We start from the raw sequence: 42,269 nt of genomic DNA, 5'->3' as shown, positions 1-42,269 counted from the left end.
CTCCCACAGGGAAAGTACATTGCCTGTGGGAGCGGGCGTGCCCGCGAAGAGGCCAGCCCTGCAAATGGTGATCTGCAGGCCCCGATCTGTTAGGGTGCCCGCCGATGCACGCCACACCACACGAGGATCCCGAGTGAGCGCCGAAGAACCCCTGATCGCCGACCTGTTCGATGTCGACAAACGCCTGTCCCTCAAGCCCGTCGTGGACTTCAACAGCTACCTGCGCAACGCCTTCGGCGAAGGCCCGTGCCGCTGCCACCGCTGCATGGAAGGCGCCGACCAGAGCACCTACAGCCATGCCCACAATTTCACCTTCGACGGTCAGCAGTGGCACCGCCGCTTCGCCAGCACCGCCGGCAGCGACGTCGCCCAGGTGTTGAAAAAAGCCTGGCTGTCGTACACCAAGGCCGACCTCAACCTGATCGGCGTACTGGACCTGACCACCCTCAAGACCTTCACCGAAGCCGCCCTGCATGCGCGCCTGCTGGCCCTGCTGCCCGCCAGCGGCCTGGCCCGTGAAGTGGATGGCCAGTGGATGCTGCAAGCCCAGGCCGACTGACGGCCCGGCGGCACGGCAGGATTCCACCGGTCTGCTAACGTGGTGGAATCCGCCCAGCCGCAGGTAGTCCGCCATGGCCCGCACAACGCCCATCGAGCTGTACCGTAATATCGGCATCGTCGCCCACGTGGACGCCGGCAAGACCACCACTACCGAGCGGATCCTGTTCTACACCGGGGTCAACCACAAGATGGGCGAGGTGCACGATGGCGCCGCGACCATGGACTGGATGGCCCAGGAGCAAGAGCGCGGCATTACCATCACCTCGGCGGCGACCACAGCCTTCTGGCAAGGCTCGACCAAGCAGTTCGCCAACAAGTACCGCTTCAACATCATCGACACCCCCGGCCACGTCGACTTCACCATCGAGGTGGAGCGCTCGCTGCGCGTGCTCGATGGCGCGGTGGTGGTATTCAGCGGCGCTGACGGCGTCGAGCCGCAGTCCGAGACGGTTTGGCGCCAGGCCAACAAGTACCACGTGCCCCGCCTGGCCTACATCAACAAGATGGACCGCCAGGGCGCTGACTTCCTGCGTGTGGTCAAGCAGATCGACCAGCGCCTGGGCCATCACCCGGTCCCCATCCAGCTGGCGATCGGCAGCGAAGAGAACTTCATCGGCCAGATCGACCTGGTGAAGATGAAGGCCATCTACTGGAACGATGCCGACAACGGCACCAGCTACCGCGAAGAAGCTATCCCCGCCGAACTGCAGGCGCTGGCCGACGAATGGCGTGCGCACATGATCGAAGCGGCAGCCGAGGCAGATGACGAGCTGACCATGAAATTTCTCGATGGCGAAGAGCTAAGCATCGAGGAGATCAAGGCGGGGCTGCGCAAGCGCACCTTGAACAACGAAATCGTGCCGACCATCCTCGGCTCATCGTTCAAGAACAAGGGTGTACCGCTGATGCTCGACGCGGTAATCGACTACCTGCCTGCGCCGTCGGAAATTCCGGCAATCAAGGGCACCGACCCGGATGATGAGGAAAAGCATCTGGAGCGCCACGCCGATGACAAAGAGCCGTTCTCGGCCCTTGCTTTCAAGATCGCCACCGACCCTTTCGTCGGCACCCTCACCTTCGCCCGGGTCTATTCCGGCGTGCTCAGTTCCGGCAACGCGGTACTCAACTCGGTCAAGGGCAAGAAGGAACGCATCGGCCGCATGGTGCAGATGCACGCCAACCAACGCGCGGAGATCAAGGACGTGTGCGCCGGCGACATCGCCGCGTTGATCGGCATGAAAGACGTGACCACCGGCGACACCCTGTGCGACATGGACAAGCCGATCATCCTCGAACGCATGGACTTCCCCGACCCGGTAATTTCCGTGGCAGTGGAGCCAAAGACCAAAGCCGACCAGGAGAAAATGGGCATCGCCTTGGGCAAGCTGGCCCAGGAAGACCCGTCATTCCGGGTACGCACCGATGAAGAGACCGGGCAGACCATCATCTCCGGCATGGGCGAGCTGCACCTGGACATTATCGTCGACCGCATGCGCCGCGAGTTCAACGTCGAGGCCAATATCGGCAAGCCACAGGTGGCGTACCGCGAAAAAATCCGCAACACCTGCGAAATCGAAGGCCGCTTCGTCCGCCAGTCCGGCGGGCGTGGCCAGTACGGCCATTGCTGGATCCGTTTTGCCCCCGGCGACGAAGGGAAGGAAGGCCTGGAGTTCATCAACGAGATTGTCGGCGGCGTGGTACCGCGCGAGTACATCCCGGCGATCCAGAAGGGTATCGAAGAGCAAATGAAGAACGGCGTGCTCGCCGGCTACCCGCTGATCAACCTGAAGGCGGCGGTGTTCGACGGCTCATACCACGATGTCGACTCCAACGAAATGGCCTACAAGATCGCCGCTTCGATGGCCACCAAGCAGTTGTCGCAGAAAGGCGGTGCGGTGCTGCTGGAGCCGGTGATGAAGGTGGAAGTGGTGACGCCTGAGGAGTACCAGGGCGATATCCTCGGCGACCTGAGCCGGCGCCGCGGCATGATCCAGGACGGTGACGAAACACCGGCTGGCAAGGTGATCCGCGCCGAGGTGCCGTTGGGCGAGATGTTCGGCTACGCCACCTCGATGCGCTCGATGACCCAGGGCCGGGCCAGTTTCTCGATGGAGTTCACCCGCTACGCCGAGGCGCCGGCTAGCATTGCCGATAGCATCGTCAAGAAGAACCGCGGCGAGTAAATCATCCGCCTATAATGGCCTCTTCGCGGGCACGCCCGCTCCCACAGGGGTTATGCGCCCCTTGTAGGAGCGGCTTCAGCCGCGAAGAGGCCAGCACAGGCAACAACTATGCTCAGTGCTGCTCCCCAGCCCGCTTCAACAGTTTCCTGCACCGCTCCGACAAATGCACAACGCGCAACTGCTTGCCCGCCTTGGTATAGCGCTCGCGCAAGGTCCTCAACGCTGCAATCGCCGAATAATCGACAAAGCTCAGATGCTGGCAATCCAGCGTAACTTTGGCCGGGTCATTGGCCGGGTCGAACTGATTGAGGAACGGCGTAGTCGAGGCAAAGAACAGCGTGCCATGCACCTGATAATGCTTGCTCCCCTCCTCGTCCACATGGCTATCGGCATACAGCTCACGCGCATGCTGCCAGGCAAAGTTCACCGCTGCGATGACGATACCAAACAGCACGGCGGTGGCCAGGTCGGTAAACACCGTCACCACGGTCACCGCTATGATCGCCAACACATCATTCGCCGGCACCTTGTGCAGCACCCGCAACGACGCCCAGGCGAAGGTCTGCTGGGCCACCACGAACATCACCCCGACCAGCGCCGCCAGCGGAATACGCTCGATCAGTGGTGAAAGGAACAACACGAACAGCAAGATCATCACCCCGGCCACAACCCCCGACAACCGGCCTCGGCCGTTGGAACTGAGGTTGATCACCGTCTGCCCGATCATCGCGCAACCACCCATGCCGCCGCACAGGCCGGAAACCATGTTCGCCGCACCCAGTGCCACGCACTCGCGGTCCGGGTAGCCACGGCTTTCGGTGATTTCATCGGTCAGGTTCAGCGTCAGCAGGGTTTCCAGCAGGCCGACCATGGCCATCAGCACCGCGTACGGGGCGATGATCTTCAGGGTTTCCAGGTTCCATGGCACATCCGGCAGCGCCAGCCCCGGCAAGCCGCCAGCGATGTGCGCCATGTCACCCAGGGTGCGGGTGGGCAGGCCGAGCAGGTACACCAGCAGGCCAACGCCGAGAATTGCCACCAGTGCCGGCGGTACCGCACGGGTCAGTTTCGGCAGCACGTAAACCACCGCCATGGTCAGCGCCACCAGGCCTATCATCAGGTACAGCGGCGCGCCGCTCAGCCAGTGTTCACCGTCCTTGAAATGCTCCAGCTGGGCCATGGCAATGACGATGGCCAGGCCGTTGACGAAACCAAGCATCACCGGGTACGGGACCAGGCGCACCAGCTTGCCCAGGCGCAGCAGGCCGAACAGGATCATCACCACCCCGCCCAACAGCACCGTGGCCAGCAGGTATTGCACGCCGTGCTGCACTACCAACGCGACGATCACCACCGCCATCGAGCCAGCAGCACCGGAGATCATCCCCGGCCGGCCGCCAAACAGTGCCGTCAGGGTACAGATGATGAACGCGCCATACAGGCCCATCAGCGGGTTGAGGTGGGCCACCAAGGCAAAGGCGATGCACTCGGGCACCAGGGCAAACGAGGTGGTCAGGCCGGCGAGCAGGTCGGCGCGTAGACGGGCGGGTTTCATGGGCATCCTGTAATTGGCCAGACAACAGCCTGGGGCACCGCTATGGCATATAGAGCGGGCAAAAATCGAAGGCGGGATGTTACGGAATTTGTCTGACAGCAGCCACCGCGCAATGCAGCCCAAGGCTTCACAGGCTGCCTGGCAGGGCCTGTGGAGTGCGATTATCTGCAATTATCTGGCTGACTATAATTTATAGTTTCCGGGATAAAGCCAGGATAAAAGGCAGCTTTTGATGTGCATCGAGCACAGGCAGGACGCCTTTGCCATCATGGCAACCCCACCTGCGGAGATCATGGACATGCCGCTACGCCCCCTGTTCGCTGCCCTGCTGCTGGCCGCCAGCCTCACCGCACAGGCCGCCACCGAGGTGCTGCCGCTGCAGCACCGCAGCAGCGCCGAACTGCTGCCTGCCGTGCAGGCATTCATCGCTAACGACGGCACGGTCAGCGCCTTCGAGAACAAGCTGATCGTCAACGCCAGCCCCGAGCGCATCGACGACCTGCGCGCCTTGCTGCAACAGCTGGATACCGCCCCCAAGCGCCTGCTGATCAGCGTCGACAACAACGACAGCAACTTCCAGGACAACCACGGCAATGCACATGTCATTCACTACGGCACCAGCAACCGCGACGGCGGCATGCAGCAGGTTCAGGCCAGCGAAGGCCAGCCAGCACTCATCCAGGTTGGCCAGAGCATCCCGGTTACCAGCACCAGCACCGACGGCTACGGGCGCATCCAGAGCAATACCGAATACCGCAACGTGACCCAGGGTTTCTACGTAACACCAACCCTGAGCGGCGACACGGTTCGTCTGCAAATAAGCACCAATAATGACCGCATCAGCCAGGAACGTGCAGATGTAGTAAAAGTGCAAAGCACCGACACAACGGTCACTGGCAGGCTCGGTGAGTGGATCACCCTGGCGGGCTACAACCAGCAGAGCCAAGCCGACCGCAGTACGTCAAGCCGCACTTACAGCACTCAGCGCGGTGAAAACATGACTTTGCGTGTCAAAGTCGACCTTCTCGACTGAACCCACGCATTTCAAGGCCTCGACCAAAGGCCTTGAAACTGACCGCCAAGTCGCATTAGACCAAAGATGTAGTAAGTGAAAAATTCCACTACAAAACATTTGACAGGGTCTTTTTCCCAAGGGCATGATGGCCTCGCTCCCGCTAATCAGGGGCCCTGGCAAGGGCCTTCGAGGTGCGCTCCTCCCACCCCTGGAGGCACCTCGTGTCTATACGGCCCACAAGGCGGTTCGACGGGATTGCGACTGCAACGAAGAAGTTGTCCCGAGGGACGGAAGCGCATCACCGCAGTACTGGCAATCGCGTAGCACCGCAGCAAGGCAACCACGAGCCGACCTGCCGGAGCACACCTTCGCCTGGCCTGCCACACTCTTCCCCTTCGAGCCTTCGCGTTCGCCGCCGCACTCCCCCGAACAGGACAGCCGCCAGGCGCCTGATCTGCACCGAGCATCAGCACAATTAACCCAAGATCGATGCGACGAGGTTTATTTCCATGGCACTGACACGCGAACAGCAAATTGCAGCCCTCGAGAAAGACTGGGCCGAGAACCCGCGCTGGAAAGGCGTGACCCGTACCTACACCGCCGCTGATGTCGTTCGCCTGCGTGGCTCCCTGCAACCGGAGCACACCCTGGCCCGCCTGGGTGCAGAAAAACTGTGGAAGCTGGTCACCCAAGGTGCCCACCCGTCCTTCCGCCCAGAAAAAGATTTCGTCAACTGCATGGGCGCCCTGACCGGTGGCCAGGCAGTGCAGCAAGTTAAAGCAGGCATCCAGGCCATCTACCTGTCCGGCTGGCAGGTTGCCGCCGACAACAACTCGGCCGAGTCGATGTACCCTGACCAGTCGCTGTACCCGGTCGACTCGGTACCGACCGTGGTCAAGCGCATCAACAACTCGTTCCGCCGCGCCGACCAGATCCAGTGGAAAGCCGGCAAGAACCCGGGCGACGAAGGCTACATCGACTACTTCGCGCCGATCGTGGCTGACGCCGAAGCCGGTTTCGGCGGCGTACTAAACGCCTACGAGCTGATGAAGAACATGATCGAAGCAGGCGCCGCCGGCGTGCACTTCGAAGACCAGCTGGCCTCGGTGAAAAAATGCGGCCACATGGGTGGCAAGGTGCTGGTACCGACCCAGGAAGCCGTACAGAAGCTGGTGGCCGCGCGCCTGGCTGCTGACGTATCGGGCGTACCGACCATCATCCTGGCCCGTACCGACGCCAACGCCGCTGACCTGCTGACCAGCGACTGCGACCCGTACGACCAGCCGTTCGTGATTGGCGAGCGCACCCGTGAAGGCTTCTACAAGGTACGTGCCGGCCTCGACCAGGCGATCTCCCGTGGCCTGGCCTACGCGCCGTACGCCGACCTGATCTGGTGTGAAACCGCCAAGCCGGACCTGGACGAAGCCCGTCGCTTCGCCGAAGCGATCAAGAAGGAGTACCCGGACCAGATCCTGTCGTACAACTGCTCGCCGTCCTTCAACTGGAAGAAGAACCTGGACGACGCCACCATCGCCAAGTTCCAGCGCGAACTGTCGGCCATGGGCTACAAGCACCAGTTCATCACCCTGGCCGGCATCCACAACATGTGGCACGGCATGTTCAACCTGGCGCACGACTACGCCCGCAACGACATGACCGCCTACGTGAAGCTGCAGGAGCAGGAATTCGCTGACGCCAGCAAGGGCTACACCTTCGTGGCGCACCAGCAGGAAGTGGGCACTGGCTACTTCGACGACATGACCACTGTGATTCAGGGTGGGGCTTCGTCGGTGACTGCACTGACCGGTTCGACCGAGGAAGAGCAGTTCCACTGATAGTGGGTTGCTGTTGAATAAAGGCCCGGGGCTTATGAAAGCCCTGGGCCTTTGTTTTGTCTGCATCTGATTTATCAGGATTACACCGAACCTGTAGGAGCGGCCTCGTGTCGCGAAAGGGCTGCGCAGCAGCCCCAGGATTTCGGCGCGAATGCACAAATTGCTGGGGCTGCTGCGCAGCCCTTTCGCGACGCAAGGCCGCTCCTACAAATGTGTGTATGGCCGGTGATGGTCAGTTCGCGGCCCCCTGAAATATCTCGACTGCCTGGGCGGGCCTATTCGCGGGGGCGCCCGCTCCCACAGGCACTGTGCAAGCCTTGACGCCTGTGGCGATCCAGTGGGAGCGGGCATGCCCGCGAAAGGGCCGGAACAGGCCACAGCAAAACCCAGGATCAGGTCTATGCTTGAGGCAGCCCAGCAGCAAGGACCGCCCATGCCTCGTCCAAGCCACCTGATGATTCTCGCCCTGGCCGCCGCTGCCCTCTATATATATGCACTGGCCAACGGCAACACCCTGCTCGCCCTGTTGGCCAAACCCATCCCGGTGCTGGCCCTGATCGCCTGGCTGCGCAGCGCCCCCGCATCGCCCTATCGCAAGTGGATCTCGCTCGGTCTGGCATTCTCGGTACTTGGCGACATCCTGCTGGCCATCCCCGCCGACCTGTTCGTGTTCGGCCTGGTCGCATTCCTCTTTGCTCACCTGGCCTACCTGCGCGCCTACTGCGGCCAAACCCTTCGCCCTGCCCTGCCCGCGTTGGCGTTCAGCGCCCTCACTGGCATCACCCTGTTCAGCGTACTCGCCAGCCACGGCCTCGGCCCGCTGCTGATCCCGGTCGCGTTCTACGCCCTGGCCATCAGCGCCATGCTCTGGCGCGCCCTGGCCTGTGGTGGCCTGGCCGCGCTCGGTGCCGGCCTGTTCGTATTCTCCGACAGCCTGATCGGCATTGACCGCTTCGTCAGCCCGTTTGCCGCCGCACCGTACCTGATCATCCTCGCTTACTGGCTCGGCCAATGGGCGATCGCTTCATCAGTCGGTCATCGCTCAACCGATAAAGTATTGACCCAGAGCGGTGCAAACGGCGCTGGAAGCTGCTAGAACACGAGCCTTTCGCATTTGCAAGTAGGGGGAATCGGCTGATGAACTTTACAAGGCGCAGAACAGCCAAATTACATGGCATCAGCTCAAATGATATTAATTATCATTACGAAACTTGTAATTCGTTACCAGTCGCAAGAAACATAATTAACAAAAGCGCACGCAATGCCCGAATCTCAAGGCTTTCAGCCAGTTACAAACGGCTTTTGTACTTAATCCTACGAATAAATTTGCTACAGAAATTTTACTTGCACCGGGTTTACCCATAAAATCAGCGCGATTGATTCAGCTGCGACATTTGGTCACTGCATGTGCGACACCAAGTCGCCGCTCTACACTTATTTCAGACTGCAGAGCTGGGTCTCTGTATAAGGATCTCTAGCATGTCCGATTCGGCAGGACTCATCGCCCACAACTGGGGCTTTGCCATCTTCCTCCTGGGTGTCGTCGGCCTGTGCGCCTTCATGCTGGGCCTGTCCAGCCTGCTTGGTAGCAAGGCCTGGGGCCGCGCCAAGAACGAACCCTTCGAATCCGGCATGCTGCCCGTCGGCAGCGCCCGCCTGCGCCTGTCCGCCAAATTCTATCTGGTCGCGATGCTGTTCGTGATCTTCGATATCGAAGCCCTCTTTCTCTTTGCATGGTCTGTGTCCGTCCGCGAAAGCGGCTGGACCGGATTCGTCGAAGCACTCGTTTTCATAGCAATTCTGTTGGCTGGTCTTGTCTACCTATGGCGCGTCGGGGCACTTGATTGGGCTCCCGAAGGTCGCCGCAAGCGGCAAGCGAAGCTGAAACAATGAGGCTTTGGCATGCAATACAATCTCACCAGAATCGATCCGGATGCGCCCAACGAGCAGTACCCGGTCGGTGAACGGGAAACCGTTACCGATCAACTGCTAGAGGACCAGGTCCACAAGAACATCTTCATGGGCAAGCTTGAAGATGTTCTGCGTGGCGCGGTCAACTGGGGTCGCAAGAACTCCCTCTGGCCGTACAACTTCGGCCTGTCCTGCTGCTACGTGGAAATGACCACGGCCTTCACGGCACCCCACGACATCGCCCGCTTCGGCGCCGAAGTCATCCGGGCCTCGCCGCGTCAGGCCGACTTCATGGTCATTGCCGGTACCTGCTTCGTGAAGATGGCGCCGATCATCCAGCGCCTGTACGAGCAGATGCTCGAACCCAAGTGGGTCATCTCCATGGGTTCGTGCGCCAACTCCGGCGGCATGTACGACATCTACTCGGTCGTTCAGGGGGTCGACAAGTTCCTCCCCGTGGACGTCTATGTGCCTGGCTGCCCGCCACGCCCTGAGGCTTTCCTGCAAGGCTTGATGCTGCTGCAGGAGTCGATCGGCCAAGAACGACGCCCGCTTTCCTGGGTTGTTGGTGATCAAGGTATTTACCGTGCCGAGATGCCAGCCCAGAAAGACCTGCGTCGTGAGCAGCGCATTGCCGTAACCAACCTGCGCAGCCCCGACGAAGTCTGATCCAGCGACCTGCCGCCCGCTCCCCAAGGAGCCGGCGGCCTGGCTTCATTCTTAACGTTGACCCAAAGCGACCGAGACCATGACAGCGGACAACGCTATTTTCATTCCGCCCTACAAGGCTGACGACCAGGATGTGGTCGTCGAACTGCACAACCGTTTTGGCGCCGAAGCATTCGTCGCCCAGGAAACCCGCACCGGCATGCCCGTGCTGTGGGTCAAGCGCGCCCAGCTCAAAGAGGTGCTCAGCTTCCTGCGCGGCGTGGCCAAGCCATACAGCATGCTGTACGACCTGCACGGCGTCGACGAACGCCTGCGCACCCAGCGCCGCGGCCTGCCTGCTGCCGACTTCAGCGTGTTCTACCACCTGCTGTCGGTGGAGCGTAACAGCGACGTGATGATCAAGGTGTCGCTCAGCGAAGGCGACCTGAACCTGCCGACCGTGACCGGTATCTGGCCTAACGCCAACTGGTACGAGCGCGAAGTCTGGGACATGTTCGGCATCGACTTCGCCGGCCACCCGCACCTCAGCCGCATCATGATGCCGCCCACCTGGGAAGGCCACCCGCTGCGCAAGGACTACCCTGCCCGCGCCACCGAATTCGACCCCTACAGCCTGACCCTGGCCAAGCAACAGCTTGAAGAGGAATCGGCACGCTTCAACCCGGAAGCCTGGGGCATGAAGCGTCAGGGCGCCAACGAGGACTACATGTTCCTCAACCTCGGCCCCAACCACCCTTCGGCGCACGGTGCGTTCCGTATCGTCCTGCAGCTGGACGGTGAAGAGATCGTCGACTGCGTACCGGACATCGGCTACCACCACCGTGGCGCCGAGAAAATGGCCGAGCGCCAGTCGTGGCACAGCTTCATCCCCTACACCGACCGTATCGACTACCTCGGCGGGGTGATGAACAACCTGCCGTACGTGCTCGCAGTCGAGAAGCTGGCCGGCATCCAGGTGCCGCAGAAGGTCGACGTGATTCGCATCATGCTGGCCGAGTTCTTCCGTATCACCAGCCACCTGCTGTTCCTGGGTACCTACATCCAGGACGTCGGCGCCATGACCCCGGTGTTCTTCACCTTCACCGACCGCCAGCGCGCCTACACCGTGATCGAAGCGATCACCGGTTTCCGCCTGCACCCGGCCTGGTACCGCATCGGTGGCGTTGCCCACGACCTGCCACGCGGCTGGGACAAGCTGGTCAAGGACTTCGTCGAATGGCTGCCAAAGCGCCTCGACGAATACACCAAGGCTGCCCTGCAGAACAGCATCCTCAAGGGCCGTACCATTGGCGTTGCCGCATACAACACCAAGGAAGCCCTGGCCTGGGGTACCACCGGTGCCGGCCTGCGCTCCACCGGTTGCGACTTCGACCTGCGTAAAGCCCGCCCTTACTCCGGCTACGAGAACTTCGAGTTCGAAGTACCGCTGGCCCACAACGGCGATGCCTACGATCGCTGCATGGTCCGTGTCGAGGAGATGCGCCAGAGTATCCGCATCATCGACCAGTGCCTGCGCAACATGCCGGAAGGCCCGTACAAGGCGGATCACCCGCTGACTACGCCGCCGCCGAAAGAGCGCACCCTGCAGCACATCGAGACCCTGATCACGCACTTCCTGCAAGTCTCGTGGGGCCCGGTCATGCCGGCCAACGAGTCGTTCCAGATGATCGAGGCGACCAAGGGCATCAACAGTTACTACCTGACGAGCGATGGCGGCACCATGAGCTACCGCACCCGGATCCGTACCCCGAGCTACCCGCACCTGCAGCAGATCCCTTCGGTGATCAAAGGCAGCATGGTCGCCGACCTCATTGCGTACCTGGGCAGTATCGACTTCGTTATGGCTGACGTGGACCGCTAAGCATGAACAGCACGCTTATCCAGACAGACCGTTTCGCCCTCAGCGAAACCGAGCGCTCGGCCATCGAGCACGAAATGCATCACTACGAGGACCCGCGCGCGGCGTCCATCGAAGCCCTGAAGATCGTCCAGAAGGAACGTGGCTGGGTGCCGGACGGCGCCATCCACGCCATCGGCGAAGTGCTGGGCATCCCGGCCAGCGACGTCGAGGGTGTTGCCACCTTCTACAGCCAGATCTTCCGTCAGCCGGTCGGCCGCCACATCATCCGCGTGTGCGACAGCATGGTCTGCTACATCGGCGGCCATGAGTCGGTGGTCAGCCAGATCCAGAGCGAGCTGGGCATCGGCCTGGGCCAAACCACTGCAGACGGGCGCTTCACCCTGCTGCCAGTGTGCTGCCTGGGCAACTGCGACAAGGCCCCGGCACTGATGATCGACGACGACACCTTTGGCGACGTACAGCCAGCTGGCGTTTCCAAACTGCTGGAGGGTTACGTATGACCATTACTTCCTTCGGCCCGGCCAACCGCATCGCGCGCACGGCCGAAACCCACCCGCTGACCTGGCGCCTGCGTGACGACGGCGAGCCGGTATGGCTGGCCGAGTACGAATCGAAGAACGGCTACGCCGCTGCCCGCAAGGCACTGGCGCAGATGTCGCAGGACGATATCGTGCAGGCGGTCAAGGACTCCGGCCTCAAGGGCCGGGGTGGCGCAGGCTTCCCCACTGGCGTGAAGTGGGGCCTGATGCCCAAAGACGAATCCATGAACATCCGCTACCTGCTGTGCAACGCGGACGAAATGGAGCCGAACACCTGGAAGGACCGCATGCTGATGGAGCAACAGCCCCATCTGCTGGTCGAGGGCATGCTGATCAGCGCCCGCGCCCTGAAGGCCTACCGTGGCTACATCTTCCTGCGTGGCGAATACACCACCGCAGCGAAAAACCTCAACCGCGCCATCGATGAAGCCAAGGCCGCCGGCCTGCTGGGCAAGAACATCCTCGGCAGCGGCTTTGATTTCGAGCTGTTCGTGCACACCGGTGCCGGCCGCTACATCTGCGGTGAAGAAACAGCACTGATCAACTCGCTGGAAGGCCGCCGCGCCAACCCGCGCTCCAAGCCGCCCTTCCCTGCTGCCGTTGGCGTGTGGGGCAAGCCGACTTGCGTGAACAACGTCGAAACCCTGTGCAACGTGCCGGCCATCGTCGCCAACGGCAACGACTGGTACAAGTCGCTGGCCCGCGAAGGCAGCGAAGACCACGGCACCAAGCTGATGGGCTTCTCCGGCAAGGTTAAAAACCCAGGCCTGTGGGAACTGCCGTTCGGCGTTACCGCCCGCGAGTTGTTCGAAGACTACGCCGGTGGCATGCGCGACGGCTTCAAGCTCAAGTGCTGGCAGCCAGGCGGCGCCGGTACCGGCTTCCTGCTGCCCGAGCACCTCGACGCGCAGATGTACGCTGGCGGCATCGCCAAGGTCGGCACCCGTATGGGTACGGGCCTTGCCATGGCGGTCGACGACAGCATCAACATGGTTTCGCTGCTGCGCAACATGGAAGAGTTCTTCGCCCGCGAGTCGTGCGGCTGGTGCACCCCATGCCGTGACGGCCTGCCGTGGAGCGTGAAGATGCTGCGCGCACTGGAGAAAGGCCAGGGCCGCGCCGAAGACATCGAGACGCTGCTGGGGCTGGTCAACTTCCTCGGCCCAGGCCGTACCTTCTGTGCTCACGCACCGGGTGCCGTCGAGCCACTGGGCAGTGCCATCAAATACTTCCGCTCGGAGTTCGAGGCTGGTGTTGCGCCTGAAAGCGCTGGCACTTTGCGCCCGGACCTGGCGAAGCCGATCGTGGTCGGCGCATAACAAGATGATTAGGCGAGTGGTCCGTGCCACTCGCCAGCTTGCCGGCAGGCCCGAGCGATCGAGGCGTGTCGCAAGCTCACCGATTTCCATTAGCCACGCCCGCTCACGCGGGCCAACGAAGAACTTTGAACAATGGCCACTATCCACGTAGACGGCAAAGCGCTCGAAGTCAACGGTGCAGACAACCTGTTACAGGCGTGTCTGTCGCTCGGCCTCGACATCCCTTATTTCTGCTGGCACCCGGCGCTTGGTAGCGTTGGTGCCTGCCGGCAGTGCGCGGTCAAGCAGTACACCGACGAGAACGACACCCGTGGTCGTATCGTCATGTCCTGCATGACCCCTGCCTCCGACGGCACCTGGATCTCCATCGACGATGACGAGTCCAAGGCGTTCCGCGCCAGCGTCGTCGAATGGCTGATGACCAACCACCCACACGACTGCCCGGTGTGTGAGGAAGGCGGTCACTGCCACCTGCAGGACATGACGGTAATGACCGGCCACAACGAGCGCCGCTACCGTTTCACCAAGCGTACCCACCAGAACCAGGACCTCGGCCCGTTCATCGCCCATGAGATGAACCGCTGCATCGCCTGCTACCGCTGCGTGCGCTACTACAAGGACTACGCCGGTGGTACCGACCTGGGCGTGTACGGCGCCCACGACAACGTGTACTTCGGCCGCGTCGAAGACGGCGTGCTGGAAAGCGAATTTTCCGGCAACCTGACCGAGGTCTGCCCGACCGGCGTGTTCACCGACAAGACCCACTCCGAGCGCTACAACCGCAAGTGGGACATGCAATTCGCCCCGAGCATCTGCCACGGCTGCTCCAGCGGCTGCAACATCAGCCCGGGTGAGCGCTACGGCGAACTGCGCCGCATCGAAAACCGCTTCAACGGTTCGGTCAACCAGTACTTCCTGTGCGACCGCGGCCGCTTCGGCTATGGCTACGTCAACCGCAAGGACCGCCCACGCCAGCCACACCTGGCCGACGGCACCAAGCTGGGCCTGGACGCCGCCCTGGACAAGGCCGCCGACCTGCTGCGCGGCCGTACCATCGTCGGTATCGGCTCGCCACGCGCCAGCCTCGAAAGCAACTACGGCCTGCGTGAGCTGGTCGGTGCCGAGTACTTCTACTCGGGCATGGAAGCTGGCGAACTGGCCCGCGTGCGCCTGGCCCTGAACGTGCTGAACAACAGCCCGCTGCCAGTGCCAACCCTGCGCGACATCGAAGACCACGACGCCGTGTTCGTGCTCGGTGAAGACCTGACCCAGACCGCCGCCCGCGTCGCCCTGGCCGTGCGCCAGGCCACCAAGGGCAAGGCCGAGGCCATGGCCGAAGCGATGAAAGTGCAGCCATGGCTCGACGCCGCGGTGAAGAACATCGGCCAGCACGCGCTGTACCCGCTGTTCATCGCCTCGCTGGCTGAAACCAAGCTGGACGACGTCGCCGAAGAGTGCGTACACGCCGCCCCGGCCGACCTGGCCCGCATCGGTTTCGCCGTGGCCCACGCCATCGACCCAAGCGCCCCAGCCGTCGAAGGCCTGGACGCCGAAGCCAAGGCCCTGGCCCAGCGCATCGCCGACGCCCTGGTCGCCGCCAAGCGCCCACTGGTAGTTGCCGGCACCTCGCTGGCCGACCCGGCACTGATCGAAGCCGCCGCCAACATCGCCAAGGCCCTGAAGCTGCGCGAGAAAAACGGCTCGCTGAGCCTGGTGGTGCCTGAAGCCAACAGCATCGGCCTGGCCATGCTCGGTGGCGAGTCCGTCGATACCGCGCTGGACGCTGTCATCAGCGGCAAGGCTGATGCCATCGTGGTGCTGGAAAACGACCTGTACGCCCGCGTACCGGCCGCCAAGGTCGACGCAGCACTGGCTGCGGCCAAGGTGGTGATCGTTGCCGACCACTCGAAAACCCCGACTGTCGACCGCGCCCACCTGGTGCTGCCGGCCGCCTCGTTCGCCGAAGGCGACGGCACCCTGGTCAGCCAGGAAGGCCGTGCCCAGCGCTTCTTCCAAGTGTTCGACCCGCAGTACCTGGACAGCAGCATCCAGATCCACGAAGGCTGGCGCTGGATGCACGCCCTGCGTGCCACCCTGCTCAACAAGCCTGTCGACTGGACCCAGCTGGACCACGTTACCAGCGCCTGTGCCGAAGCCGCCCCGCAACTGGCCGGCATCGTCAACGCCGCACCAAGCGCCGCATTCCGCATCAAGGGCATGAAGCTGGCCCGTGAGCCGCTGCGCTACTCCGGCCGTACCGCCATGCGCGCCAACATCAGCGTGCACGAGCCGCGTACCCCGCAAGACAAGGACACCGCGTTCGCCTTCTCCATGGAAGGCTACTCGGGTTCGGCCGAACCGCGCCAGCAGGTGCCGTTCGCCTGGTCGCCGGGCTGGAACTCGCCGCAAGCCTGGAACAAGTTTCAGGATGAGGTCGGTGGCCACCTGCGTGCCGGTGACCCAGGCGTGCGCCTGATCGAATCGCAAGGCGACCGCCTGAACTGGTTCAACGCCATTCCGGGTGCCTTCAACCCGGCCCGTGGCACCTGGACTGCCGTACCGTTCTTCCACCTGTTCGGCAGCGAAGAAAGCTCCTCGCGCGCCGCCCCGGTGCAACAGCGCATCCCGGCTGCCTACGTGGCTTTGGCCAAGTCCGAAGCCGACCGCCTGGGTGTCAATGACGGTGCCCTGCTGAGCCTGAACGTCGCCGGTGTGGCCCTGCGCCTGCCGCTGCGTATCAATGAAGAGCTGGGCGCTGGCCTGGTCGCGCTGCCGAAAGGCCTGGCCGGCATTCCGCCTGCCATCTTCGGTGCATCCGTCGAAGGTCTGCAGGAGGCAGCACAATGAGCTGGTTCACCCCCGAAGTGATCGATGTGATCATCCAGGTCGTCAAGGCTATCGTGGTGCTGCTGGCCGTGGTGGTCTGCGGCGCCCTGCTCAGCTTCGTCGAGCGCCGCCTGCTGGGCTGGTGGCAGGACCGCTACGGTCCGAACCGTGTCGGCCCGTTCGGCATGTTCCAGATCGCCGCCGACATGCTGAAGATGTTCTTCAAGGAAGACTGGAACCCGCCCTTCGTCGACAAGATGATCTTCACCCTGGCGCCGGTCGTGGCCATGAGCGCCCTGCTGATCGGCTTCTCGATCATCCCGATCACACCGGGCTGGGGCGTTGCCGACCTGAACATCGGCCTGCTGTTCTTCTTCGCCATGGCCGGCCTGTCGGTTTATGCAGTGCTGTTCGCTGGCTGGTCGTCGAACAACAAGTACGCCCTGCTGGGCAGCTTGCGTGCTTCGGCACAGACCGTGTCGTACGAAGTGTTCCTGGGCCTGGCGCTGATGGGCGTGGTGGTGCAGGTGGGCTCGTTCAACATGCGCGACATCGTTGAGTACCAGGCGCAGAACCTGTGGTTCATCATTCCGCAGTTCTTCGGCTTCTGCACCTTCTTCATCGCTGGCGTCGCCGTGACTCACCGTCACCCGTTCGACCAGCCAGAAGCGGAACAGGAACTGGCTGACGGCTACCACATCGAGTATGCCGGCATGAAGTGGGGCATGTTCTTCGTCGGTGAGTACATCGGCATCATCCTCATCTCGGCGCTGCTGGTAACCCTGTTCTTCGGCGGCTGGCACGGCCCGTTCGGCATCCTGCCGCAACTGCCGTTCCTGTGGTTCGCACTGAAGACCGCGTTCTTCATCATGCTGTTCATCCTGCTGCGCGCCTCGATCCCGCGCCCGCGCTATGACCAGGTGATGGACTTCAGCTGGAAGTTCTGCCTGCCGCTGACCCTGATCAATTTGCTGGTGACCGCTGCGATCGTGCTTTACAACACGCCAGCCGTCGCGGCCCAGTGAGGATTTGACCCATGTTCAAGTATATCGGCGACATCGTTAAAGGCACCGGCACTCAGCTGCGCAGCCTGGCAATGGTGTTCTCCCACGGGTTCCGCAAGCGCGACACCCTGCAGTACCCCGAAGAGCCCGTGTACCTGCCGCCGCGCTACCGCGGCCGCATCGTCCTCACCCGCGACCCCGATGGCGAGGAGCGCTGCGTAGCGTGCAACCTCTGCGCGGTGGCCTGCCCGGTTGGCTGCATCTCGCTGCAGAAGGCCGAGACCGAGGACGGCCGCTGGTACCCGGAGTTCTTCCGCATCAACTTCTCGCGCTGCATCTTCTGCGGCCTGTGTGAAGAAGCGTGCCCGACCACCGCGATCCAGCTGACTCCGGATTTCGAAATGGCCGAGTTCAAGCGTCAGGACCTGGTGTACGAGAAAGAAGATCTGCTGATCTCCGGCCCCGGCAAGAACCCTGACTACAACTTCTACCGTGTTGCGGGTATGGCAATCGCTGGCAAGCCGAAGGGCTCTGCACAGAACGAAGCCGAGCCGATCAACGTGAAGAGCTTGCTCCCATAAGGACAGAAAGATGGAATTCGCTTTCTACTTCGCATCCGGGATCGCCGTGGTCTCCACCCTTCGGGTGGTGACCGGTACCAACCCCGTGCACGCCTTGCTTTACCTGATCATTTCGCTGATTTCCGTGGCCATGATCTTCTTCTCCCTGGGTGCGCCGTTCGCCGGTGCCCTGGAAGTGATCGCCTACGCCGGCGCCATCATGGTGCTGTTCGTGTTCGTGGTGATGATGCTCAACCTGGGGCCGGCTTCGGTCGCCCAGGAGAGGGGCTGGCTCAAGCCCGGTATCTGGGCCGGGCCGGTGATCCTCGGCGCCCTGCTGCTGCTGGAACTGCTGTACGTGCTGTTCGTCACCCCGAGTGGCGCCGGCATCAGCGGTACCACCGTGGGCCCGAAAGCAGTAGGTATCAGCCTGTTCGGCCCGTACCTGCTGGTGGTCGAACTGGCGTCGATGCTGCTGCTGGCTGCAGCCGTCACCGCCTTCCACCTGGGCCGCAACGAGGCGAAGGAGTAAATCATGGGTGCTATCCCTCTCGAGCATGGTCTGGCAGTCGCCGGCATCCTGTTCTGCTTAGGTCTGGTTGGCCTGATGGTCCGCCGCAACATCCTCTTCGTGCTCATGAGCCTGGAAGTCATGATGAACGCCTCTGCCCTGGCGTTCGTCGTCGCCGGTGCCCGTTGGGTCCAGCCCGACGGCCAGGTGATGTTCATTCTGGTGATCAGCCTGGCAGCCGCCGAGGCCAGTATTGGCTTGGCCATCCTGCTGCAGCTGTATCGCCGCTTCCACACTCTCGACATCGATGCTGCCAGTGAGATGCGCGGATGAACCTTATCTTCCTGACTTTCGTCTTCCCCCTCGTCGGCTTCCTGCTGCTGTCGTTCTCGCGTGGGCGGTTCTCGGAGAACCTGTCCGCCCTGATCGGCGTCGGCTCGGTTGGCCTCTCGGCCGCCGTGGCCGCCTACGTCATCTGGCAGTTCAACGTCGCCCCGCCTGAGGGCGGCGCGTACAGCCAGCTGCTGTGGCAGTGGATGTCGGTGGACGGCTTTGCGCCGAACTTCACCCTGTATGTCGACGGCCTGTCCGTCACCATGCTCGGCGTGGTGACCGGTGTCGGCTTCCTGATCCACCTGTTCGCCTCCTGGTACATGCGTGGCGAAGCCGGCTACTCGCGCTTCTTCTCGTACACCAACCTGTTCATCGCCAGCATGCTGTTCCTGGTGCTGGGCGATAACCTGCTGTTCATCTACTTCGGCTGGGAAGGCGTGGGCCTGTGCTCGTACCTGTTGATCGGTTTCTACTACAGCAACCGCAACAACGGTAACGCGGCACTCAAGGCGTTCATCGTCACCCGTATCGGCGACGTGTTCATGGCCATCGGCCTGTTCATCCTGTTCGCCCAACTGGGTACCCTGAACGTCCAGGAACTGCTGGTGCTGGCACCGCAGAAGTTCCAGGCTGGCGACACCTGGATGGTGCTGGCAACGCTGATGCTGCTGGGTGGTGCGGTCGGTAAATCGGCCCAGCTGCCACTGCAGACCTGGCTGGCCGACGCGATGGCGGGCCCAACCCCGGTTTCGGCACTGATCCACGCCGCTACCATGGTGACCGCGGGCGTGTACCTGATCGCCCGTACCAACGGCCTGTTCCTGCTGGCGCCGGACATCCTGCACCTGGTGGGTGTAGTCGGTGGCGTGACCCTGGTACTGGCCGGCTTCGCGGCACTGGTACAAACCGACATCAAGCGCATCCTCGCCTACTCGACCATGAGCCAGATCGGCTACATGTTCCTGGCCCTGGGCGTTGGCGCCTGGGACGCGGCGATCTTCCACCTGATGACCCACGCCTTCTTCAAGGCCCTGCTGTTCCTTGCCTCCGGTGCGGTGATCGTTGCCTGCCACCACGAGCAGGACATCTTCAAGATGGGCGGCCTGTGGAAGAAACTGCCGCTGGCCTACGCCAGCTTCGTGGTCGGTGGCGCTGCCCTGGCCGCACTGCCGATCGTGACCGTTGGCTTCTACTCCAAGGACGAGATCCTCTGGGAAGCCTTCGCCAGCGGTAATACCGGCCTGCTGTACGCTGGCCTGGTCGGTGCGTTCATGACCTCGCTGTACACCTTCCGCCTGATCTTCATCGCCTTCCACGGCGAAGCCAAGACCGAAGCCCACGCTGGCCACGGCATCAGCCACTGGCTGCCGCTGGGCGTGCTGATCGTGCTGTCGACCTTCGTCGGCGCCTGGATCACCCCGCCACTGGCAGGTGTGTTGCCGGAAAGCGCCGGCCACGCCGGTGGTGAAGCCAAGCACGCGCTGGAAATCACCTCGGGCGCCATTGCCATCGCCGGTATCCTGCTGTCGGCCCTGCTGTTCCTGGGCAAGCGCCGCTTCGTCAGCGCCGTGGCCAACAGCGGCATCGGTCGCGTGCTGTCGGCCTGGTGGTTCGCCGCCTGGGGCTTCGACTGGATCTACGACAAGCTGTTCGTCAAACCTTACCTGCTGATCAGCCACATCCTGCGCAAGGATCCGGTTGACCGCAGCATCGGCCTTATCCCTCGCCTGGCTCGCGGCGGCCACGTCGCCATGAGCAAGACCGAGACCGGTCAGCTGCGCTGGTACACCGCTTCGATCGCCGTTGGCGCAGTGCTGGTACTCGGCGCTGTGGTAGTGGCTGCGGTATGACCATGAACTTTGCGAACCTTGCGACCCTGCAAAAGGAAACGAACCCGTCATGATTTTGCCTTGGCTGATCCTGATCCCCTTCATCGGCGGCTTCCTGTGCTGGCTGGGTGAGCGCTTCGGCGCCACCCTGCCGCGCTGGATTGCGCTGCTGACCATGTCCCTGCTGCTCGGCATCGGCCTGTGGCTGTGGGGTACCGGCGACTACACCCTCGCGCCTGCTCCAGGCGCCGAACCTGCCTGGGCACTCGAATACAAAGTCGAGTGGATCAAGCGCTTCGGCATCAGCATCCACCTGGCCCTCGACGGCCTGTCGCTGCTGATGATCCTGCTCACCGGCCTGCTCGGTGTGCTGTCGGTACTGTGCTCCTGGAAAGAGATCCAGCGCCACGTCGGCTTCTTCCACCTCAACCTGATGTGGATCCTCGGCGGCGTGGTCGGTGTGTTCCTGGCCCTGGACCTGTTCCTGTTCTTCTTCTTCTGGGAAATGATGCTGGTGCCGATGTACTTCCTCATCGCGCTCTGGGGTCACAGCTCGTCAGACGGCAAGAAGACCCGGATCTACGCGGCGACCAAGTTCTTCATCTTCACCCAGGCCAGCGGCCTGATCATGCTGGTGGCGATCCTGGGCCTGGTGCTGGTCAACTACAACACCACTGGCGTGCTCACCTTCAACTACAGCGACCTGCTCAAGGCCGAGCTGCCAGCTGGCGTCGAGTACGTGCTGATGCTGGGCTTCTTCATCGCCTTCGCGGTGAAGCTGCCGGTGGTGCCGTTCCACTCCTGGCTGCCTGATGCTCACGCCCAGGCACCGACCGCAGGCTCCGTGGACCTGGCCGGTATCTTGCTGAAGACCGCGGCCTACGGCCTGCTGCGCTTCGCCTTGCCGCTGTTCCCGAACGCCTCGGCAGAGTTCGCGCCAATTGCCATGACCCTGGGCCTGATCGGTATCTTCTACGGTGCCTTCCTGGCCTTCGCACAAACCGACATCAAGCGCCTGGTCGCCTTCTCCAGCGTCTCGCACATGGGCTTTGTGCTGATCGGTATCTATTCCGGCAGCCAGCAGGCCCTGCAAGGCGCGGTAATCCAGATGCTGGCCCACGGCCTGTCGGCTGCCGCGCTGTTCATCCTGGCCGGCCAGCTGTACGAGCGCCTGCACACCCGTGACATGCGTCAGATGGGTGGCCTGTGGCACCGCATCGCCTACCTGCCGGCCATCAGCCTGTTCTTTGCTGCCGCTTCGCTCGGCCTGCCAGGTACCGGCAACTTCGTCGGCGAGTTCCTGATCCTGATCGGCAGCTTCGCTCATGTGCCGTGGATCACCGTCATCGCCACCACTGGCCTGGTGTTCGGTTCGGTCTACTCGCTGATCATGATCCACCGCGCCTACTTCGGCCCGGCCAAGACCGACACCGTGCTGGCCGGCATGGACGGTCGCGAGCTGATCATGGTGCTGGGTCTGGCGGTACTGCTGATCCTGCTGGGCGTGTATCCGCAGCCGTTCCTCGACACCTCTGCCGCCACCATGAGTGGTGTGCAGCAGTGGCTCGGTTCCGCTTTCACTCAACTCGCTTCGGCCCGGTAAGAGCGCTATGGAATTCACCACTCAACACTTCATCGCATTGGCGCCGATGCTGATCACCACCATCACCACGGTGGTGGTGATGCTGGCGATCGCCTGGAAGCGCAACCACTCGCAAACCTTCCTGCTGTCCACCGTGGGCCTGAACCTGGCCCTGTTGTCGATCCTGCCGGCGCTGAAGGTAGCGCCGCTGGCGGTTACCCCGCTGATCACCATCGACAAGTTCGCCTGCCTGTACATGGCGATCATCCTGGTGGCAACACTGGCCTGCGTTACCCTGGCCCACGCCTACCTCGGCGAAGGCTCCAAGGGCTTCCCGGGCAACCGTGAAGAACTGTACCTGCTGCTGCTGATGTCGGCCCTCGGTGGCCTGGTGCTGGTCAGCGCCAACCACCTGGCCGGCCTGTTCATCGGCCTGGAGCTGCTGTCGGTACCGGTTTACGGCCTGGTGGCATATGCCTTCTTCAACAAGCGCTCGCTGGAAGCCGGCATCAAGTACATGGTGCTGTCGGCCGCAGGCTCGGCCTTCCTGCTGTTCGGCATGGCCCTGCTGTACGCTGACGCTGGCAGCCTGAGCTTCGACCAGATCGGCAAGGCCCTGGCCGCGACCAGCATGCCAAGCCTGGTGGCCCAGCTGGGCCTGGGCATGATGCTGGTTGGCCTGGCCTTCAAGCTGTCGCTGGTACCGTTCCACCTGTGGACCCCAGACGTGTACGAAGGAGCCCCGGCACCGGTTGCCGCATTCCTGGCTACCGCCAGCAAGGTGGCAGTGTTCGCCGTGGTTGTACGCCTGTTCATGCTCTCCCCTGCTGCCAGCAGCGGCGTGCTGAGCACCGTACTGGCCGTGATCGCAGTGGCCTCGATCCTGATCGGCAACCTGCTGGCACTGACCCAGAGCAACCTCAAGCGCCTGCTGGGTTACTCGTCCATCGCTCACTTCGGCTACCTGGTCATCGCCCTGGTCGCCAGCAAGGGCCTGGCCCTGGAAGCCATGGGTGTGTACCTGGTCACCTACGTGATCACCAGCCTCGGTGCCTTCGGTGTCATCACCCTGATGTCCTCGCCTTACGGCGGCCGTGACGCCGATGCACTGTACGAGTACCGCGGCCTGTTCTGGCGCCGTCCGTACCTGACCGCGGTACTGACCGTAATGATGCTGTCGCTGGCGGGCATCCCGCTGACCGCCGGCTTCATCGGCAAGTTCTACATCATCGCAACCGGTGTCGAATCGCACCTGTGGTGGCTGGTTGGTGCGCTGGTGATCGGTAGCGCCATCGGCGTGTACTACTACCTGCGCGTCATGGTCACCCTGTACCTGGTCGAGCCGAACCTGCGTCGCCACGACGCCCCGCTGAAGTGGGAACAGCGCACCGGCGGCGTCATGCTGCTGGCCATCGCCATTCTCGCCTTCGTGCTCGGCGTGTACCCGCAACCGTTGCTGGAAATGGTTCAGCAAGCGGGCCTGCAACTTATCGGTTGATCGCCTCGGCAAAACAAAACACCCCGCCTATGCGGGGTGTTTTTTTTTGCGCCAATTGCTGGCTCATTCACCAGGGCTACCCTGCCCTGCACCCGGCAGCGCTGCCTTGCGCAAATCACCATTGGCCGAAGGCAGGTAGACTTCCGGGTTGGGCATGCCGCTGGGGGAGAGTTCATGGGTCATTTCGAACTCGGCACGCACCGACCAGCCACACGCCTCGGTGGTGCATTGCAAATAAGCGATGCGCAGGAAAATATGACGCCCTTCGCTGGTGCGTATGCGCATCCGGCTGTGGCAGTGCGGGCAAACCAGCTTGTAAGTACTCACGGCAAGTACCTGCAAGCACTGTTCAGCTTCAACTTCTGTGAGAATGCTCGCCTGGCTGTGTCAGTATTAACTGCAAAGGTGGGACTATTCTTCAGCTTGATGTTTCTCATTGCAAAAATGCTCCGTAAAACGCAGGGCTGTATTCATAACGAGTAGTTTAAGCCCATGGATTATCATTAAACCAGTCATGGATATTTGTTATGAGTACTCACGTACTTGCTGCGGTGCTCACGCGCCTTAAGCTGCTGACCGGCGCCCAGTCCGATGCCGAGCTGTCCCGTGCGCTGTCGGTAAGCCCACAAACGCTGAGCAGCTGGAAGGTGCGCGACAGCATCCCTTACTCACTTTGCATAGATATCGCCCGTCAGCATGCGTGCTCGCTGGACTGGCTATTGCTGGGCCAGGCCGAGCACAACGCCACAAGCCAGGTTGAAACAAGCTGGGAGGGCGACATGCTTGAGCGGCTGCGTACGCTATCGCCCAGTGATCGTCAGGCCATCCTGCTGTTCATCAAGGACAAACAGCGTATCCAGCAATTGGAGCAGCAGTTGAGTGAGCTCGGTGGCTAGCCTCGACGGCGCCAGCGCTGGATGAGTTCACGCGGGTCCAGCGTATCCACCAGGACCATGACCTTGAGGCTGATGGGGATCACCACAACAGCAGCCACAAATGCCGCCATACCGCGGGTCAGCAGAGGCACCAATGACGAAACCAGTGGCTCGAACAAATGGCCCACACCCACGGTCACGAACACCAGCAGCAATTTCTTGCTCAGTGTCAGACGCCTGGCGGTATTGGTGATCAACCGGTCACGCGCCGCACTTACCAGCAGTGCCCCCAACAACGCGGCGAACAGCACATTGCCATCCACACCCAGCAACTCCATCACGGCCGGTGCCAGGTTGTCGAAAACAGATTGCTCAGGCATGGCTCAGCCCTCGTCGTGACCCCGGCAGGTAGGCGGTCGAACCCAGGCTATACATGACCGCCGCTTCGACATAACGGATGTAGCACACCCGCAAGGCGCGCCCATGGTCATGCCCGGCCACATCCTCGAGCCGTTTGTAGCCCCTCTCACGCAGTACCGCGCGCCAGCGGGCGAATTCCCGTGCTGCGTCGATTGCAGCGCAGCGGGCAGCCACTTCCAGCGCAGCGTCACTGACAGGCCGCTGCAAGTTCAGGCGTGCACGCAGCCTGCCCAGGTCCACCCGCGGCCAGAATGGGTCATGGCAATCGGCAAAGCGCGGCAGCCGAGGATCATTACTCATGCTTCACCCCCTCACTGCTCGGCCAGCATGCCATAGCGAATGGCCTTGATTACCGCAGCCACCCGGGTGGGCACATCGAATTTGCGCAGAATGTTGGACACGTGGAAGTTCACGGTCGATTCCTTGCACGCCAGGATCTGGCCGATCTCCCACGAACTCTTGCCGTAGGCACACCACAACAGCACCTGCTGTTCACGTGGCGTCAGGCGAACCGGGGCGTCCGCCGGGGGTTGCTGCGAGTGTCGAGCGTTGTCGGTCATGTTTCAACTCCACGGGTGATTGAGCGAGGCATTGCTGCCGGTCTGCAGTCACCTTACGAAGCACAGCCCGCTCGCCTCCATCGCCATGGCTTGTAAAGAAGTTTCGTACAAAACCGTCTGACGAAGGCTGCACTAAATTTGCCGACTTTCTTCGTGCTCCAAGCGGCATTTCGCTCGTCTCAACGCCGTTGTCCATTCGCCTTTCGCCTTTCGCCTGGAGTCGTACAATGCGTTGCGTTTTGCCCCTGTCATCCTGCCTTGGCCTGCTGGCTGCTTTTGGCGCCACCCAGCCCGCCCTGGCAGCATCTTCGGTCGAGTTGGGCCAGGTGCTGATCACCGATGAGGAGCAGAACGAGCTGACGGCAGCCAGCGAACGTCTGCGCGAAGTACCAGGCGCCAGCAACCTGGTGGACATGCAACGCGTGGGGCAAGGCCGGGTGGCCAGCAACCAGGACGTGCTGGCCTACCAGCCCGGGGTGTTCGCGCAATCGGCGGGCAACGACGGCATCAAGCTGTCGATCCGTGGCTCGGGCATCAACCGCGCGCCGGGTGCACACGGCTCCGGGGTATACACGATGTTCGACGGCCTGCCCCTGACCGGCCCGGGCGGTACGCCCTACGAGCTGTTCGAGCCGCTGTGGCTGAGCCGCGCCGAAGTGCTGCGTGGCGCGAATGGCTTCGATCAGGGCGCGCTGGCACTGGGTGGGGCAATCAATTACGTCACCCATACCGGCTACGATGCCGCCCCCCTGCAGGTGCGCTACGAAGTCGGCAGCCGCGGCTACCAGCACCGGCACATCAGCTCGGGCCAGGTACTGGGCAACCTCGACTACTACCTGGCCCTGACCGATTCGGAATACGACGGCTACCAGGATCACAGCAGCGGCAGCGCCAAAGGCATTGCCGCCAACGTTGGCTACCGCTTCAACCCAAACCTGGAAACCCGCTTCTACCTGCGCTACCGGGAAACCGAGAACGAGCTGGCCGGGCGCCTGACCAAAGACCAGATCAAGCACCACCCACGCGCAGCCAACCCGGCCTACCTGGCCCGCGACGACAGCCGCCCACAGCCAGGCAGCACCTGGGTCGGCAACAAGACCACCTTCTACCTCGACGACGATGCCCGCCTGGAGGCCGGCCTGGTCTATCACGACTACCCGATGGACCTGCGCGAAGGCCCGATGCGTCTGAAGGTGGCGTACACTGATGTCAGTGGCACGCTGAACTACTTCCGCCGCGACACCCTGTTCGGCCGCGAGAGCAAGACCACCGTTGGCTGGCGTACTACCAAGCACCTGCCCAACAGTGGCGCTTCGCAGTTTGCGCGCAATGGCGACGTGTTCGGTGCACGTACCCGCGACTTCACCTACCAGGGCTCGGACACCGTTGTGCATGCCGGCAATGACCTGGAACTGGCCCCCAACCTGTGGCTGACCACGGGCCTGGCGATGATCTATACCCGCCGCGAAAGTGACGTTACCTACCCCGCCGAAGGCGGCAAGGTGAGCATGCATGACTGGGACTATGCGCCACGCCTGGGGCTGCGCTACGACATCAGCCCAGACCTGCAGGTGTACGGCAACCTTAGCCGCTCGGTAGAGCCGCCACACCCGTGGTCGCTGATCTGGAGCGCGCCCAGCACAGGCGGCAAGCAGATCCAGCCCATCGAAATGCAGAACCAGACTGCCACCACCCTGGAGCTGGGCGCGCGTGGCGACTCGTCGCTCGGCCGCTGGGACCTGGCCTGGTACTACTCGCAGGTGCACCATGAACTGCTGGCCGTGGAAGTGGTGCCGAACTTCACCTCGGAATTCAACGCCAGCGCCACCGTGCATCAGGGCGTGGAAGCCGGCCTCGACAGCACCTTGTGGGAACGTGCCGGTACTGGAAAGCTCAGCTTGCGCCAGGCCTACACCTTCAGCGACTTCCACTACCGCGACGATGACACGTTTGGCGACAATCGCCTGCCCGGCATCCCCATGCACTACTACCAGGCCGAGCTGCGCTACGACTGGCCAAGCGGGTTCTACGCGGGGGTCAATACTCAGATGGCGTCGAAGGTGCAGGTGGACTATGCCAACAGCTACCACGCCGATGAATATGCCCTGCTCGGCGCACGCCTGGGCTGGGACTCACCGAAGCAGGACTGGCAGACCTGGCTGGACCTGCGCAACCTGACCAACAAGCGTTATGCGGCAACGGTGACGCCGGCCTACAACGATGCCGGCCAAGACAAAGCCCGCTCGACACCGGGTGAAGGCTTTGGCGTGTATGCCGGGGTTTCCTACAGCTTCCGCTAAACAGCCGGGGCTGCTGCGCAGCCCCAATGAAGGCTGACACCAAATGAACAGGCCTCAAACCGCCCTGTTCAACTTCACCCACGAAGCAAACTTGTCGGCAAACGCCTGCAAGAACGGCCGGGTCTTGTCATTGAGCTTGCCCGAATCTTCGAACAGGCTCGCCGCTCCGCCAATGTAGGCCTCAGGCATCTGCATGCACGGCATGTCCAGGAACACCAGCGATTGGCGCACGGCATGGTTGGCGCCAAAGCCGCCAATGGCCCCCGGAGACACACTCACCACCGCCGCCGGCTTGCCACTCCAGGCGCTTTGCCCATAAGGCCGCGAGCCCACATCGATGGCGTTCTTCAAGCAGCCCGGCACCGAGCGGTTGTATTCCGGGGTAACGAACAGCACCGCATCACTGCGGCGGATCTCTTCGCGAAAACGCTTCCACGCTTCCGGCGGCGCTTCGGCCTCGACATCCTCGTTGTACAACGGCAAATCGCCAATTTCGACAATCTTCAAGGCAAGGCTGGACGGCGCCAGCTCCGAGAGTGCGCGGGCCACCTTGCGGTTGTAGGACTCCTTGCGCAAGCTACCAACGACAACCGCTACCGAATACACCTGGCTCATGGCAATTTCCAACCTTTGCTGGGTAAAGGGACGTTGTAGTTATAGATGACCGTTCCTCGGCGCTTCGGTTTTTTTTCCGTGCAGCGAAAACTTCCAAGGCTGTTTCACGGTCTATGCCTTCAGACATTTCCCACGTAATTCAGAGGTTTCCACCCAAATGGCAGCAGTAATGGTCGGCCAGTTCCACGCCCGTGACGCCGAAGGCCGCATCTACCCCGTGCACGAGTTCCAGGAGTCCACCCTGCAACTCGACGGTAGCACGCAGGGTGCCCCCATCACCACCTACCGCCTGGCCATCGGCGACAAGGTCAACCACCTGGGTGAAAACCGCTTCGAACTGGCACGCAGCGGCGTCGAGATCACGCGCATTCCGTAATGCAGTCCACGGTGTAGCGGCCGCTTTCGTTCTGCAGGCCGTGCACGTCGGCGACAAAACCGGGGAAGCCCTGGTTGAACGCCCGGGCGAACGCCAGGTAGTCGAGTATCGAGCGTGTCGCCTCGGTGAACCGCTCCCCCGGCATGATCAACGGAATGCCGGGCGGGTACGGCACCAGCATCACCGCCGCCACCCGCCCCAGCAGCGCCTCGATCGGTACCGCCTCCACCTCGCCACGCACCATCTGGTCATAAGCCCGGGCCGGGCTCACGGCCACTTCAGGCAAACGCGTGAACAGCCGCTTCAGTTGCTTGGCCGTGGCATTGGTGCGGTAGCAGCCATGCAACTGGTCACACAGGTCGCGCAGGCCCATGCCCTGGTAGCGTGAGGCATCGGCAGTTACCACACTCGGCAGGCAGCTGCTCAGGGCGGTATTACCGTCATAGTGGCGCTTGAACTCCAGCAACTCGGTGAGCAAAGTGCTCCACTTGCCCTTGGTGATACCCATGGAGAACAACACCAGGAAGCTGTACAAGCCGGTTTTCTCCACCACCAGCCCCCGCTCCCAAAGGAACTTGCTGACCACCGCAGCGGGGATGCCATGCTCGCCCAACGCACCACCCGCGCTCAGGCCGGGCATTACCAGGGTCACCTTGAGTGGGTCGAGCAGCACATAATCTTCCACCACCTCGCCAAAGCCATGCCACTCCGCCCCCGGCTGCAGCAGCCAGTCCTGCGCGGCCAGGCGGTGGATGCCTTCGGCGGTAGACGGCTGCCAGATACTGAACCACCAGTCGTCCACAGCAATGTGTTCACGCAGGTTGGCCAGGGCCCGGCGAAAGCTCAGCGCCTCGTCGAACATCTCTTGCAGCAGCGAGCGCCCGGCCGGGCCCTCCATCATGGTCGAGGCCACGTCCAGCGAGGCAAGGATGCTGTACTGCGGCGAAGTCGAGATGTGCATCATGAACGCTTCGTTGAAACGGTCGCGGTCCAGTTGGCGCCTGGCCCCGTCCTGTACATGAATCATCGAAGCCTGGCTGAACGCCGCCAACAGTTTGTGAGTGGAATGGGTGCTGAACACCAGCGGGCTATCCGCCGCACACGCCGTACCCATGGCGTAACGCCCGGTGAAGAAGTCATGGAACGCCGCATAGGCGAACCAGGCCTCGTCGAAGTGCAGCACCTCGACACTGGCGCCCAGGGTCTGCTTGATCAACCCGGCGTGGTAGCACAGGCCGTCATAGGTTGAGTTGGTCACCACCGCCAGCTTGATGCGCTGCCCGCGATCTCGGGCAAGCGGGTTGGCCTGGATCTTCGCCTGGATCGCCTCGGGGCTGAACTCGCTGAGCGGGATCGGCCCGATGATGCCCAGCTCGTTGCGCTCGGGGCACAGGTACAGCGGAATGGCACCGGTCATGATGATCGCGTGCACCACCGACTTGTGGCAGTTGCGGTCCACCAGCACCAGGTCGTCACGGCCAACCATGGCGTGCCAGACGATCTTGTTGGCGGTGGAGGTGCCATTGATGACGAAGAAGGTGTGGTCGGCGCCGAAGTTGCGTGCCGCCCTGGCCTCGGCTTCGGCCAGCGGGCCGGTATGGTCGAGCAGCGAGCCCAGTTCCGGCACGGAAACAGACAGATCCGAGCGCAGGGTATTTTCCCCAAAGAACTGGTGAAAGGCCTGACCTACCGGGCTTTTGCGGTAGGCCACACCACCGCCATGGCCCGGGGTGTGCCAGGAATAGTTGGACTGCGCGGTGTGTTGTACCAAGGCCTTGAAGAACGGTGGCAGCAGGCCATCGAGGTAGGTGTGTGCGGCACGCGCCACCTGGCGGGCGAGAAACGGCACGGTGTCTTCGAACAGGTAAAGGATGCCGCGCAGTTGGTTGAGCTCGCTCATGGCTTCGGCGGGGGCGTTTTCCAGGGTCACCTGTTCGCCCAAGGCGAAAATCGGCAAGTTGGGTGCGCGCAGGCGAGCCAGGCGGATCAGCTCGGCCATGTTCTGCAGCAGGTGGGTATTCTCACCGACGCCTTCGGCGGCGATCAGCATGCAGGCCAGGCCGTGATGGGTAGCGGCGACCAGGCGCGCTTCTGCGTGGTCGGCGGCCTTGATAACGGTGAATCCGTCCTGGGTCAGTTCGTCGGCGATACCCCGCACCCGTTCGCCGGCGACACTGTCGGCCTTGATGGCGCGGTGGACGATTAGGATGGGGAACTTGAGGTCCTTGTACATCCGCAGACTACCTCCGAAGGACTTGGCGTCCATTTCAGGGTAGTTGAGCCTTGTATTGCCTGTACTGGCCTCTTCGCGGGTACCCCCCCTCACCATTGTTTTCCAATCGCCTACGGGGGGGCGCTATCCCTGGGGGCGCGGGTTAACCCGCGACGAGGCCAGCACAGGCTACAAATCAGCCAGCAGGCGCCTCGGTCAAAACCTGCCACATCGACGGCCCGCCCGCCGACTTGGCAACCGCCGCCAACCGCTCGGCATGTGCCGCCAGCTCTTCGGCACTGGCCATGATCACCCGCCCCGGCGCACGCCCGGTAATCCGGCGGATCTCGCTACCACCAGCCCCCTGCCCGTCACCCTCGGCATCTGCGCCATGCCCAGCCAGCGACAGGCTGGTCTGGCCACCGGTCATCGCCAGGTAAACGTCCGCCAGCAGTTCCGAGTCGAGCAGTGCGCCGTGCAGCTCACGGCCCGAGTTATCGATGTCGTAGCGTTTGCACAGCGCATCGAGGCTGTTGCGCTGCCCCGGGTGGCGCGAACGCGCCAGCAGCAAGGTATCGAGGATGGTGCAGTATTGAGAGGCGTCCGCGCGGTCCTGCTGGCCCAGCAAGGCGAACTCGTTGTTGATGAAGCCAACGTCGAACGCCGCGTTGTGGATGACCAGCGTGGCGCCCTGGATAAACTCGAAGAACTCCTCGGCGACATCGCCAAAGCGCGGCTTGCCGACCAGGAAGGCATCGGTGATGCCGTGGACGTTGATCGCGCCCTCGTCACTCTCGCGGTCCGGCTGCAGGTAGACGTGGAAGTGCCGCCCGGTCAAGCGCCGGCCGATCACTTCGACACAGCCGATCTCGATGATCCGGTGGCCTTCGCCAACCGGCATACCCGTGGTTTCGGTATCGAGAATGACGAACCGTTTATCTTGCTGCTGCTCCACGCGGGGCGCTCCAACTTGCATCAGTTACAAAGGCCGCGATTGTACCCCAGCTCAACGCTGGGCGCGCAGCTCATCGACCCCACGGTTGGCCAACTGGTCGGCGCGCTCGTTGCCTGGGTGGCCGATATGGCCGCGCACCCACTTCCAGGTCACCTTGTGGCGGTTGACCTGCTCATCCAGCTGCTGCCACAAGTCGGCGTTCTTCACCGGCTCCTTGGCCGCCGTCTTCCAGCCGCGCTTCTTCCAGTTGACCATCCATTCGTTGATGCCCTTCATCACGTACTGCGAGTCGGTGGTCAGCACCACCTCGCATTCACGCTTCAGTGCCATCAGCCCCTGGATCGCGGCCATCAGCTCCATGCGGTTATTGGTGGTTTCGCGTTCGCCGCCCCACAGTTCCTTCTCGACGCCCTTGTAGATCATAAGGACACCCCAGCCACCAGGGCCAGGGTTGCCCTTGCAGGCACCATCGGTAAACATCTCGACGCTTTCGCTCATGTACCACTCATGTTCAGTGCTTTTCAGTATCGGGGTTGGCGGCCGTGCGGTTGACCTTGGCCAGTGGCAACGGCAGCAGCTTGCCCATCGGTTCGCGGCGCTCCTGGCGCAACGGCCGCAGGCCCACCACCATCTTGCGCGCCACCAGCAGGTATACCCCGCCACCGGAGCCCTGCCAGCCACCGGCCAGCCGCTCCCAGCCCTCCAGGCGTTGCTGCCAGGCCGGTGAGGCAAGCGGCGGACGATAGCACCCGAAGCGGCGTTTCTCCAGCGCGAAGCCCAGCAGGTTGAGCCAGTCGCCCACCCGCGACGGCGAGATGCAGCGGGCCTTGCGCAAAGCGCCGTGGCTGAAGAAATGGCGCATGCCCCAGCTGCTCCACGGGTTGATCCCGACGATCAGCAGGTGCCCACCCGGGCGCACGGCGCTGGCCGCTTCGCGCAACAGGCCATGCGGTGACAGGCAGAAGTCCAGGCCATGCTGCAGCACCACCACGTCGGCGGCGTGCTCGCTCAGCGGCCAGGCCTGCTCCTCGCAGACAATTTCCACCCCAGGTAGCGGCGCACCCAGGCGCACATTGCGCTGCACCTGGGGGGCGCTGGGCGGCGGCTCGGCGCAGGGCCCGTAGTGCACGAGGTAACCACCGAAGAAGCGCCCAAGCTCTTCTTCCAGCAGTTTTTCCTCTTCCTTGAGCATCAGTTGGCCGAGTGGGCCGTTGAACCACTCACGGGCCAGGCTGATCAGCTTGACCCAATCCGGGTCGGCCTGGGCAAAGGCTTGGTCGGTCATTGCGCTCTCCCTCGAAGGTTCTCCCACCGCGCCATCGCGGCTAAGATGCCCTCATGTGCCACGCTAGGCGAATCGGATCCGCACCATGATACAGATCGATGCTCTCCCCGCTTTCTCCGACAACTACATCTGGTTGTTACAGGATACTGCCAAACGTCGTTGTGCGGTGGTCGACCCAGGTGATGCCGGCCCGGTGGAACGCTGGCTGGCTGCCAACCCCGAGTGGGTGCTGAGCGACATCCTCGTCACCCACCACCACAACGACCACGTCGGCGGCGTGGAACGGCTCAAGCAACTGAGCGGCGCGCGGGTCTGCGGCCCGGCCAACGAGCGTATCCCCTGCCGCGACCTGGCTCTGGAAGAAGGTGACCAGGTGGACGTGCTGGGCGTGACCTTCCAGGTACTGGCGGTGCCCGGCCACACCTTGGGGCATATCGCCTTCTTCAGCGACCAACCGGCAACGCCCGTACTGTTCAGCGGCGACACCCTGTTCGCCGCGGGTTGCGGGCGAATGTTCGAGGGCACCCCCGAGCAGATGCAGCCTGCCCTCGCCCGCCTGGCGGCGCTGCCAGAACAGACCGAAGTGTACTGCGCCCACGAATACACCCTCAGCAACCTGCGCTTCGCCAAGGCGGTGGAGCCGACCAACCCGCACGTTCAGCAACGGTTCGAGGACGTTACCCGTTTGCGCGCCGACAATCGCATCACCTTGCCATCAACGATTGGCCTGGAGCGCCTGACCAACCCCTTCCTGCGTACCTCTGAAACATTAGTTAAACAAAAAGCAGACGAATGGAAGGGACATTCAAACGTTACGCATGTCGCTGTTTTTGCTGCCTTGAGGTCTTGGAAGGACACCTTCTGATAACCTCAAGATATATCGCAAGTGATGGTCAAAGGTTGACCAGGCCCGGAGCGGTTTTTAGAATCGCCGAAATTTTTCCCCCGGATACCTGTGTCAGCCGATGTCTTCCCGTAGCCGTAGAACCTCTCATTCCGTCGCCCTGACGCGCCTGGCCCAAATCAGTGCGCTGGCCCTGGCCGCCACTTTGGTGGGCTGCCAGAGCACCCGTCAGCTCGACGAATCCGAAAGCGTTCGCGCGCACAACTACCAGGCACGGTTCAAGCACAAGCCTGCCCCGCTGCTGGCCAAGCCGGCCGAGCAGGCGCCGCAGGATGTATGGGAACGCATGCGCCAGGGCTTTGCCCTGCAGGACAGCATCGACGTCAACCCGCGTATCGAGCAGCAGCGCCTGTGGTTCGCCAGCAACCCGACCTTCATTGAAAGCGCTGGCGAGCGTGGCAGCCTCTACCTGCACTACATCGTCGAGCGCCTTGAAGAACGCGACATGCCGCTGGAGCTGGCCCTGCTGCCGGCCATCGAAAGCGCCTACAACCCGATGGCCTATTCACGCGCCAGCGCAGCCGGCATGTGGCAGTTCATGCCAGCGACCGGTCGCCACTTCAACCTGCGCCAGACCAACTTCTACGATGGCCGCCGCGACATCACCGCGTCGACCAACGCGGCGCTGGATTACCTGACCCGCCTGCACGACATGTTCAACGGTGACTGGCTGCTGGCCCTGGCTGCCTACAACGCAGGCGAAGGCACGGTCAGCCGCGCCATCGAGCGCAACGAACGGCTCGGCCTGCCAACCGACTACTGGAACCTGCCGCTGCCGCAGGAAACCCGCGACTACGTGCCCAAGCTGCTGGCCCTGTCGCAGGTGGTACTCACGCCTGAAGCCTACGGCGTGAACCTGAACCCGATCGCCAACGAGCCCTACTTCGAGGCGGTAGCCATCAACGACCGCCTGGACCTGTCGCGGGTGGCAGCGTTTGCCAACATCGACGAAGACGAGCTGATCCAGCTCAACCCGGCGTTCAAGAAGCGTATGACCGTGGACGGCCCGCAGCAGTTGCTGGTACCGACCGCCAAGGCGCAACTGCTGAGCGACAGCCTGTCCAACCTCAAGCCCGAGCAACTGGTAAGCCTGCAACCGAACAAAGCGGTGTTCGCCCGCGCGGTGGCCGAGGCCAAGGCGCCGGTGGCGGCACGCAGCTACCGGGTCAAGCGCGGCGACAACCTGGTCGCCATCGCCAAGGCCAACCGCGTTTCGGTCAGGGACATCAAGCGCTGGAACCGCCTGTCCGGCAACAGCCTGCGCGCTGGCCAGGTACTGGCACTGCGCGGTGGCAACGCACCGAGCGCCGCTGGCAACCGCGTAGCCGCATCTGCGCAGCGCTCCACCCAATACAAGGTACGCAAGGGCGACTCGCTGTACCTGGTGGCCAAACGCTTCAACGTGGAAATGAAGCACCTCAAGCGCTGGAACCCACGCAGCGGCCACGCCCTCAAGCCAGGCCAGACCCTGACCGTCTACCTCGGGCATTGATCTCATACCCGGGGCCATTACGCGGCCCTGTGGGAGCGGCCTCGTATCGCGAAAGGGCTGCGAAGCGACCCCAGGGTTTCAGCTTCGCAGCGTAAACTGCCAGGGCTGCTGTGCAGCCCTTTCGCGACACAAGGCCGCTCCCACAGGTACCGCGTCCCCCGCAGCGACCGGCGACGGCCTGAGCCACTGACACCTCCTTCAAAACCTCTCTTTTTCCAACCCCACCAAGCTGTTACTGTACCCGATCAAAGCCCAACGCCTCTGGATCGGATGCCGACTTGATACGTCCCCTCCTGCTGTCACTCAGCCTGGCCTTGAGCTTTCCCGCAGCCGCGATGGTGAGCGAAAGCCACGGATACGCGCAGTTCGGCACGCTCAAGTACCCTGCCACCTTCACCCACTTCGACTGGGTCAACCCGCAAGCGCCCAAGGGCGGTACCTTGCGGGCCATGGCTTTTGGCACCTTCGACACCCTCAACCCCTACACCTTCAAGGGGTCGAGCCCGATCACCACGCCCAATTTCCAGCAGTACGGCATCAGCGAGCTGAACGAGCCGCTGATGGTCGGCACCGGCCAGTACGACCCCTCCGGCGACGAGCCAACCTCCAGCTACGGCCTGATCGCCCGTTCGGTAGAGTACAGCGAAGACCGCAGCTGGGTGGTGTTCAACCTGCGCCCCGAAGCACGCTGGCATGACGGCCAGCCGATCACTGCGGCAGACGTGGCCTTCTCCTACCGCACACTGCTCAAGGACGGCCACCCGATCTACCGCACCAACCTGCAGGAAGTGCAACGGGTAGACATCCTCGGCCCGCTGCGCATCCGCTTCGTGTTCAAGCGCGCCGGCAACCCGCTGCTGATCCTGCGCCTGGGCGAAATGCCGGTGCTGCCCAAGCATTACTGGCAAAAGCGCGACTTCAAGGCCACCACCTTCGAGCCACCACTGGGCAGCGGCCCCTACCGCATCACCCAGGTCCAGCCCGGGCGCAGCCTGGTATTCGAACGGGTGAAGAACTACTGGGGCAAGGACCTGCCAGTCAACCGTGGCAAGTACAACTTCAACCGCGTGGAGTACGAGTTCTACCGTGACGCCACCGTGGCCTTCGAGGCGTTCAAGGCCGGCGAGTTCGACATCTATATCGAGCACCAGGCGAAGAACTGGGCCAACGGCTACAACTTCCCGGCCGTGCGCCGTGGCGAGGTAATCAAGGCGCAAATCCCACACCGCATCCCCACGCAAACCCAAGGCCTGTTCATGAACAGCCGACGGGCCACCTTCAGCGACCCGCGGGTGCGCCAGGCGCTGGGGCTGATGCTTGACTTCGAGTGGACCAACCGCGCCCTGTTCAGCAGCGCCTACCGCCGCTCGACCAGCTATTACCCCAACAGCGAGTTCGCCGCCAGCGGCCTGCCCACCGGCAAGGAATGGTTGCTGCTGGCGCCGTTCCGCGACCAGTTGCCGGCCAAGCTGTTCAGCGAACCGTACAAGGTCAGCCACACCGATGGCCGTGGTGTCAGCCGCCAGACCCTGCGCCAGGCCCTGGGCCTGCTGGGCGAGGCCGGCTGGAAGCTGAACGGCCAACGCCTCGTCGACAGCAAGGGCCAGCAGTTGCGCATGGAGTTGCTGCTGGTAAACCCCAACCTTGAACGCATCCTGCAACCTTATGTCGAAAATCTGTCCAGCATCGGCATCGATGCGCGCTTGCGCACCGTGGACCGGGCCCAGTACAAACAACGCCTGGACCAGTTCGATTTCGACATGATTCTGATGACCCTCAACCAGACCCTGAGCCCCGGCCTTGAACAGTGGCTGTACTTCCATTCCAGCCAGGCCGCGACCAAGGGCAGCAAGAACTATGCTGGGGTCAAGGACCCGGTGGTCGACCACCTGCTCGACACCCTTTTGGCCGCGCGCACCCGCGACGACCAGGTCGCCGCCGCCCGCGCCCTGGACCGCGTGCTCTCATGGCAGTACTACATGATCCCCAACTGGTACCTCGACAACCATCGCCTGGCCTACCGCAACCGGTTCGCCTTCGTCACCACGCCGCCCTACACCCTTGGGCTGAACAGCTGGTGGATCAAGACTTCGGAGAAAGCCCAATGACGCCAACGCACCGCCTGCGCCAGCTGGCAGGCAGCCTGTTGCTCGCCTGCCTGAGCCTTCCCGCCCTGGCCGCACCGCAGCACGCGCTCACCCTGTACGACGAGCCACCCAAGTACCCTGCCGGCTTCAAGCACTTCGACTACGTCAACCCCGACGCCCCCAAGGGCGGCACCTTCCGCCAGTCCAGCTTCGGCGGCTTCGACAGCCTCAACCCGTTCATCAACAAAGGCGTAGCGGCCGAGAACATCGGCATCATCTACGACACCCTGATGCGCCAGAGCCAGGACGAGCCGTTCACCGAGTACGGCCTGGTGGCCGGCAAGATCGAAAAGGCTCCTGACAACAGCTGGGTGCGCTTCTACCTGCGCCCCGAAGCACGCTTCCACGACGGCCACCCGCTACGCGCCGACGATGTGGTTTTCACCTTCAATGCCCTGATGAAGGACGGTGCGCCACTGTACCGCCAGTACTACGCCGACGTCGCCGAAGTGGTCGCCGAAGACCCGCTGAAGGTGCTATTCACCTTCAAGCACAAGAACAACCGCGAGTTACCACTGATTCTTGGCCAGCTGCCGGTATTGCCCAAGCACTGGTACGAAAACCGCGAGTTCAACCGCGGCAACCTGGAAATCCCGCTGGGCAGCGGCCCGTACAAGGTCGCCGACGTCAAGGCCGGGCGCTCGGTGCGCTACGAACGGGTCAAGGACTACTGGGCCAAGGACCTGCCGATCAACCGCGGCTTCTACAACTTCGACGTCATGACCTTCGACTCCTACCGCGACACCACCGTCGCCCTGGAAGCACTCAAGGCCGGGGCGTTCGACTATGGCCTGGAAGTCAGCGCGAAAAACTGGGCCACCGCCTACAACGTACCCGCCGTGCGCGACGGCCGCCTGATCAAGGAAGAGCTGCCCAACGGCAACCCCACCGGCATGCAGGGCTTCATCTTCAACATCCGCCGCCCGGTGTTCCAGGATGTGCGCGTGCGCCAGGCGCTAAGCCTGCTGCTGGACTACGAGTGGACCAACAAGCAGCTGTTCAACGGTGCCTACACCCGCACCGGCAGCTACTTCGACAACTCGGAAATGGCCGCCCACGGCCTGCCCAGCGCCAGCGAGCTGAAGATTCTGGAACCGCTGCGCGGCAAAGTACCCGAGCAAGTCTTCACCGAGGCCTTCCACAACCCGGTCAGCGACGGCAGCGGCATGATCCGCGAGCAGCAGCGCCAGGCCTACAAGCTGCTGCAGGAGGCCGGCTGGAAAATCGTCGACGACAAGATGGTCGATGCCCAAGGCAAGCCAGTGAGCATCGAGTTCCTGCTGGCGCAGACCGAGTTCGAGCGCATCCTGCTGCCGTTCAAACGCAACCTGGCCGACCTCGGTATCGAGCTGAACATCCGCCGGGTCGACGTTTCGCAGTACATCACCCGCCTACGCTCACGTGACTACGACATGATCGTCGGCGGCTACCCGCAGTCCAACTCACCGGGCAACGAGCAGCGCGAGTTCTGGTCCAGTGCCGCTGCCGACAACCCCGGCAGCCGCAACTTCATCGGCCTGCGCGACCCGGCCATCGACCAGCTGGTAGACCAGCTGATCAACGCCGACTCGCGGCAGAGCCTGGTAGACCACTGCCGCGCCCTCGACCGCGTGTTGCTGTGGGGTTACTACGTGATCCCCAACTGGCATATCAAAACCTGGCGCGTGGCTTACTGGAACCACATCGGCCACCCCAAGGTGTCGCCCAAGTACGACATCGGCATCGACACCTGGTGGATCAAGCCCGGGGTAACCCCGGCGGTCAGCGAAGCCCCTGCAGACGAGGCCAAATAACATGCTGGCCTACATCCTGCGCCGCCTGCTGCTGATCATCCCGACCCTGTTCGGCATCCTGATCATCAACTTCATCATCGTCCAGGCCGCCCCCGGCGGCCCGGTCGAGCAGATGATCGCCAAGCTCGAAGGCTTCGAAGGCGCCACCAGCCGCATTGCCGGCGGCGGTGCCGAAGTGTCCGTGGCCGGCTCCAACTACCGCGGTGCCCAGGGCCTGGACCCGGCGCTGATCGCTGAAATCGAACGCATGTACGGCTTCGACAAGTCGCCGCCCGAGCGCCTGTGGATCATGATCAAGAACTACGCCCAGCTGGACTTCGGCGACAGCTTCTTCCGCGATGCCAAGGTCATCGACCTGATCATCGAGAAGATGCCGGTGTCGATCTCGCTGGGGCTGTGGAGCACGCTGATCATGTACCTGGTGTCGATCCCGCTGGGCATCGCCAAGGCAGTGCGCCACGGCAGCCACTTCGACGTGTGGACCAGCTCGGCGATCATCGTTGGCTATGCCATCCCGGCGTTCCTGTTCGCCATCCTGCTGATCGTGCTGTTCGCCGGCGGCAGCTACTTCGATTGGTTCCCGCTGCGCGGCCTCACCTCGAACAACTTCGACGAACTGAGCACCTCCGGCAAGATCCTGGACTACTTCTGGCACCTGGTGCTGCCAATCACCGCACTGGTCATCGGCAACTTCGCCACCATGACCCTGCTGACCAAGAACAGCTTCCTCGACGAGATCAACAAGCAGTACGTGGTCACCGCCAAGGCCAAGGGCCTGAGCCGGCCACGGGTGCTCTATGGCCACGTGTTCCGCAACGCCATGCTGCTGGTGATCGCCGGCTTCCCCTCGGCGTTCATCGGCATCTTCTTCACCGGCTCCTTGCTGATCGAGGTGATCTTCAGCCTCGACGGCCTGGGCCTGATGAGCTTCGAGGCGGCCATCAACCGCGACTACCCGGTGGTCTTCGGCACCCTGTTCATCTTCACCCTGCTGGGGCTGGTGGTGAAACTGATCGGCGACCTGACCTACACCCTGGTCGATCCACGTATCGACTTCGCCAGCCGGGAGCACTGACATGGCCTTGTCCCCCCTCAATCGTCGGCGCTTCGAGCGCTTCAAGGCCAACCGCCGTGGCTGGTGGTCACTGTGGCTGTTCCTGATCCTGTTCGGCCTGAGCCTGGGCGCCGAGCTGATCGCCAACGACAAACCGATTGCCGTGCGCTACGACGGCGAGTGGTACTTCCCGGCGTTCAAGCGCTACCCGGAAACCACCTTCGGTGGCGAATTCCCCCTCGAAGCCAACTACAAAAGCCCGTACATCCGCGAGCTGCTGGCAAAGAAAGACAGCTTCGTGCTGTGGGCGCCGATCCCCTTCAGCTACCAGAGCATCAACTACGACCTGCGCGTGCCCGCCCCGGCGCCGCCGTCTGCAGACAACTGGCTGGGCACCGACGACCAGGGCCGCGACGTGCTGGCGCGGGTGATCTACGGCTTCCGCATATCGGTGCTGTTTGCCCTCACCTTGACCGTGGCCAGCTCCATCGTCGGCGTTATTGCCGGCGCCCTGCAGGGCTTCTATGGCGGTTGGGTCGACCTGGCCGGGCAACGCTTTCTGGAAGTCTGGTCGGGCCTGCCGGTGCTGTACCTGCTGATCATCCTCGCCAGCTTCGTGCAACCCAACTTCTGGTGGCTGCTGGGCATCATGCTGCTGTTCTCGTGGATGAGCCTGGTGGACGTGGTACGCGCCGAGTTCCTGCGCGGGCGCAACCTGGAATACGTGCGCGCCGCCCGTGCCCTGGGCATGCGCAACGGCGCGATCATGTACCGGCACATTTTGCCTAACGCCATGATCTCGACCATGACCTTCATGCCGTTCATTCTCACCGGCGCCATCGGCACCCTCACCGCCCTGGACTTCCTCGGCTTCGGCCTGCCCGCCGGTTCGCCCTCGCTGGGCGAGCTGGTGGCACAGGGCAAGTCCAACCTGCAGGCGCCGTGGCTGGGCATCAGCGCCTTTGCCGTACTGGCGCTGATGCTCAGCCTGCTGGTGTTCATCGGCGAATCCGCCCGCGATGCCTTCGACCCGAGGAAGTGACATGAGTGAACAGAACCTGATCGAAGTGCGCGACCTGGCGGTGGAGTTTGTCACCGGCGACCAGGTCAACCGGGTGGTGGACGGCATCAGCTTCGATATCCGCAAAGGCGAGACACTGGCCCTGGTCGGCGAGAGTGGCTCGGGCAAATCGGTGACCGCGCACTCGATCCTGCGCCTGCTGCCCTACCCCCTGGCCCGCCACCCCAGCGGTAGCATCCGCCATGAGGGCAAGGACCTTCTACAGCAGAACGAGAAAACCCTGCAACGCATTCGCGGCAACCGCATTGCGATGATCTTCCAGGAGCCGATGACCTCGCTGAACCCGCTGCATTGCATCGAGAAGCAGATCAACGAAATCCTCCTGCTGCACAAGGGCCTGACCGGCAAGGAAGCGACTGCGCGCACCCTGGAGCTGCTGGAAATGGTCGGCATCCCCGAACCGCGCAAGCGCCTCAAGGCCCTGCCTCACGAGTTGTCTGGCGGCCAGCGCCAGCGGGTGATGATTGCCATGGCCCTGGCCAACGAGCCGGAGCTGCTGATTGCCGATGAGCCGACCACGGCGCTGGACGTGACCGTGCAGTTGAAGATTCTCGACCTGCTCAAGGAGCTGCAGGCGCGTTTGGGTATGTCCCTGTTGCTGATCAGCCA

The 42,269-nt window shown here is 62.8% G+C and carries 38 protein-coding genes (1 of these 38 only partly in view); 28 read left to right on the top strand and 10 right to left on the bottom strand.

The window, feature by feature from the left end:
- Positions 1–133 precede the first annotated feature (133 nt).
- The gene (locus ABE456_RS07320) at positions 134–559 is read left to right on the top strand and encodes a hypothetical protein (RefSeq protein WP_346643323.1); all 426 of its coding nucleotides are present in this window, start codon (positions 134–136) and stop codon (positions 557–559) included.
- Positions 560–632: 73 nt separating this feature from the next.
- The gene (gene fusA, locus ABE456_RS07315; protein ID WP_346643322.1) at positions 633–2,744 is read left to right on the top strand and encodes an elongation factor G; all 2,112 of its coding nucleotides are present in this window, start codon (positions 633–635) and stop codon (positions 2,742–2,744) included.
- 112 nt (positions 2,745–2,856) lie between these two features.
- Here fusA and ABE456_RS07310 read toward each other — a convergent pair whose 3' ends face one another.
- Positions 2,857–4,299, bottom strand: coding sequence for a SulP family inorganic anion transporter (locus tag ABE456_RS07310; RefSeq protein WP_346643321.1), 1,443 nt, complete (start codon positions 4,297–4,299; stop codon positions 2,857–2,859).
- Positions 4,300–4,567: 268 nt separating this feature from the next.
- Here ABE456_RS07310 and ABE456_RS07305 point away from each other — a divergent pair, with 268 nt between their 5' ends.
- From ABE456_RS07305 to nuoN, 16 genes are all read left to right on the top strand, one after another.
- Positions 4,568–5,332 (top strand): secretin N-terminal domain-containing protein, encoded by a 765-nt coding sequence (locus ABE456_RS07305; RefSeq protein WP_346643320.1) that lies wholly within the window; start codon positions 4,568–4,570, stop codon positions 5,330–5,332.
- 491 nt (positions 5,333–5,823) lie between these two features.
- On the top strand, positions 5,824–7,149 hold the full coding sequence (aceA, locus tag ABE456_RS07300) for an isocitrate lyase (RefSeq protein WP_346643319.1): 1,326 nt from the start codon (positions 5,824–5,826) through the stop codon (positions 7,147–7,149).
- 433 nt (positions 7,150–7,582) lie between these two features.
- Positions 7,583–8,245: a lysoplasmalogenase gene (locus ABE456_RS07295; protein ID WP_346643318.1), complete on the top strand. Its 663-nt coding sequence runs from the start codon at positions 7,583–7,585 to the stop codon at positions 8,243–8,245.
- Positions 8,246–8,628: 383 nt separating this feature from the next.
- A complete protein-coding gene (locus ABE456_RS07290) occupies positions 8,629–9,042 on the top strand; it encodes an NADH-quinone oxidoreductase subunit A (RefSeq protein WP_003251427.1) in 414 nt (137 codons plus the stop codon).
- A gap of 9 nt (positions 9,043–9,051) precedes the next feature.
- Positions 9,052–9,729 (top strand): NADH-quinone oxidoreductase subunit B, encoded by a 678-nt coding sequence (locus tag ABE456_RS07285; RefSeq protein ID WP_003251429.1) that lies wholly within the window; start codon positions 9,052–9,054, stop codon positions 9,727–9,729.
- Positions 9,730–9,808: 79 nt separating this feature from the next.
- The gene (gene nuoC / locus ABE456_RS07280; protein ID WP_346643317.1) at positions 9,809–11,590 is read left to right on the top strand and encodes an NADH-quinone oxidoreductase subunit C/D; all 1,782 of its coding nucleotides are present in this window, start codon (positions 9,809–9,811) and stop codon (positions 11,588–11,590) included.
- A gap of 2 nt (positions 11,591–11,592) precedes the next feature.
- Complete coding sequence (nuoE, locus tag ABE456_RS07275) at positions 11,593–12,090, top strand: NADH-quinone oxidoreductase subunit NuoE (protein WP_003251433.1); 498 nt, start codon at positions 11,593–11,595, stop codon at positions 12,088–12,090.
- Positions 12,087–13,448 (top strand): NADH-quinone oxidoreductase subunit NuoF, encoded by a 1,362-nt coding sequence (nuoF, locus tag ABE456_RS07270; RefSeq protein ID WP_346643316.1) that lies wholly within the window; start codon positions 12,087–12,089, stop codon positions 13,446–13,448. Before nuoE ends, nuoF begins: the two co-directional genes overlap by 4 nt.
- Positions 13,449–13,580: 132 nt before the next feature.
- Positions 13,581–16,295 carry an NADH-quinone oxidoreductase subunit NuoG gene (gene nuoG / locus ABE456_RS07265; protein ID WP_346643315.1) on the top strand — a complete coding sequence of 905 codons (2,715 nt, stop codon included), beginning with the start codon at positions 13,581–13,583 and terminating at the stop codon, positions 16,293–16,295.
- Positions 16,292–17,299, top strand: coding sequence for an NADH-quinone oxidoreductase subunit NuoH (gene nuoH / locus ABE456_RS07260; protein ID WP_016488222.1), 1,008 nt, complete (start codon positions 16,292–16,294; stop codon positions 17,297–17,299). The genes nuoG and nuoH overlap by 4 nt, the downstream gene beginning before the upstream one ends.
- An 11-nt stretch (positions 17,300–17,310) precedes the next feature.
- A complete protein-coding gene (gene nuoI / locus ABE456_RS07255) occupies positions 17,311–17,859 on the top strand; it encodes an NADH-quinone oxidoreductase subunit NuoI (RefSeq protein ID WP_003251442.1) in 549 nt (182 codons plus the stop codon).
- 10 nt (positions 17,860–17,869) lie between these two features.
- Positions 17,870–18,370 carry an NADH-quinone oxidoreductase subunit J gene (gene nuoJ / locus ABE456_RS07250; RefSeq protein ID WP_346643314.1) on the top strand — a complete coding sequence of 167 codons (501 nt, stop codon included), beginning with the start codon at positions 17,870–17,872 and terminating at the stop codon, positions 18,368–18,370.
- A 3-nt stretch (positions 18,371–18,373) separates the two neighbouring features.
- Positions 18,374–18,682, top strand: a complete 309-nt coding sequence (gene nuoK, locus ABE456_RS07245; RefSeq protein ID WP_003251446.1) for an NADH-quinone oxidoreductase subunit NuoK — start codon at positions 18,374–18,376, stop codon at positions 18,680–18,682.
- A complete protein-coding gene (gene nuoL, locus ABE456_RS07240; RefSeq protein ID WP_346643313.1) occupies positions 18,679–20,532 on the top strand; it encodes an NADH-quinone oxidoreductase subunit L in 1,854 nt (617 codons plus the stop codon). The genes nuoK and nuoL overlap by 4 nt, the downstream gene beginning before the upstream one ends.
- Before the next feature lie 49 nt (positions 20,533–20,581).
- The gene (gene nuoM / locus ABE456_RS07235) at positions 20,582–22,114 is read left to right on the top strand and encodes an NADH-quinone oxidoreductase subunit M (RefSeq protein ID WP_346643312.1); all 1,533 of its coding nucleotides are present in this window, start codon (positions 20,582–20,584) and stop codon (positions 22,112–22,114) included.
- Positions 22,115–22,121: 7 nt separating this feature from the next.
- Positions 22,122–23,591, top strand: coding sequence for an NADH-quinone oxidoreductase subunit NuoN (gene nuoN, locus ABE456_RS07230; protein WP_025339926.1), 1,470 nt, complete (start codon positions 22,122–22,124; stop codon positions 23,589–23,591).
- Positions 23,592–23,654: 63 nt separating this feature from the next.
- On the opposite strand, the gene ABE456_RS07225 is transcribed toward nuoN, so the two are convergent.
- Positions 23,655–23,918 carry an ogr/Delta-like zinc finger family protein gene (locus ABE456_RS07225; RefSeq protein ID WP_110744713.1) on the bottom strand — a complete coding sequence of 88 codons (264 nt, stop codon included), beginning with the start codon at positions 23,916–23,918 and terminating at the stop codon, positions 23,655–23,657.
- 200 nt (positions 23,919–24,118) lie between these two features.
- Here ABE456_RS07225 and ABE456_RS07220 point away from each other — a divergent pair, with 200 nt between their 5' ends.
- On the top strand, positions 24,119–24,487 hold the full coding sequence (locus ABE456_RS07220) for a helix-turn-helix domain-containing protein (protein ID WP_346643311.1): 369 nt from the start codon (positions 24,119–24,121) through the stop codon (positions 24,485–24,487).
- Here the strand turns inward: ABE456_RS07220 and ABE456_RS07215 are convergent.
- From ABE456_RS07215 to ABE456_RS07205, 3 genes are read right to left on the bottom strand one after another with little or no spacing between them, the layout of a single operon-like run.
- Complete coding sequence (locus ABE456_RS07215) at positions 24,484–24,846, bottom strand: hypothetical protein (RefSeq protein ID WP_201199671.1); 363 nt, start codon at positions 24,844–24,846, stop codon at positions 24,484–24,486. The two genes, ABE456_RS07220 and ABE456_RS07215, sit on opposite strands and share 4 nt — an antisense overlap.
- The gene (locus ABE456_RS07210; RefSeq protein WP_346643310.1) at positions 24,839–25,186 is read right to left on the bottom strand and encodes a head completion/stabilization protein; all 348 of its coding nucleotides are present in this window, start codon (positions 25,184–25,186) and stop codon (positions 24,839–24,841) included. The genes ABE456_RS07215 and ABE456_RS07210 overlap by 8 nt, the downstream gene beginning before the upstream one ends.
- Before the next feature lie 11 nt (positions 25,187–25,197).
- Positions 25,198–25,446 carry a helix-turn-helix transcriptional regulator gene (locus tag ABE456_RS07205; RefSeq protein WP_346643309.1) on the bottom strand — a complete coding sequence of 83 codons (249 nt, stop codon included), beginning with the start codon at positions 25,444–25,446 and terminating at the stop codon, positions 25,198–25,200.
- A gap of 227 nt (positions 25,447–25,673) precedes the next feature.
- Here ABE456_RS07205 and ABE456_RS07200 point away from each other — a divergent pair, with 227 nt between their 5' ends.
- Complete coding sequence (locus tag ABE456_RS07200; protein ID WP_346643308.1) at positions 25,674–27,746, top strand: TonB-dependent receptor; 2,073 nt, start codon at positions 25,674–25,676, stop codon at positions 27,744–27,746.
- 54 nt (positions 27,747–27,800) lie between these two features.
- On the opposite strand, the gene chrR is transcribed toward ABE456_RS07200, so the two are convergent.
- Positions 27,801–28,361, bottom strand: a complete 561-nt coding sequence (gene chrR, locus ABE456_RS07195) for a class I chromate reductase ChrR (RefSeq protein ID WP_346643307.1) — start codon at positions 28,359–28,361, stop codon at positions 27,801–27,803.
- A 157-nt stretch (positions 28,362–28,518) separates the two neighbouring features.
- On the opposite strand from chrR, the gene ABE456_RS07190 reads away from it, so the two are divergent.
- Positions 28,519–28,737 (top strand): hypothetical protein, encoded by a 219-nt coding sequence (locus tag ABE456_RS07190; RefSeq protein ID WP_346643306.1) that lies wholly within the window; start codon positions 28,519–28,521, stop codon positions 28,735–28,737.
- Here ABE456_RS07190 and ABE456_RS07185 read toward each other — a convergent pair.
- The 4 genes from ABE456_RS07185 to ABE456_RS07170 form a co-directional block, all read right to left on the bottom strand.
- Positions 28,721–30,970: an Orn/Lys/Arg decarboxylase N-terminal domain-containing protein gene (locus tag ABE456_RS07185; protein ID WP_346643305.1), complete on the bottom strand. Its 2,250-nt coding sequence runs from the start codon at positions 30,968–30,970 to the stop codon at positions 28,721–28,723. The two genes, ABE456_RS07190 and ABE456_RS07185, sit on opposite strands and share 17 nt — an antisense overlap.
- A gap of 175 nt (positions 30,971–31,145) precedes the next feature.
- Positions 31,146–31,904: a DNA polymerase III subunit epsilon gene (gene dnaQ, locus ABE456_RS07180; protein ID WP_346643304.1), complete on the bottom strand. Its 759-nt coding sequence runs from the start codon at positions 31,902–31,904 to the stop codon at positions 31,146–31,148.
- A gap of 51 nt (positions 31,905–31,955) precedes the next feature.
- Entirely contained in the window at positions 31,956–32,402 is a 447-nt protein-coding gene (gene rnhA / locus ABE456_RS07175) for a ribonuclease HI (RefSeq protein ID WP_346643303.1), read from the bottom strand.
- Positions 32,403–32,415: 13 nt separating this feature from the next.
- Positions 32,416–33,189 carry a methyltransferase domain-containing protein gene (locus tag ABE456_RS07170; protein WP_346643302.1) on the bottom strand — a complete coding sequence of 258 codons (774 nt, stop codon included), beginning with the start codon at positions 33,187–33,189 and terminating at the stop codon, positions 32,416–32,418.
- Between the two features lie 85 nt (positions 33,190–33,274).
- Between ABE456_RS07170 and gloB the strand changes: the two genes are divergently transcribed.
- The 7 genes from gloB to ABE456_RS07135 form a co-directional block, all read left to right on the top strand.
- Positions 33,275–34,054 carry a hydroxyacylglutathione hydrolase gene (gene gloB / locus ABE456_RS07165; RefSeq protein ID WP_346643301.1) on the top strand — a complete coding sequence of 260 codons (780 nt, stop codon included), beginning with the start codon at positions 33,275–33,277 and terminating at the stop codon, positions 34,052–34,054.
- Positions 34,055–34,154: 100 nt separating this feature from the next.
- The gene (locus ABE456_RS07160) at positions 34,155–35,585 is read left to right on the top strand and encodes a transglycosylase SLT domain-containing protein (RefSeq protein WP_346643300.1); all 1,431 of its coding nucleotides are present in this window, start codon (positions 34,155–34,157) and stop codon (positions 35,583–35,585) included.
- A gap of 278 nt (positions 35,586–35,863) precedes the next feature.
- Positions 35,864–37,693 (top strand): extracellular solute-binding protein, encoded by a 1,830-nt coding sequence (locus ABE456_RS07155; RefSeq protein WP_346643299.1) that lies wholly within the window; start codon positions 35,864–35,866, stop codon positions 37,691–37,693.
- Positions 37,690–39,525 carry an extracellular solute-binding protein gene (locus tag ABE456_RS07150; RefSeq protein WP_346643298.1) on the top strand — a complete coding sequence of 612 codons (1,836 nt, stop codon included), beginning with the start codon at positions 37,690–37,692 and terminating at the stop codon, positions 39,523–39,525. The genes ABE456_RS07155 and ABE456_RS07150 overlap by 4 nt, the downstream gene beginning before the upstream one ends.
- 1 nt (position 39,526) lies before the next feature.
- On the top strand, positions 39,527–40,600 hold the full coding sequence (locus tag ABE456_RS07145) for a microcin C ABC transporter permease YejB (protein ID WP_346643297.1): 1,074 nt from the start codon (positions 39,527–39,529) through the stop codon (positions 40,598–40,600).
- 1 nt (position 40,601) lies between these two features.
- On the top strand, positions 40,602–41,621 hold the full coding sequence (locus ABE456_RS07140) for an ABC transporter permease (RefSeq protein ID WP_346643296.1): 1,020 nt from the start codon (positions 40,602–40,604) through the stop codon (positions 41,619–41,621).
- Position 41,622: 1 nt separating this feature from the next.
- Positions 41,623–42,269, top strand: partial view of an ABC transporter ATP-binding protein gene (locus ABE456_RS07135; RefSeq protein WP_346643295.1) — the start only. 985 nt of this gene lie beyond the right edge of the window; only the first 647 of its 1,632 coding nucleotides appear in the window; it begins with the start codon at positions 41,623–41,625; its stop codon lies beyond the right edge, outside the window.

The sequence above is a fragment of the Pseudomonas sp. TWI929 genome (assembly GCF_039673335.1).
Taxonomy (GTDB): Bacteria; Pseudomonadota; Gammaproteobacteria; order Pseudomonadales; family Pseudomonadaceae; genus Aquipseudomonas.
The sequence above is the reverse complement of the archived record's forward strand: the minus strand, read 5'-3'. Positions and strand labels throughout refer to the sequence as shown.

Excerpts from the sequence above, each read along its gene's own strand:
- fusA (WP_346643322.1), top strand. The coding sequence starts at position 633 with ATGGCCCGCACAACGCCCATCGAGCTGTACCGTAATATCGGCATCGTC.
- ABE456_RS07310 (WP_346643321.1), bottom strand. The coding sequence starts at position 4,299 with ATGAAACCCGCCCGTCTACGCGCCGACCTGCTCGCCGGCCTGACCACC.
- ABE456_RS07305 (WP_346643320.1), top strand. The coding sequence starts at position 4,568 with ATGGCAACCCCACCTGCGGAGATCATGGACATGCCGCTACGCCCCCTG.
- aceA (WP_346643319.1), top strand. The coding sequence starts at position 5,824 with ATGGCACTGACACGCGAACAGCAAATTGCAGCCCTCGAGAAAGACTGG.
- ABE456_RS07295 (WP_346643318.1), top strand. The coding sequence starts at position 7,583 with ATGCCTCGTCCAAGCCACCTGATGATTCTCGCCCTGGCCGCCGCTGCC.
- ABE456_RS07290 (WP_003251427.1), top strand. The coding sequence starts at position 8,629 with ATGTCCGATTCGGCAGGACTCATCGCCCACAACTGGGGCTTTGCCATC.
- ABE456_RS07285 (WP_003251429.1), top strand. The coding sequence starts at position 9,052 with ATGCAATACAATCTCACCAGAATCGATCCGGATGCGCCCAACGAGCAG.
- nuoC (WP_346643317.1), top strand. The coding sequence starts at position 9,809 with ATGACAGCGGACAACGCTATTTTCATTCCGCCCTACAAGGCTGACGAC.
- nuoE (WP_003251433.1), top strand. The coding sequence starts at position 11,593 with ATGAACAGCACGCTTATCCAGACAGACCGTTTCGCCCTCAGCGAAACC.
- nuoF (WP_346643316.1), top strand. The coding sequence starts at position 12,087 with ATGACCATTACTTCCTTCGGCCCGGCCAACCGCATCGCGCGCACGGCC.
- nuoG (WP_346643315.1), top strand. The coding sequence starts at position 13,581 with ATGGCCACTATCCACGTAGACGGCAAAGCGCTCGAAGTCAACGGTGCA.
- nuoH (WP_016488222.1), top strand. The coding sequence starts at position 16,292 with ATGAGCTGGTTCACCCCCGAAGTGATCGATGTGATCATCCAGGTCGTC.
- nuoI (WP_003251442.1), top strand. The coding sequence starts at position 17,311 with ATGTTCAAGTATATCGGCGACATCGTTAAAGGCACCGGCACTCAGCTG.
- nuoJ (WP_346643314.1), top strand. The coding sequence starts at position 17,870 with ATGGAATTCGCTTTCTACTTCGCATCCGGGATCGCCGTGGTCTCCACC.
- nuoK (WP_003251446.1), top strand. The coding sequence starts at position 18,374 with ATGGGTGCTATCCCTCTCGAGCATGGTCTGGCAGTCGCCGGCATCCTG.
- nuoL (WP_346643313.1), top strand. The coding sequence starts at position 18,679 with ATGAACCTTATCTTCCTGACTTTCGTCTTCCCCCTCGTCGGCTTCCTG.
- nuoM (WP_346643312.1), top strand. The coding sequence starts at position 20,582 with ATGATTTTGCCTTGGCTGATCCTGATCCCCTTCATCGGCGGCTTCCTG.
- nuoN (WP_025339926.1), top strand. The coding sequence starts at position 22,122 with ATGGAATTCACCACTCAACACTTCATCGCATTGGCGCCGATGCTGATC.
- ABE456_RS07220 (WP_346643311.1), top strand. The coding sequence starts at position 24,119 with ATGAGTACTCACGTACTTGCTGCGGTGCTCACGCGCCTTAAGCTGCTG.
- ABE456_RS07215 (WP_201199671.1), bottom strand. The coding sequence starts at position 24,846 with ATGCCTGAGCAATCTGTTTTCGACAACCTGGCACCGGCCGTGATGGAG.
- ABE456_RS07210 (WP_346643310.1), bottom strand. The coding sequence starts at position 25,186 with ATGAGTAATGATCCTCGGCTGCCGCGCTTTGCCGATTGCCATGACCCA.
- ABE456_RS07205 (WP_346643309.1), bottom strand. The coding sequence starts at position 25,446 with ATGACCGACAACGCTCGACACTCGCAGCAACCCCCGGCGGACGCCCCG.
- ABE456_RS07200 (WP_346643308.1), top strand. The coding sequence starts at position 25,674 with ATGCGTTGCGTTTTGCCCCTGTCATCCTGCCTTGGCCTGCTGGCTGCT.
- chrR (WP_346643307.1), bottom strand. The coding sequence starts at position 28,361 with ATGAGCCAGGTGTATTCGGTAGCGGTTGTCGTTGGTAGCTTGCGCAAG.
- ABE456_RS07190 (WP_346643306.1), top strand. The coding sequence starts at position 28,519 with ATGGCAGCAGTAATGGTCGGCCAGTTCCACGCCCGTGACGCCGAAGGC.
- ABE456_RS07185 (WP_346643305.1), bottom strand. The coding sequence starts at position 30,970 with ATGTACAAGGACCTCAAGTTCCCCATCCTAATCGTCCACCGCGCCATC.
- rnhA (WP_346643303.1), bottom strand. The coding sequence starts at position 32,402 with ATGAGCGAAAGCGTCGAGATGTTTACCGATGGTGCCTGCAAGGGCAAC.
- ABE456_RS07170 (WP_346643302.1), bottom strand. The coding sequence starts at position 33,189 with ATGACCGACCAAGCCTTTGCCCAGGCCGACCCGGATTGGGTCAAGCTG.
- gloB (WP_346643301.1), top strand. The coding sequence starts at position 33,275 with ATGATACAGATCGATGCTCTCCCCGCTTTCTCCGACAACTACATCTGG.
- ABE456_RS07160 (WP_346643300.1), top strand. The coding sequence starts at position 34,155 with ATGTCTTCCCGTAGCCGTAGAACCTCTCATTCCGTCGCCCTGACGCGC.
- ABE456_RS07150 (WP_346643298.1), top strand. The coding sequence starts at position 37,690 with ATGACGCCAACGCACCGCCTGCGCCAGCTGGCAGGCAGCCTGTTGCTC.
- ABE456_RS07145 (WP_346643297.1), top strand. The coding sequence starts at position 39,527 with ATGCTGGCCTACATCCTGCGCCGCCTGCTGCTGATCATCCCGACCCTG.
- ABE456_RS07140 (WP_346643296.1), top strand. The coding sequence starts at position 40,602 with ATGGCCTTGTCCCCCCTCAATCGTCGGCGCTTCGAGCGCTTCAAGGCC.